The 56953-nt window shown below is 64.4% G+C and carries 49 protein-coding genes, 1 tRNA gene and 1 pseudogene (2 of these 51 running past the window's edge); 21 read left to right on the top strand and 30 right to left on the bottom strand.

What is annotated here, in order from left to right; all coding sequences use genetic code 11:
* Window positions 1-3983, top strand: the 3' portion of a protein-coding gene (locus ACP7BZ_RS04080; protein ID WP_426110363.1) for a diguanylate cyclase. It extends 1333 nt beyond the left edge of the window; the window shows 3983 of its 5316 coding nt (coding positions 1334-5316); the start codon falls outside the window, past its left edge; it ends in the stop codon at window positions 3981-3983.
* Between the two features lie 27 nt (window positions 3984-4010).
* Here the strand turns inward: ACP7BZ_RS04080 and ACP7BZ_RS04075 are convergent.
* A pseudogene (locus ACP7BZ_RS04075) lies at window positions 4011-4359 on the bottom strand (hypothetical protein); the annotation flags it as partial.
* Between the two features lie 283 nt (window positions 4360-4642).
* On the opposite strand from ACP7BZ_RS04075, the gene ACP7BZ_RS04070 reads away from it, so the two are divergent.
* Complete coding sequence (locus ACP7BZ_RS04070) at window positions 4643-5593, top strand: alpha/beta hydrolase (protein ID WP_426110362.1); 951 nt, start codon at window positions 4643-4645, stop codon at window positions 5591-5593.
* 74 nt (window positions 5594-5667) lie between these two features.
* Here ACP7BZ_RS04070 and rng read toward each other — a convergent pair whose 3' ends face one another.
* The 8 genes from rng to ACP7BZ_RS04030 form a co-directional block, all read right to left on the bottom strand.
* Complete coding sequence (gene rng, locus ACP7BZ_RS04065; protein WP_426110533.1) at window positions 5668-7131, bottom strand: ribonuclease G; 1464 nt, start codon at window positions 7129-7131, stop codon at window positions 5668-5670.
* A 175-nt stretch (window positions 7132-7306) separates the two neighbouring features.
* Entirely contained in the window at window positions 7307-7924 is a 618-nt protein-coding gene (locus ACP7BZ_RS04060; protein ID WP_426110361.1) for a Maf family protein, read from the bottom strand.
* 142 nt (window positions 7925-8066) lie between these two features.
* A complete protein-coding gene (gene rlmH / locus ACP7BZ_RS04055; protein ID WP_426110360.1) occupies window positions 8067-8537 on the bottom strand; it encodes a 23S rRNA (pseudouridine(1915)-N(3))-methyltransferase RlmH in 471 nt (156 codons plus the stop codon).
* 12 nt (window positions 8538-8549) lie between these two features.
* On the bottom strand, window positions 8550-9293 hold the full coding sequence (rsfS, locus tag ACP7BZ_RS04050) for a ribosome silencing factor (RefSeq protein WP_426110359.1): 744 nt from the start codon (window positions 9291-9293) through the stop codon (window positions 8550-8552).
* On the bottom strand, window positions 9294-9965 hold the full coding sequence (locus tag ACP7BZ_RS04045) for a nicotinate-nucleotide adenylyltransferase (protein ID WP_426110358.1): 672 nt from the start codon (window positions 9963-9965) through the stop codon (window positions 9294-9296). It abuts the gene before it with no gap.
* Window positions 9962-10882, bottom strand: coding sequence for an oxygen-dependent coproporphyrinogen oxidase (gene hemF, locus ACP7BZ_RS04040; RefSeq protein WP_426110357.1), 921 nt, complete (start codon window positions 10880-10882; stop codon window positions 9962-9964). Before hemF ends, ACP7BZ_RS04045 begins: the two co-directional genes overlap by 4 nt.
* A 115-nt stretch (window positions 10883-10997) precedes the next feature.
* Window positions 10998-12266 carry a phosphoribosylamine--glycine ligase gene (purD, locus tag ACP7BZ_RS04035; protein ID WP_426110356.1) on the bottom strand — a complete coding sequence of 423 codons (1269 nt, stop codon included), beginning with the start codon at window positions 12264-12266 and terminating at the stop codon, window positions 10998-11000.
* Window positions 12267-12272: 6 nt separating this feature from the next.
* Window positions 12273-12998, bottom strand: a complete 726-nt coding sequence (locus ACP7BZ_RS04030; protein WP_426110355.1) for a YebC/PmpR family DNA-binding transcriptional regulator — start codon at window positions 12996-12998, stop codon at window positions 12273-12275.
* Window positions 12999-13142: 144 nt separating this feature from the next.
* Between ACP7BZ_RS04030 and ACP7BZ_RS04025 the strand changes: the two genes are divergently transcribed.
* The 3 genes from ACP7BZ_RS04025 to ACP7BZ_RS04015 are packed head-to-tail and all read left to right on the top strand — an operon-like array spanning window position 13143 to window position 15475.
* A complete protein-coding gene (locus tag ACP7BZ_RS04025) occupies window positions 13143-14066 on the top strand; it encodes a DMT family transporter (RefSeq protein WP_426110354.1) in 924 nt (307 codons plus the stop codon).
* A gap of 7 nt (window positions 14067-14073) precedes the next feature.
* Window positions 14074-14463, top strand: a complete 390-nt coding sequence (locus ACP7BZ_RS04020) for a methylglyoxal synthase (RefSeq protein WP_426110353.1) — start codon at window positions 14074-14076, stop codon at window positions 14461-14463.
* 28 nt (window positions 14464-14491) lie between these two features.
* Window positions 14492-15475 carry a quinone oxidoreductase family protein gene (locus ACP7BZ_RS04015; protein WP_426110352.1) on the top strand — a complete coding sequence of 328 codons (984 nt, stop codon included), beginning with the start codon at window positions 14492-14494 and terminating at the stop codon, window positions 15473-15475.
* Window positions 15476-15509: 34 nt separating this feature from the next.
* Here ACP7BZ_RS04015 and ACP7BZ_RS04010 read toward each other — a convergent pair whose 3' ends face one another.
* Entirely contained in the window at window positions 15510-16139 is a 630-nt protein-coding gene (locus ACP7BZ_RS04010) for a DUF4136 domain-containing protein (RefSeq protein ID WP_426110351.1), read from the bottom strand.
* A 176-nt stretch (window positions 16140-16315) separates the two neighbouring features.
* Between ACP7BZ_RS04010 and pepN the strand changes: the two genes are divergently transcribed.
* From pepN to ACP7BZ_RS03985, 5 genes are all read left to right on the top strand, one after another.
* The gene (pepN, locus tag ACP7BZ_RS04005; RefSeq protein WP_426110350.1) at window positions 16316-18979 is read left to right on the top strand and encodes an aminopeptidase N; all 2664 of its coding nucleotides are present in this window, start codon (window positions 16316-16318) and stop codon (window positions 18977-18979) included.
* A 52-nt stretch (window positions 18980-19031) separates the two neighbouring features.
* The gene (locus tag ACP7BZ_RS04000; RefSeq protein ID WP_426110349.1) at window positions 19032-20033 is read left to right on the top strand and encodes a class 1 fructose-bisphosphatase; all 1002 of its coding nucleotides are present in this window, start codon (window positions 19032-19034) and stop codon (window positions 20031-20033) included.
* A gap of 78 nt (window positions 20034-20111) precedes the next feature.
* Window positions 20112-20187 (top strand) — tRNA-Thr (locus ACP7BZ_RS03995).
* Window positions 20188-20346: 159 nt separating this feature from the next.
* Window positions 20347-20943 carry a hypothetical protein gene (locus ACP7BZ_RS03990; protein WP_426110348.1) on the top strand — a complete coding sequence of 199 codons (597 nt, stop codon included), beginning with the start codon at window positions 20347-20349 and terminating at the stop codon, window positions 20941-20943.
* 266 nt (window positions 20944-21209) lie between these two features.
* Window positions 21210-21755 carry a hypothetical protein gene (locus ACP7BZ_RS03985; protein WP_426110347.1) on the top strand — a complete coding sequence of 182 codons (546 nt, stop codon included), beginning with the start codon at window positions 21210-21212 and terminating at the stop codon, window positions 21753-21755.
* A 38-nt stretch (window positions 21756-21793) separates the two neighbouring features.
* Here the strand turns inward: ACP7BZ_RS03985 and ACP7BZ_RS03980 are convergent, their stop codons facing one another.
* From ACP7BZ_RS03980 to ACP7BZ_RS03955, 6 genes are all read right to left on the bottom strand, one after another.
* Window positions 21794-23206 carry a M20/M25/M40 family metallo-hydrolase gene (locus tag ACP7BZ_RS03980; RefSeq protein WP_426110346.1) on the bottom strand — a complete coding sequence of 471 codons (1413 nt, stop codon included), beginning with the start codon at window positions 23204-23206 and terminating at the stop codon, window positions 21794-21796.
* Between the two features lie 106 nt (window positions 23207-23312).
* Window positions 23313-23618, bottom strand: a complete 306-nt coding sequence (locus tag ACP7BZ_RS03975) for a hypothetical protein (RefSeq protein WP_426110345.1) — start codon at window positions 23616-23618, stop codon at window positions 23313-23315.
* 180 nt (window positions 23619-23798) lie between these two features.
* The gene (locus tag ACP7BZ_RS03970; protein WP_426110344.1) at window positions 23799-24077 is read right to left on the bottom strand and encodes a pentapeptide MXKDX repeat protein; all 279 of its coding nucleotides are present in this window, start codon (window positions 24075-24077) and stop codon (window positions 23799-23801) included.
* A gap of 84 nt (window positions 24078-24161) precedes the next feature.
* Complete coding sequence (locus tag ACP7BZ_RS03965; protein WP_426110343.1) at window positions 24162-24944, bottom strand: molybdopterin-dependent oxidoreductase; 783 nt, start codon at window positions 24942-24944, stop codon at window positions 24162-24164.
* A gap of 23 nt (window positions 24945-24967) precedes the next feature.
* Entirely contained in the window at window positions 24968-25573 is a 606-nt protein-coding gene (locus tag ACP7BZ_RS03960) for a cytochrome b/b6 domain-containing protein (protein ID WP_426110342.1), read from the bottom strand.
* Window positions 25573-26382 carry a DUF1223 domain-containing protein gene (locus tag ACP7BZ_RS03955; RefSeq protein WP_426110341.1) on the bottom strand — a complete coding sequence of 270 codons (810 nt, stop codon included), beginning with the start codon at window positions 26380-26382 and terminating at the stop codon, window positions 25573-25575. Before ACP7BZ_RS03955 ends, ACP7BZ_RS03960 begins: the two co-directional genes overlap by 1 nt.
* Window positions 26383-26500: 118 nt before the next feature.
* Here ACP7BZ_RS03955 and ACP7BZ_RS03950 point away from each other — a divergent pair, with 118 nt between their 5' ends.
* Together ACP7BZ_RS03950 and ACP7BZ_RS03945 are read left to right on the top strand one after the other, a co-directional pair.
* Window positions 26501-27097, top strand: coding sequence for a sigma-70 family RNA polymerase sigma factor (locus ACP7BZ_RS03950; RefSeq protein ID WP_426110340.1), 597 nt, complete (start codon window positions 26501-26503; stop codon window positions 27095-27097).
* Window positions 27094-27735 carry an NrsF family protein gene (locus ACP7BZ_RS03945; protein WP_426110339.1) on the top strand — a complete coding sequence of 214 codons (642 nt, stop codon included), beginning with the start codon at window positions 27094-27096 and terminating at the stop codon, window positions 27733-27735. The genes ACP7BZ_RS03950 and ACP7BZ_RS03945 overlap by 4 nt, the downstream gene beginning before the upstream one ends.
* A gap of 26 nt (window positions 27736-27761) precedes the next feature.
* Here ACP7BZ_RS03945 and ACP7BZ_RS03940 read toward each other — a convergent pair whose 3' ends face one another.
* Together ACP7BZ_RS03940 and ACP7BZ_RS03935 are read right to left on the bottom strand one after the other, a co-directional pair.
* Window positions 27762-28145: a hypothetical protein gene (locus ACP7BZ_RS03940; RefSeq protein WP_426110338.1), complete on the bottom strand. Its 384-nt coding sequence runs from the start codon at window positions 28143-28145 to the stop codon at window positions 27762-27764.
* Window positions 28146-28274: 129 nt separating this feature from the next.
* A complete protein-coding gene (locus ACP7BZ_RS03935; protein WP_426110337.1) occupies window positions 28275-28484 on the bottom strand; it encodes a hypothetical protein in 210 nt (69 codons plus the stop codon).
* Between ACP7BZ_RS03935 and ACP7BZ_RS03930 the strand changes: the two genes are divergently transcribed.
* Both ACP7BZ_RS03930 and ACP7BZ_RS03925 read left to right on the top strand, forming a co-directional pair.
* The gene (locus ACP7BZ_RS03930; protein WP_426110336.1) at window positions 28483-29814 is read left to right on the top strand and encodes an efflux RND transporter periplasmic adaptor subunit; all 1332 of its coding nucleotides are present in this window, start codon (window positions 28483-28485) and stop codon (window positions 29812-29814) included. The genes ACP7BZ_RS03935 and ACP7BZ_RS03930 overlap by 2 nt on opposite strands.
* A gap of 29 nt (window positions 29815-29843) precedes the next feature.
* Window positions 29844-31304, top strand: coding sequence for an efflux transporter outer membrane subunit (locus ACP7BZ_RS03925; protein WP_426110335.1), 1461 nt, complete (start codon window positions 29844-29846; stop codon window positions 31302-31304).
* Between the two features lie 155 nt (window positions 31305-31459).
* On the opposite strand, the gene ACP7BZ_RS03920 is transcribed toward ACP7BZ_RS03925, so the two are convergent.
* Complete coding sequence (locus ACP7BZ_RS03920; protein ID WP_426110334.1) at window positions 31460-31888, bottom strand: hypothetical protein; 429 nt, start codon at window positions 31886-31888, stop codon at window positions 31460-31462.
* A gap of 369 nt (window positions 31889-32257) precedes the next feature.
* Between ACP7BZ_RS03920 and ACP7BZ_RS03915 the strand changes: the two genes are divergently transcribed.
* Entirely contained in the window at window positions 32258-32758 is a 501-nt protein-coding gene (locus ACP7BZ_RS03915; protein ID WP_426110333.1) for a hypothetical protein, read from the top strand.
* Window positions 32759-33054: 296 nt separating this feature from the next.
* The gene (locus tag ACP7BZ_RS03910) at window positions 33055-34650 is read left to right on the top strand and encodes a methyl-accepting chemotaxis protein (protein ID WP_426110332.1); all 1596 of its coding nucleotides are present in this window, start codon (window positions 33055-33057) and stop codon (window positions 34648-34650) included.
* A gap of 220 nt (window positions 34651-34870) precedes the next feature.
* Here the strand turns inward: ACP7BZ_RS03910 and ACP7BZ_RS03905 are convergent, their stop codons facing one another.
* The 5 genes from ACP7BZ_RS03905 to ACP7BZ_RS03885 form a co-directional block, all read right to left on the bottom strand.
* Window positions 34871-35560 carry a ribonuclease T2 family protein gene (locus ACP7BZ_RS03905; RefSeq protein WP_426110331.1) on the bottom strand — a complete coding sequence of 230 codons (690 nt, stop codon included), beginning with the start codon at window positions 35558-35560 and terminating at the stop codon, window positions 34871-34873.
* Between the two features lie 182 nt (window positions 35561-35742).
* Entirely contained in the window at window positions 35743-38859 is a 3117-nt protein-coding gene (locus tag ACP7BZ_RS03900; RefSeq protein ID WP_426110330.1) for an efflux RND transporter permease subunit, read from the bottom strand.
* Between the two features lie 10 nt (window positions 38860-38869).
* A complete protein-coding gene (locus ACP7BZ_RS03895; RefSeq protein ID WP_426110329.1) occupies window positions 38870-40012 on the bottom strand; it encodes an efflux RND transporter periplasmic adaptor subunit in 1143 nt (380 codons plus the stop codon).
* A 48-nt stretch (window positions 40013-40060) separates the two neighbouring features.
* Complete coding sequence (locus ACP7BZ_RS03890) at window positions 40061-41488, bottom strand: efflux transporter outer membrane subunit (protein ID WP_426110328.1); 1428 nt, start codon at window positions 41486-41488, stop codon at window positions 40061-40063.
* An 11-nt stretch (window positions 41489-41499) separates the two neighbouring features.
* Window positions 41500-42195: a CerR family C-terminal domain-containing protein gene (locus tag ACP7BZ_RS03885; protein WP_426110327.1), complete on the bottom strand. Its 696-nt coding sequence runs from the start codon at window positions 42193-42195 to the stop codon at window positions 41500-41502.
* A 171-nt stretch (window positions 42196-42366) separates the two neighbouring features.
* On the opposite strand from ACP7BZ_RS03885, the gene ACP7BZ_RS03880 reads away from it, so the two are divergent.
* Both ACP7BZ_RS03880 and ACP7BZ_RS03875 read left to right on the top strand, forming a co-directional pair.
* Window positions 42367-43965 (top strand): DUF1800 domain-containing protein, encoded by a 1599-nt coding sequence (locus tag ACP7BZ_RS03880; RefSeq protein WP_426110326.1) that lies wholly within the window; start codon window positions 42367-42369, stop codon window positions 43963-43965.
* A 9-nt stretch (window positions 43966-43974) separates the two neighbouring features.
* Entirely contained in the window at window positions 43975-45219 is a 1245-nt protein-coding gene (locus tag ACP7BZ_RS03875; protein WP_426110325.1) for a DUF1501 domain-containing protein, read from the top strand.
* A 130-nt stretch (window positions 45220-45349) separates the two neighbouring features.
* On the opposite strand, the gene ACP7BZ_RS03870 is transcribed toward ACP7BZ_RS03875, so the two are convergent.
* From ACP7BZ_RS03870 to ACP7BZ_RS03855, 4 genes are all read right to left on the bottom strand, one after another.
* Window positions 45350-46108 carry a 2OG-Fe dioxygenase family protein gene (locus tag ACP7BZ_RS03870; protein ID WP_426110324.1) on the bottom strand — a complete coding sequence of 253 codons (759 nt, stop codon included), beginning with the start codon at window positions 46106-46108 and terminating at the stop codon, window positions 45350-45352.
* A gap of 72 nt (window positions 46109-46180) precedes the next feature.
* Entirely contained in the window at window positions 46181-46696 is a 516-nt protein-coding gene (locus tag ACP7BZ_RS03865; protein ID WP_426110323.1) for a DUF6702 family protein, read from the bottom strand.
* Window positions 46693-49110, bottom strand: coding sequence for a M1 family metallopeptidase (locus ACP7BZ_RS03860; protein ID WP_426110322.1), 2418 nt, complete (start codon window positions 49108-49110; stop codon window positions 46693-46695). Before ACP7BZ_RS03860 ends, ACP7BZ_RS03865 begins: the two co-directional genes overlap by 4 nt.
* A gap of 134 nt (window positions 49111-49244) precedes the next feature.
* The gene (locus ACP7BZ_RS03855) at window positions 49245-51653 is read right to left on the bottom strand and encodes a M1 family metallopeptidase (protein ID WP_426110321.1); all 2409 of its coding nucleotides are present in this window, start codon (window positions 51651-51653) and stop codon (window positions 49245-49247) included.
* Window positions 51654-51801: 148 nt separating this feature from the next.
* On the opposite strand from ACP7BZ_RS03855, the gene ACP7BZ_RS03850 reads away from it, so the two are divergent.
* Both ACP7BZ_RS03850 and ACP7BZ_RS03845 read left to right on the top strand, forming a co-directional pair.
* Window positions 51802-52512, top strand: coding sequence for an HD-GYP domain-containing protein (locus ACP7BZ_RS03850; RefSeq protein ID WP_426110320.1), 711 nt, complete (start codon window positions 51802-51804; stop codon window positions 52510-52512).
* 8 nt (window positions 52513-52520) lie between these two features.
* A complete protein-coding gene (locus ACP7BZ_RS03845; RefSeq protein WP_426110319.1) occupies window positions 52521-54449 on the top strand; it encodes a CHASE domain-containing protein in 1929 nt (642 codons plus the stop codon).
* Window positions 54450-54610: 161 nt separating this feature from the next.
* Here the strand turns inward: ACP7BZ_RS03845 and ACP7BZ_RS03840 are convergent, their stop codons facing one another.
* Window positions 54611-55450 (bottom strand): phytanoyl-CoA dioxygenase family protein, encoded by an 840-nt coding sequence (locus ACP7BZ_RS03840; RefSeq protein ID WP_426110318.1) that lies wholly within the window; start codon window positions 55448-55450, stop codon window positions 54611-54613.
* 37 nt (window positions 55451-55487) lie between these two features.
* Entirely contained in the window at window positions 55488-56564 is a 1077-nt protein-coding gene (locus ACP7BZ_RS03835) for a hypothetical protein (RefSeq protein ID WP_426110317.1), read from the bottom strand.
* Between the two features lie 338 nt (window positions 56565-56902).
* On the opposite strand from ACP7BZ_RS03835, the gene ACP7BZ_RS03830 reads away from it, so the two are divergent.
* Window positions 56903-56953 carry the 5' end (the start) of a hypothetical protein gene (locus ACP7BZ_RS03830; RefSeq protein ID WP_426110316.1) on the top strand. 1455 nt of this gene lie beyond the right edge of the window, so 51 of the gene's 1506 nt are visible here — the first part of the coding sequence; the start codon lies at window positions 56903-56905; its stop codon lies off the right edge, out of view.

Below are 56953 nucleotides of genomic sequence, written 5' to 3'. Positions count from 1 at the left end.
TCGATGTCTTCAAGGCCCCCGGCCAGCCGCTGGTGGTGTTCCTCGACGACCTGCAATGGGCTGACGGGCCCACCCTGCGCATGCTCGATGTGCTGGCGCGCCGCCCGAGCGCCGACGGCGGCGGCCATCTGCTGCTGATCGGCGCCTACCGCGACAACGAGACCCCGCCCAGCCATCCTTTGCATACCCTGCGCGCGCGCCTCGAACACGACGCGGTGGCCGTTGCCGTCATCGCACTGGCGCCGCTGTCGACGGCGCAGGTGGCGGCCTTGCTGAGCGACGCCCTGCGGGTCGAGCTGTCCCTGTGCGCGCCGCTGGCCGCGCTGTGTCACCGTAAAACCGGCGGCAACCCGTTTTTTCTGAACCAGTTTTTGCAGGCGATCGCCGAACAGGACCAGCTGCGCTACGACGCCGCTGGCGACTGCTGGCAGTGGGACCTGGCCGCCATTCAAGCGCGCCACACCACCGACAATGTGGGCGACCTGCTGGCAGCGCAAATTCGCCGCCTGCCGGCGCCCGCCTGTTCGCTGCTGCAGCTGGGCGCCTCGATCGGCAGCCGTTTCGACCTGGCGACGCTGGCGGTGGTGGCGGAACTGACGCCGCAGGCGGCGCAGGCGGCATTGTGGCCGGCCCTCGAAGCGGGGCTGGTGCAGCCGCTCGATGGCGGCTACAAATATCTGCCACGCGCGCTGGACCAGGACCAGGACCAGGACCAGGACCAGGACCAGGACCAGGACCAGGACCAGGACCAGGACCAGGACCAGGACCAGGACCAGAACCAGAACCAGCAGCCAGGCAGCGCTGACCACCATGGCGTCGCCTACCGCTTCCTGCACGACCGCGTGCAGCAGGCCGCCTATCTGCTGGCCGCGCCGGGCGCGCGCGCCGCCCGCCATCTCAGTATCGGCCGGATGATGCTGGTCCACGCCACACCGGCGCAACGCCACGATCAGCTGTTTGCCATCGTCGAGCAGATCAACGCCGGCCGCAGCCTGATCGATGACGTCGATGAACGGCTCGAACTGGCGCGCTTGAACCACATGGCCGCCGTCAAGGCGCGCCGCTCGGCGGCGTTCGCGGCGGCTCTGGCCCACCACGACATCGGCCTGTCGCTGTTACCCGGCTCCCGCTGGCAGCCGTCCGCCCGCCATCACGGCCTGTGGTTCGAGCTGGCGCTGGGCGCGGCCGAAGCGGCCTACCTGTGCGGCGACTTCGCGATGGCCGAATCGTTCTACCCGCAGGTGCGCGCCGGCAGCGTCGACCGCCTCGAACACGTGCGCTGCATCGCCGTGCAGGCGCACCAGTACCAGCTGCAGGGTCGCCTGCTCGACGCCATCGCCGTCCAGCGCGAAGGGCTGGCATTACTCGGCTTTGTGGTGCCGGCCACCATTGACGAACTCAATGAAGAGGGCGAGCGCCAGTTTGCCGAGGTGCTGGCCAGTCCCACCCTGAACAGCAGCGCCGCCATCGACGCCCTGGTCGGCGCCGCCGATATGCGCGATACCGTCGCGGTGGCGGCCATGCAAATGATGCAGGGCCTGTGGATGGCCGGTTACTACGCCGGCCAGCAGCCCTTGTGCATGCTGATGATCATGTCGATGACGCGACTGTCGATCAAGCAGGGCAACAGCGATTTCACCGCCGTCGGCTACACCGGATTTGCCATGATCGAGGTGGTCAAGGGGCTCGATCCGCGCGCTGCGTACCGGTTTGGGGCGATGGCGGTGCGCCTGGCGCGCAGCCGCGCCAATCTGCAGACGCGCACCCTGTCGGCACTGATGTTTGGTGCCGCCACCAGCCACTGGACGCGGCACCTGCGCGACTCCGACGCCCTCTACGATGAAGCGTTCGGCTGGGCGCTGGAACTGGGCGACTTCGTCCAGGTCGGGGTGGTGGTGGCGGTGCGCGCCACCGACCGCATCATTCTCGGCGCTTATCTGCCCGACCTGCTCGACGGCGTGCGGCGCGATCTGCTGCTGATGCGCGCCAACGGCCAGCACGCCATGGCCGACTGCTGCGTCGCCGCCGCCGTGCAGCCGGTCAAGGCGCTGATGGGCTTGACCGTGGCCGACCCGGACGACGCCGACGGCCACTTCAGCGAAGCCGATTTCCTCGCCCGCTACGGCAGCTCGCAGCTGTATCAGGCGTATTACCTGCAGGGGCAGATTCGTAACGCCATGCTGTTCGACAGCGCCGATGCCGAGCCGCTCGCTGCCCGCCTGGAACTGGTCACGCGCATGATGCGCGGTCAGGCCAAGGTGTTCGACGCCACCTTCCATGCGGCCCTGATCTGGCTGCGCGCGCTGCGCGCTGAGCGCGACGACGACGAGCGTGCCACCATCGCAGCGCGGCTGGCGGCGCTGGTGGCGCAACTGGCCGGCTGGGCCGAACATGGCGGCGCCAACGTCGCCTGCCGTTATGTGCTGGTGCTGGCCGAACAGGCCCGGAACGCCGGCGACGTCGCCACCGCCGTGCGCGCCTACGGCCAGGCGGCCGACAGCGCCGGCGAAGCGGGCTATGTCAATGTGCAGGCGCTGGCCCACGAACTGTGCGCGCAGTTCTGGGTCGAGCAGGGGCAGCCGAAAGTGGCGGCGGTGTTTTTACGCGAAGCCATTGGCCGCTATCGGCAGTGGGGCGCGCATGCCAAGGTCACCGCCTTGCAGGCGTCGCCGCTGGCGCGGCTGGGGCGGGTGGCGCCGCTGGTGTCGGCCGCTGAACTGGCCAGCCACAGCGCCACCCTGACGGGCGCCGCCACCGTGCATGCCGGCGCTACCCTGCACGGCCCGGCCACGCTGGCGCGCGCCGCCGGCAACGAGGCGCTCGACCTGGCGTCGCTGCTCAAGGCCGCGCAGGCGCTTGGCAATGAAGTCGGACTCGGTGCGGTGCTGGGACGCCTGATGGCGATCGTCCGCGAAAACTCGGGCGCCCAGGTGGCGCGCCTGCTGCTGCGCGAGGGCGATGGCGACGACGCCGTCTGGCGCCTGGAAGCCGATATCGATGGTGAGCAGGTCAAGCTGCTGGTGGGACGTCCGGTCGATTTGCATGGCGGCGCCGATGCCGCGCTGCCGCTGTCGGTGCTGCGCTACGTGCTGCGCAGCGGCGCTGCCGTCATCGAAGAGCGCATCACCGAAGCGCCGCTGTTCGCCGCCGATCCGCATGTGCGCGCGCACGGCGCCCGCTCGGTGATGTGCCTGCCGATCCACCAGGGCGGCCGTCTCGACGGCTTGCTGTATCTGGAAAACCGCCTGGTGGAAGGCTGCTTTACCGAGGAGCGGGTGGAGTTTTTGCGCCTGCTGGGAGCGCAGGCGATGACCTCGATCTCGCATGCGCGCATGCATGACCGCCTGGAAGCGCGCGTGGCCGAGCGCACCGCCCAGCTGGAAGACGCCAACCGCAAACTGGCCACGCTGTCGGTGACGGACGCGCTGACCGGGCTGGCCAACCGCCGTCACTTCGACGAGGTGCTGCGGCGCGAGTGGGCGCGCTGCCAGCACGCCGACCTCGGCATCGCGGTGATCATGCTCGATATCGACTACTTTAAAAAATACAACGACCACTATGGCCACCAGGCGGGCGACGCCTGCCTGACGCGGGTGGCGGCGGCGCTGCAGGGCGCGCTGGGTCGCCCGGGCGACCTGGTGGCGCGCTACGGCGGCGAAGAGTTTTGCGTGGTGCTCACCGATGTCGACGGCAATGACGCCGCGCTGGTGGGCGAACACCTGCGCGCCGCCATCGATGCGCTGGGGCTGGAGCACGCGGCGGCGGCCACCGGCGTGGTGAGCATCAGCGTCGGCGTGGCGATGGCGCGGCTGGCCCCGAATGGCGCCGCTGATGGCTTGCTGCGCGCCGCCGATGACGCGCTGTACCGCGCCAAGGCGGCCGGGCGCAACCGGGTGGTCATGGCGCAGGCGCCGCTGCTGTCGGCGCACGGCAGCGTGTTCGAGGTCGCCGCCAGCGGGCTGATTGCCGCATCGACCATGTAGCAGCGGTTTGTTTTGGCGCTTTACCCGCTAACTCCGGAAAACCGCCAGCGCCGCCCTGAGCAAGCCATCGGCGCTGTCGACGCGATTGCCATCAATGGCCCAGCGCCACCCCAGGTAGTTGGCCAGATAGCGGCTGGCGACGCCGTTCAAATGGCTTAGCCAGCCCTTAAAACGGCTGTGATACCACGATAGTGACCTGTTCGGCCGAGATGCCACGCCGGCTGGCGACAGCGCCGCGCCGGCGCATAGGCCATGTCAAGTGTTTTGCACCTTTTTGCGATTCCAGTAAAAACGTCTGGTCGACTTCGACGATGCCCTGCAGGCAGCGCGGCCGGTCAAATTTCACCCAGTCGAGAAAACGGTGGCGCCATCGAAAAGGGTGCCAATGCGCTCGCCGTCAATCGAGTGGGCCATCGCCAGGCACACTTCCTCGCGCTCGTGCAGGCCAATGCCCGCAAGCGTCGTAACAGCCGGTCGAGGGCGGCGCGGTCCATGTCACTCTCCTGATTCATGGTGGGGTAACTTGAAGTCGCGCGCGAGAATGAAGTTCAATCGGTGTCCCGACTTTACGGGTAAAGCGCATTTATTTTTGCAATAAAAGTAATACAAGGCGCTTTCGATCATATCATTGCCGGTCGACTTCAATTTCTCGAAAGGCAATGATGCATTTCTTCCGCACTCACAGCCGCTGGCGCGCACCGCTGGCGGCGCTGGCCGCTGTTTTCCTGCTGCACACCAATGCGTTTGCGATCGAGCAGGCGAGCACGCTGGCGACGGCCAGCGGCACACTGGCTGGCACGCTGACGCTGCCCTCGAAGACTGCGCACGCGGCCGTGGTGTTGATCATTGCCGGCTCCGGCCCGACTGACCGTGACGGCAACAACCCGCTGGCGGCGCGCAACGATAACTTGAAGTTGCTCGCTGAAGGGCTGGCCGATGCCGGCTACGCCAGCGTGCGTTACGACAAGCGGGGCATCGGCGCCAGCGCGGCGGCCGGCCCGCGTGAAGCGGATCTGCGGTTTGATACCTATGTCGAGGATGCGGCCGGCTGGATCCGCATGCTCAAGGCGGATCCCCGCTTCGCCACGGTCAGCGTGATCGGCCACAGCGAGGGTTCGCTCATTGGCATGCTGGCCGCCCGGCGCGCCGGCGCCCGCGCCTTCGTGTCGATCGCCGGCGCCGGCCAGGGCGCGGCAGACATCCTGCGCGACCAGCTGGCCCGGCAGCTGCCCGCTGCCATGGCAAAGCAAGCCAATGCGGCACTGGCGCAGCTCGAACAGGGGCAGTTGACCGAGCAGTTTCCGTCGGCACTGGGCGCCTTGTTCCGGCCCAGTGTCCAGCCCTACCTGATCTCGTGGTTCAAATACGTCCCGACAACCGAGCTGAGCAAACTTGACGTGCCGGTCCTGATCGTCCAGGGCACCAGTGACGTCCAGGTGCTGGTCGCGCAGGCCGAGGCACTCAAGCGCGCCAGGCCCGCTGCCACACTGACGCTGATCGAGGGCATGAACCACCTCCTCAAACCGGCGTCGGCCGGCGAACCAGGCGCGTCGCTGGCGCCGCCGCTGGTACCGGCGATCGTCGATTTTCTCAACCTCACGTCCAAATAAAGCAGCGCAGCGGCTCGATCAACCCTCGCCCCGAAGCGGGTAGCGTGCGCTGCCCCGTCATCTGACGGCCCTCACTAATTCAAGATGACGTCGTACTGCTCCTGGTGATAGCTGGTCTCGACCTGCAGCGAAATGCGCTTGCCGATGAAGTCACCCAGCATGGCCAGGTGCTGTGATTCTTCTTCGAGGAACAGGTCGATCACTTCCTGCGACGCCAGGATGCGAAATTCGCGCGGATTGAACTGTTTTGCTTCGCGCAGCAGTTCGCGCAAGATCTCGTAGCAGATGGTGCGGCTGGTTTTGACCTGGCCCTTGCCGGCGCAGGCGGGACACGGTTCGCACAGGATGTGGGCGAGCGATTCGCGCGTGCGCTTTCTGGTCATTTCGACCAGGCCCAGCGCCGAAAAGCCGCTCACCGATACCTTGGTGCGGTCGCGCGACAAGGTCTTTTTTAGTTCGGCCAGCACGGCGCTGCGGTGCTCGGCGTTGTCCATGTCGATAAAGTCGAGGATGATGATGCCGCCCAGATTACGCAGGCGCAGCTGGCGGGCGATGGCGTGCGCCGCTTCCAGGTTGGTCTTGAAAATGGTGTCGGCAAAATTGCGCCCGCCCACAAAACCACCTGTGTTGACATCGATGGTGGTCATCGCTTCGGTCTGGTCGACGATCAGGTAGCCGCCCGATTTGAGGTCGACCCGGCGGCCCAGCGCGCGCAGGATTTCTTCTTCGACGCCATACAGGTCGAACAGCGGACGTTCGCCCGTGTAGTGCTGCAGGCGCGGCAGTTCGGTGGGGGTGTAGGCTTTGGCGAATTCGACCAGGTTGAGGTAGTTCTCGCGCGAGTCGACCTGGATGGTGGCGGTGTCGTCGTGGACGAAGTCGCGCAGCACGCGCTGGGCCAGGTTGAGGTCCTGGTAGAGCAGGCTGGTGGCCGGCTTGGTGCGCGCGCCGATGCAGATGGCGCCCCAGGTTTTGCGCAGGTAATCGACGTCAGCCTGCAGGTCGACGTCGCTCGCTTCTTCGGCCATGGTGCGCACGATGTAGCCGCCTTTTTCTTCCGCCGGCAACAGCGACTGCAGGCGGCTGCGCAGGATGTCGCGGTCGGCTTCTTTTTCGATCTTTTGCGAGATGCCGATGTGCTTGTCCTGCGGCAGATACACCAGCATGCGCCCGGCAATCGATATCTGCGTCGACAGCCGCGCGCCCTTGGTGCCGATCGGGTCCTTGATCACCTGGACGGTGAGCACCTGGCCGTCGAACAGCAGTTTTTCGATGGCGATGGGAGCAACGTTCTGGCCGTCGTGGGGACGCGCTTCCCAGATGTCGGCAACGTGCAGAAAAGCGGCCCGGTCGAGGCCGATATCGATAAAGGCCGACTGCATCCCCGGCAGCACCCGCACCACCTTGCCCAGGTAGACGTTGCCGGCCAGTCCGCGCGTGAGCGTGCGTTCGATGTGCAGTTCCTGCACCGCGCCTTGCAGCACCAGGGCAACCCGGGTTTCTTGCGGCGTAATATTGATTAGTATGTCTTCATTCATGCCCAGATGATACACGGCGCAGGCGCGCCAGCGCCAGTCGCCCCGCAGGTGCCAATCCCCCTCGAGGCGACGGTCGCTCAGAATCGCGGTTGCGTACACCAAAAAATCCTCGGCTTCGCCGAGGATTTTTATCTGAACAAGCCCGAAAAAAAGTAGGGGTTCACTTTTTTTCGATTTAGATAACGATGCCCGCCTTGCGCAGCAAGTTGGCCGTCTCAAACAGCGGCAGTCCCATGATGCCCGAGTGGCTGCCGTCGATATGTTCGACGAACAGCGCGGCGACACCCTGGATGCCGTAGCCACCGGCCTTGTCATACGGCTCCGGGGTGGCGCAATAGGCCTTGATGACGGCCGGCGACAGCTTGGCAAAGCGCACCTGCGAGACCTGGGTGAACTGCTCGGCCATGCCGTCGTAGTGGACGGCGACACTGGTGAGCACCTGGTGGGTGTTGCCCGACAGGCGAGTGAGCATGCGCGCCGCCTCCTCAGGATCGGCCGGTTTGCCGAGGATCTCGCCATCGATGGTGACGGTGGTGTCGGCCGCCAGCACGGGACGGGCACGCATGCGGCGCAATTGCACGCTGTTGAAGGCGAACGCCGCCTTTTCGCCAGCCACCCGCGCCACGTACACGGCCGGCGATTCGCCGGCGTGGGCGATTTCGGTGACGTCGGGGCCGCGTACGCAGTCGTTGCGCAGCAGCAGCAGCTCGAAGTCGACGCCCACCTGGCGCAGCAGTTCACGCCGCCGCGGGCTGTTGGAGGCCAGATAAATTTTATTGTCGAGCATTCTCATTACGGCATTCCTCAGAAGCAATACCGCACAATATATCAAGAACGGGTATTTGCAATACCAAAAAACACTTTGAAACAGTTAGTGTTGGTGGAATTTGGCCTGTGCTGTCGCTTGACCATTGGTTTAGCGGCAAACCACGGCCTTACACCCGGTGGTAAGGGTGGTGTTGGGTGATCGACCAGGCCCGATACAGTTGCTCGGCCAGCATTACCCGGACCATGCCATGTGGCAGCGTCATGCTGGAAATACGGATCAAGCCTTCCGCCTTGGCCTTCAGGCCCGGATCGAGGCCGTCGGCGCCGCCGATCAGCAGCGCCGTGTCACCACCGTCGAGTTGCCACGCCTGTAATTGTTGCGACAAGCCGACGCTGGTCAGATCGCGCCCCCGTTCATCGAGGGCGATGATGCGCACGTTCTTCGGCAACACGGCCTCAATGCGCTCGCGTTCGAGCGCCATGGCAGTGGCCGCCGTCTTGCTGCCCGAACGCTCGACCGGCTTGATTTCCTTGAGCACGATGCGCAGCTCGGGTGGCATGCGCTTGCTGTACTCGGTAAATCCCGTCTCGATCCAGGCCGGCATCTTGTGGCCCACCGCAACGATCAGCAACTGCATAACGCTGCCCGCTTATTCGTCGACCGCTTTCTTGACGGTCCGCTTGATGACCTTTTTCTCCGGCACGGCGTCGGCTGGTGCCGCCTTGGCCCGCACGCGTTTTGGCGGCAACTGCTTGAGCGCTTCGACCGCGGCCAGTTCGGCCTTGGCCGGTGCCACCTTGACGGTCTTGCCAACGGCTTTCGAGGCGGCCTTTTTGGCAGCCGGTTTTTTGACGGCCGGACCCTTCAGGGCGGCGTCTTTTTTCGGTGCGGCTTTCTTGGTCGCGGCCTTGGCGGCAGGCTTGGCCGCCGGGTTGCTGGTGCGCGATTCCTTGATCGGCTTGACCACCGGTGCGGCCTGGGTCGAGGTCAGGTGCTTCGACTGCGCTTTTGGCAGTGCAGCGTCGAGGCCTTCGGCAGTGGTCTTGCGCTTGGCAGCGCCCAGCTTGACGGGCTTGTCGCCCCAGATTTCTTCCAGCCGGTAGTAGGAGCGAATTGCCGGTTGCATGATGTGGACGATCATGTCGCCCAGATCGACCAGTACCCACTCACCGGTGTCCTCGCCTTCCATGCCGATGACGTCGCCGCCGGCTTCCTTGACCTTGTCACGCACCGAAGCGGCCAGCGCCTTGGTTTGGCGGTTGGAGGTGCCGGAGACGACGGCGATGCGGTCGAACAGGCTGGTCAGGTGGACCGTGTCGTACACGTTGATGTCCTGGCCCTTGACGTCCTCGAGCGCGTCGACGACCAGGGCTTGCAGTTTTTTGATATCCATTTAGTTCTTATAGAGGTGATGTTGTTGAATGTAGTCTAGCACTACCGGCGGGATCAGCGAGCCGGCCAGTGGCCCGGCCTGATCGTCACCGTGCAATGCTGCACGAATCTGGGTGGCGGAGATATCCACTGCCAGCGCCGGGGCCAGAAATACCCGGCCCGACGGGGTGGTACGAAGCTGTTCCAGGCTCCCCTGGCGTACCGAAATTTCTTGTGCCACCAATGCCGGCAGGCTGGCCGCAGCCAGGCTGTAACCGGGGCGCGCAGCCACGCCGATGTGGGCGTAATCGAACAGCCGGCGCCAGTCACGCCAGCTGTCGAGATGCTGCAACTGGTCGGCGCCCATCAGGAACACCAGTGATACCTGCGGTCCCAGTTCGGCGCGCACCTGTCGCAGGGTGTCGATGGTGTAGCTGGCGCCGGCCCGTGCCATTTCCTGGCGGTCGATCACCATCGGCAGGTGCGCAGCGTCAAACGCCAGCGTCAGCATGGCGACGCGGTGTTCGGCGGCAGCATGCAGGGGCGCCTTCTGGTACGGGTTACCGGCCGGGATGATGCGCAATTGATTTGGCGCCAGCAAATCGGTGAACAACTGTGCCAGCGCGACGTGGCCGGCGTGCACCGGGTCGAAGCTGCCGCCCAGCAGTGCGACGCAGCCGACGGCGCCGCTCAAGCCGACCCCAGCCAGTCGCGCGGCGGCAGGAAATCGCGGTACAGGGCCGCTTCCGCGCTGCCCTCCTGCGGTTGCCAGTCGTAACGCCAGGTGACCATCGGCGGCATCGACATCAGGATCGCTTCGGTGCGCCCGCCCGACTGCAGGCCGAACAGGGTGCCACGGTCCCACACCAGGTTAAATTCCACGTAGCGGCCGCGCCGGTAGCACTGGAAATCGCGCTCGCGCTCGCCGTACGGGGTGGCCAGCCGGCGCTGCAGAATCGGCAGGTAGGCGTCGACAAAACTCTCGCCCACGCTCTGCGTCATGGCGAAGGCTCGGGCGAACGGCAGTTCATTGAAGTCGTCGAAGAAAATGCCGCCGACGCCGCGCGCTTCCTGCCGGTGTTTCAAATAAAAGTAATCGTCGCACCAGGTTTTGAAGCGGCCGTGCAGATCGTCGCCGAACGGTGCCAGCGCCTGCTGGCACGTCCGGTGAAAATGGCGGGCGTCTTCTGCAAAACCGTAATAGGGCGTCAAGTCCATGCCGCCGCCGAACCACCAGACGGGCGCAGCGCTGTCGTCGTCGCTGACCGCCTCGAAAAAGCGCACATTCATGTGCACCGTGGGCGCATACGGGTTACGCGGATGCAGCACCAGCGACACCCCCATCGCCACCCACGCGCGGCCAGCCAGTTCGGGGCGCGCATGCAGGGCGGAGGCCGGCAGGCGCGCGCCCATCACGTGCGAAAAATTGACGCCGCCCCGTTCGAACACATTGCCTTGCTCGATCACGCGCGAGAGGCCGCCGCCGCCCTCCGGCCGCTGCCAGCTGTCACTGGCGAACGGCTTGCCGTCGACGCCTTCGAGGGCGGCGACGATGCGCGATTGCAGATCGAGCAGCCAGGTCTTGACGGCTGCGGGCGTGGGAGCGGACATGTGGGATAGGAAGTAAAGGCAAAAACAGAGGACGGATTGTACAGCATGGGCCGGGTCGGCCCTGAAAAGGCGGCGGCGGCGTCCCGTGTTACGACAAGTGACGCCGCCGGCTCGCTTAGTGCTTCAGGCCGCGCCAGCCGATATCGCGGCGGAACTGGGCGCCATTGAAATGGATCTTGTCGACGTTTTCATAGGCCTGCTTTTGCGCCATCTTGACGCTGTCGCCCAGCCCCACCACGCACAGCACGCGGCCGCCATTGGTGTGCAGGGTAGTGCCCACTGCCGTGGTGCCGGCGTGAAAGGTGACGCATTCGGCCGTTTCGGCGGGAATGCCGGTGATGACGTCGCCCTTCCTTGGATCGTCCGGGTAGCCGGCGGCGGCCATGACGACACCGACGGCGGTGCGGCGGTCCCATTCGAGTTCGACGGCGTCTAAGGTGCCGTTGACGGCGTGTTCCATGACGGTGACCAGGTCCGATTTCAGGCGCGCCATGATGGGCTGGGTTTCCGGGTCGCCCATGCGGCAGTTAAATTCGAGCGTTTTTGGATTGCCGGCGGCGTCGATCATCAGGCCGGCGTACAGAAAGCCGGTAAACACGATGCCATCCTTGGCCATGCCATGGATGGTGGGGTTGATCACTTCGCGCATCACCCGCGCGTGCATGGCCGGGGTGACGATGGGGGCCGGCGAATAGGCGCCCATGCCACCCGTATTCGGGCCTTCGTCGTGGTCTTTCAAGCGCTTGTGGTCCTGGCTGGTGGCCAGTGCCAGCACGTTTTTACCGTCGCACATAACAATAAAACTGGCTTCTTCGCCGGCCAGAAATTCTTCGACGACGATGCGGGCGCCAGCGGCGCCGTGGGCGTTATCGAGCAGCATGTCGTCAGCCGCGGCGTGCGCTTCGGCCAGCGTCATTGCCACCACCACGCCCTTGCCGGCCGCTAAACCATCGGCCTTGATGACGATCGGCGCGCCCATCTGGTCGATGTAGGCGTGGGCCAGGGCGACATCGGTAAACGTCTGGTAGGCGGCGGTGGGGATGCCGTGGCGCTGCATGAAGGCCTTGGCAAAATCCTTCGAGCTTTCCAGTTGCGCCGCTTCCTTGGTGGGGCCGAAAATTTTCAGCCCGCGGCCACGGAACAGGTTGACGATGCCGGCGGCCAGTGGCACTTCCGGGCCCACCACGGTCAGGCCGATGTGCTCGGCCTGGGCGAAATCGGCCAGCGCGTGCGGGTCGCTGAGATTGACGTTGACGAGGCGGTTGTCGCGCGCCGTGCCACCGTTGCCGGGGGCGACGTAGACCATCTGGATGCGTTCCGATTGGGCCAGTTTCCAGGCAAGGGCGTGTTCGCGGCCGCCGGCGCCGACTACCAGAATTTTCATGCGTATTTACTCTTCGATCAAAACGTTGGTATAGACTTCCTGGACGTCGTCGAGGTTTTCGAGGGCATCGAGAATTTTTTGCATCTTGATGCCATCGTCGCCGCCAATCACGGTTTCGGTGGCCGGTTTCATGATGATCTCGGCCACTTCGGCCTTGAAGCCGGCCTTGTCGAGTGCATCCTTGACGGCGGCGAAGGCGAACGGGTCGCACAGCACCTCGAAGCCGCCTTCGTCGTCGGCGATCACATCGTCGGCGCCCGCCTCGAGCGCCGCTTCCATCAAGCGGTCTTCATCGACACCGGGGGCGAACAGCAGCTGGCCGCAGTGCTGAAACATGAAAGCGACCGAGCCTTCGGTGCCCATGTTGCCGCCGTGCTTGTTAAATGCGTGGCGCACTTCGGCCACCGTGCGCACGCGGTTGTCGGTCATGCAGTCAACGATGATGGCGGCGCCGCCGATGCCGTAGCCTTCGTAGCGCACTTCTTCGTAATTGGCCCCTTCGAGGCTGCCCGAACCGCGCTGGACGGCGCGCGTGACATTCTCTTTTGGCATGTTGGCATCGGCCGCCTTGTCGACCGCCAGGCGCAGGCGCGGATTGGCGTCAACGTCGGCGCCGCCCATGCGGGCAGCAACGGTGATTTCCTTGATCAGGCGCGTCCAGACTTTGCCGCGCTTGGCATCGGTGGCGGCCTTCTTGTGCTTGATGTTGGCCCATTTGCTGTGTCCAGCCATGTCGAAACTTCCTTCAGCGGTATGCGGATGAGGGCCGCATTTTACCATGGGGGCGGCGCCGGTTAGCGCCTTCGGTGCCTCCAGCTGCTCCCTGAACGGGGCGATTGGCTGATGGCCCGGGCGATTTCGCCGTACAATTATTCCATGAGCAAATCTGCAACACCTATTTTGGCTAACGGCGCTGTGCCCACTGCATCGGTGGCCGGTGGCCTGGCCATTGCCATCCTCGGCGCCATCCTGTTTTCCACCAAGGCCGTGGTGGCCAAGCTGCTCTACCGCTACCATATCGACGCCGTCACCCTGATTGCCTTTCGCATGCTGTTCTCGCTGCCGGTGTTCGCCGCCGTGGCGCTGTGGCAGATGCGGGTCGGGCCAGCGCTCTGCAACAGCGATCGCTGGCGCCTGCTGGCGCTGGGCTTGATTGGCTATTATTTGTCGAGCTTCCTCGATTTTCTCGGCCTCCAGTATATTTCCGTCGGACTCGAGCGGCTGATCCTGTTTTTGACCCCCACCTTCGTGCTGCTGGCCACCGCCCTGCTGTTCAAGCGCCACATCGGCCGGGCCCAGTGGGCTGCGCTGGGGCTGTCGTATTGCGGCATCGTGCTGGTATTCGTGCACGATCTCGCTGGCGGTGCCGGCAGCACGGTGCTCGGTGCGCTGCTGGTGCTGGGCTCGGCCATCAGCTATGCCGTGTATTTACTGTTTACCGGCGAGATGGTGCAGCGCATCGGTTCGCTGCGGCTGGTGGCGTACGCCATGTGTGTTTCCAGCGTCGCCTGCATCGCCCAGTTTTTCGTCCTGCGCCCGGCGGCGCTGTTGATCCAGCCGGCACCGGTGTACTGGCTGTCGCTGGTCAATGGCGTGTTTTGCACCATTTTTCCGGTGTTCATGACCATGCTCGCCGTGCAGCGGATTGGCGCTGCCAGCGCGTCGCAGGCGGGCATGATCGGCCCCGTGTCGACCTTGTTCCTCGGTGCGCTGGTGCTGGGCGAAGCGATCACGGCCATCCAGCTGGCCGGCACTGCCCTGGTGATCGGCGGGATTTATATGCTGTCCAAAAAACGATAAGGAAATCATGCCCCCACGCATCGCGCTCATTGCCCACGATATGAAAAAAGACGATATGGTGGCCCTGGCCATCGAATATGCCCCCTTTTTGCGTGGCTGCACGCTGATGGCCACTGGCACCACCGGCGCCCGCCTGATCGACGAAGTGGGCCTCGATGTTGAACGCAAGCTGTCGGGCCCGTGGGGCGGTGACTTGCAAATCGGCGCCGAGCTGGTGTGCGGGCGCATCGATGCCGTGATTTTTTTGCGCGATCCGATGACGCCGCAACCGCACGAACCGGATATCAACGCCCTGGTGCGTTCCTGCGACGTCCACAACATCGCCTGCGCCACCAACCTGGCCAGCGCCCACCTGGTGCTCACGCAGCTGGCGGCGTGCGCACTGTCATTGCAGTAAGCACCTACAACCACAGACGGAGATCGACATGACACAGACAAGCAAGGCAATCCGCATCAGCCGCACCGGCGGCCCCGAAGTGCTCGAACTGGTGGACGTCGAAGTGGGCGAGCCGGACCCGGGCGAAGCGCGCGTGCGCCAGCACGCCGTCGGCATCAATTACATCGATGTGTATTTCCGTTCCGGCCATTATCCGCAGGCGCTGCCGGCCGGTGCCGGCATGGAAGGCGCTGGCGTGGTCGAGGCCATCGGCGCAGGCGTCACCGAAGTGCAGGTGGGTGACCGCGTGGCCTATGCGGGCCGGCCGACGGGCGCCTACGCGCAGCTGCGCAACATGCCGGCGGCAATTTTAGTGCGCCTGCCCGACAGCATCGATTTTGAAACGGGCGCGGCGATGATGCTGCAGGGCTTGACGGTGCAATACCTGCTCAACCGCACCTACAAAGTCAAGGCCGGTGACACCATCCTGTTCCACGCCGCCGCCGGCGGGGTCGGCCTGATCGCCTGCCAGTGGGCGCGCGCCATCGGCGCCAAACTGATCGGTACGGTGGGCTCGGACGAGAAAGGCCAACTGGCGCTGGCGGCCGGTGCTGCCCACGTCATCAATTACAACCGCGAAAATTTTGTCGAGCGCGTGCTCGCATTGACGGACGGCGCCAAGGTGCCGGTGGTCTACGACTCGATCGGTGCCGACACTTTTATTGGCTCGCTCGACTGCCTGCAGCCGCTCGGCATGATGGTCAGCTTCGGCAGCGCTTCCGGCCCGGTGCCGCCGTTTTCGCTGCAGGAACTGGCCTCGCGCGGCTCCCTGTTCATCACCCGGCCCACGCTGTTTTCGTACGCCGCCAAGCGCGCCGATCTGGAAGCGATGGCGGCTGAACTGTTTGCGATGGTGGCCAGTGGCAAGGTAAAAATTGATATCAACCAGCGTTACCCGCTGGCCGAGGCGGCGCGCGCCCATGCGGAGCTGGAAGCGAGAAAGACGACAGGCTCGTCGATTCTGCTGCCGTAAAAAAAGCGCGGACGGCGGCTTGCCGTCCGCGGGCTCAGTTTTTCTGTTCCTTCAGCACGATCACGCGGGCCGCGCCATTCGGTCCCGGAAAGCCTTCGAAAGCGCTTTGCACCAGCGCCGGCATGATGGCCGGCGTTGACGACTCGTTGCTGGTGTTGTGCACGGTGACATCGAACAGCGGCTTGCCATCGGCGGCCGCGCGGATCGCTACCTGCACATCGCGCTGGTAGCTGTGGCGCTCGACGACCTGATAGCCGGCCGGACCACCCCAGAACGGATCATAGAAGCCGCCATAGTAGGCCGCGCCGAAATGGCGGCGGTACGGGCTCCAGCCGTAGCGGGCCGAGCTGCCAAAGAAGGGATCGACGGCCTGCACCACGCGCACCGGCACATCAATGGTGCGAAAGCGCATTTTGACTTTCAGAGCCGCATCGGCACCCGCTTCCTGGAAGCCCAGGCGCGTCAGCTGGCCGCGCACCAGGTCGAGGTAGCTGCGCACTTCGAGGGTGTCGTCGTCCGGCGCCGGGGCGTCGATCGAATAGGTTTTGCTGGTCTGCTGCGCCGGCCACTGGTGAAAGGTGGTGACGTCGCTGCGGATGGTGGTGGCACAGCCGGTCAGCAGCAGGGTGCAGACAGCCGCTGCCGCCGTAATCAAACGTTTCATGACGTTCTCCATATGCATTGTGGTTCCTCAGGCCAGTGTACGGTCCACACTGTTGAAAGGCAAAAGATTTACAGAATGTTACTGCGCTTGACAGCGCGCACCCGATCAACGGTGGGACTGTGCGGCGCCGCTCTTGGTAAAATAGCCGCTCGCTCACTTGCACGACTGGTTTTATCATGCGCACAGACACTTCCCAGACGATCTACCGCAGCGATTACACGCCGCCCGCCTACCTGGTCGACACCGTCGAACTGGGCTTCGACCTCGATCCGGCGCGCACGGTGGTGGCCAACCGCCTGACCATGCGCCGCAATCCCGACGGTGTCGGTCGCCAGATCGATTTGTATGGCGAGAACATTGAACTGGTAGCACTGCGTATGAATGGGGTGGCCCTGAGCCGCCGCCAGTACCGTATCGAAGGCAATATGCTGCATATCGCCAACGCGCCCGATGCCGTCGTGCTGGAAATCGAGACCACCTGCGCGCCCGGCCTGAACACGACGCTCAATGGCTTGTACTGCTCGAACGGCAATTTCTTCACCCAGTGCGAAGCCGAAGGTTTCCGCGCCATCACGTATTTTCCTGATCGCCCCGATGTCATGGCCATCTTCACCGTCATGCTGCGCGCCGACAAGGCCGCGTATCCGGTGCTGCTGTCGAACGGCAACCTGGTGGAGCAGGGCGATCTGGCCGATGGCCGCCACTACGCCAAGTGGGAAGACCCGTTCCGCAAGCCCTCCTACCTGTTCGCACTGGTGGCGGCGCGCCTGGTCTGCCAGGAAGAAACCTTCCAGCTGGCCGATGGCCGCGACGCCCTGCTGCAAGTGTGGGTGGAAGACGGCAATCTCGACAAGACTGATTACGCCATGCAGTCGCTCAAGAACAGCATCCGCTGGGACGAACAGCGCTTTGGTCTCGAGCTCGACCTTGACCGCTTCATGATCGTTGCCGTCAGCGATTTCAACATGGGCGCGATGGAAAACAAGGGTTTAAATATTTTTAACACCAAGTACGTGCTGGCCAATCCACGCGTGGCCACCGATGCCGATTTTGCCGGCATCGAGGCGGTGGTCGGTCACGAATATTTTCACAACTGGACCGGCAACCGGGTCACTTGCCGCGACTGGTTTCAACTGTCGCTCAAGGAAGGCTTGACGGTGTTCCGCGACCAGGAATTTTCCGCCGACATGATCGGCACCGCCAGTGGGCGCGCCGTCACCCGCATCGACCAGGTGCGCACCCTGCGCCAGGCCCAGTTCCCCGAAGATGCCGGTCCGATGGCGCACCCGGTGCGGCCCGATTCCTTCGTCGAAATCAATAATTTTTACACGGTGACCATTTACGAAAAAGGCGCCGAAGTGGTGCGCATGGTGCAGACCCTGATCGGCCGCGATGGTTTCCGCCGCGGCATGGATCTGTATTTCGCCCGTCACGACGGCCAGGCCGTCACTTGCGACGATTTCCGCGCCGCCATGGCCGACGCCAGCGGCCGCGACCTGTCGCAGTTCGAGCGCTGGTATAGCCAGGCCGGCACCCCGCTGGTCAAGGCAAGCGGCCGCTACGATGCCAGCGCCCATACTTACGCGCTGACCTTGACGCAGTCATGCCCCGCCACGCCGGGCCAGCCGACCAAGCTGCCTTTCCATATTCCGCTGGCCGTCGGCCTGCTCGGCGCCGATGGCGGCGACTTGCCGCTCTCTGTGAATGGCGCAAGCGGCGCCAGCGGCGCCACCACGGTGGTACTGGAACTGACCACGGCCAGCGCAACGTTTATCTTCGACGGCATCGACGAGGCACCGACGCCGTCGCTGCTGCGCGACTTTTCCGCCCCCGTGCTGCTCGAGGTCGACTACACGGATGCGCAATTGCTGCACCTGTTCAGCCACGACAGCGACGCCGTCAGCCGCTGGGAAGCCGGCCAGCGCCTGGCGATGGCGCGCCTGCTGTCGCTCACTGCCGCCATCGAAGACGGGCTTGCCCCCCGCATCGACGCAACGTTCATCGACGCGCTGCGCAAGCTGCTGGTCGACGACAGCCTCGACGCTGCCTTCCGCGAGCAAGCCATGCTGCTGCCGTCAGAAACCATCATTGCCGAGCGTCTGCCGGTGGTCAATCCGCAAGCGATCCACACGGCCCGCCAGTTCATGCGCGCCGCCATCGGTGACGCCCTGCGCGCCGAATTGACGGCGCAGTACCACGCCAACCTGACGCCGGGCGAATACAGCCCGGACGCCATCGCGGCCGGCCGGCGCGGCCTGAAAAACCTCTGCCTGTCGTACCTGAATGCGGCGGCCGACGCTGCCAGCTGGGCGCTGGCGCAAGCGCAGTTCAACGACGCTGGCAACATGACCGACCGCGTCGCTGCCCTGCAGGCGCTGGTGCACGCGCAGGCCAGTGGTGCCCATGCCGCCCTGCACGCCTTTTATACTGATTTTGCCGGCGAAGCGCTGGTGGTCGACAAGTGGTTCGCCATGCAGGCGGCGGCGCCCGACAACGATGTCGAGGCGGTGCGCGCGCTGATGCGCCACCCGGCGTTTAATATCAAGAATCCGAACCGCGCGCGCAGCCTGATTTTCAATTTTTGCGGCGGCAATGCGGCGCAATTTCACGCCATCGACGGCAGCGGCTACGCCTTCTGGGCCGAGCAGGTGATCGCCCTGGACGCCCTCAACCCGCAGGTGGCCAGCCGGCTGGCGCGGGTGATGGACCGCTGGCGCCGTTACACCCCGCATTTGCAGGCCCACATGTTGCAGTCGCTGCAGCAGGTGGCGGCGGTGGCCACGCTGTCGAGCGATGTGCGCGAAGTGATCAGCAAGGCGCTGGCTGACTCACCACACTAGGCCCCACCACTACACGCTGTATTTTTTCACCCATACCAACAAAAGGATGTTCATGAAACGCGTCAGTCTCACGCAGTACCTGGTTGAAGAGCAACGCCAGCACAACTCGATTCCGGCCGAGTTGCGCCTGTTGATCGAAGTGGTCGCCCGCGCCTGCAAGACCATCAGCCACTCGGTGGGCAAGGGCGCCCTCGGCGACATCCTCGGCAGTGCGCACACGGAAAATATCCAGGGCGAAGTGCAAAAGAAACTCGACGTGATTTCCAACGAAATTTTGCTCGAAGCGAATGAATGGGGCGGTCACCTGGCCGCGATGGCCTCGGAAGAAATGGAATCGATCCACCAGATCCCGAATCGTTACCCGATGGGCGAATACATGCTGCTGTTCGACCCGCTCGACGGTTCGTCGAACATCGACGTCAACGTCTCGATCGGCACCATTTTTTCCGTCCTCAAAGCGCCCGAAGGCATGGGCACGCCCACCGAAGCTGATTTCATGCAGCCTGGCAGCGCCCAGGTGGCGGCCGGTTACGCCGTCTACGGCCCGCAAACCATGCTGGTGCTGACCACCGGAAATGGTGTGAACTGTTTTACCCTCGACCGCGAGATGGGTTCGTGGGTGCTGACCCAGCGCGACATGCAGATTCCGGCCGATACCAAGGAATTTGCCATCAATATGTCGAACCAGCGCCACTGGCACCCACCGGTGCAAAAATACGTCGACGAATTGCTGGCCGGCGATGGTGGCGTGCGTGGCAAGAATTTCAATATGCGCTGGGTGGCCTCGATGGTGGCCGACGTCCACCGCATCCTCAGCCGCGGCGGCGTCTTCATGTACCCGGCCGACACCCGTGACACCGCGATGCCAGGCAAGCTGCGCCTGATGTACGAAGCGAACCCGATGGCCATGATCGTCGAACAGGCGGGCGGCGCCGCCACCGACGGCCAGCAGCGCATCCTCGACATCGTCCCGCACAAGCTGCACCAGCGCGTGCCGGTGTTTTTGGGCTCGAAAAACGAGGTGGACATCGTCACCGCGTACCATGCAGCGTAAATAAATAGGACAAAGTGGCTGGTTTGCCCTGTTGGCACTGGTAAAAACAGGGCAATCCTTGCTAGAATACGGCTCGCCGCCGATTTAGCTCAGTTGGTAGAGCAGTTCATTCGTAATGAAAAGGTCGCCAGTTCGATTCCGGCAATCGGCACCAGAATACCGCAGCAGGCAGTAAAAAAAATAAGTTGCAAGAAAACCAAAAACCCGTTCTCCTTCCAGGAGCGCGGGTTTTTTATTGTCCACTGCAGCAGCGATCTGCCGACACCCAGAGCGCTGTGATCAAGCAGAACCTCAACGCCGAAGGATGACAACCGTGCCAGCAGCGAATTTGGCCCCCCGCGCCGACCTGTATTTACCGCTGTCGCCACCGCTCGCGCGCGTATTCTGGTTGTTGGCGGCCCTGGTCCTGTGGCTGTCCCTGAGTGCCTGTTGCGACGCCATCCTGGTGTTTAACGACGCCACCACGGGGCAGCCTGGCGATCTGAAAACCGTCACCTTCACGATCGTCGAGGTCGCCCGCCGCACGCCCAATTTCAAAGTGCGATTGAGCGATGGCGCGACCGCCTCGCTGTCATTTCCCGATCGGCGGGGCGGCAATCCCAAAGGCGGCCTCGAGATGGTGCAGATCAGCAGCGACGCCAGAGAACAGCTGACCGGCTGCGTGGCCACGGCAAAGATCAGGTCGGTATTTAGCGCGTACGGCAGGAGAAACCAGGTATGGGATCTCGACTGTCCGCAAGCGCATCTCCACTACGGCCCTGCGGTGGCGGCAAGCGCGATCAGAGCGCATCCGCGCGTTGACCTTGTGGTCAATCTGCTATTTGCCGTATTCTTCCTGTGCAGTGCTGCCGTGTTGGCTGTGTTCGCCCGAAAGCTGGCGCAAACGAGCGCAGTGCTTCCCCGGGCATGACGGCAATCGGATCGGAAAAAAGGCAAAAATGCAGCTCCTTGAGAAAATGAAAGTGCCACGGCTGTTGCTGGTGACGGCAGTGAGCGTCGCTGTCAGTGGCTGCGCGTTTGGCTTTAATAAACAAGGGTTTTATTGCACCGAAGGGCCGGTATCGGATGCCACGCCTTCATGCTTCCGAACGACGGCACCGGCGAAAGCGGCGCAACCGGCAACTGCCGTTGCGCCCGAAGTAGCGCTAAAACCACCAATTTGACGGAGTCACCCCCATGCTTGATCGATTGCTTGCCTGCGCCATTCTCGCTTTCAGTTACGGCCTTGCCTGCGCGCAAACAGCGCCACCAGCCAATTACGAAAGTTGGGGCATTTGTCCGTTTGAATGCTGCACCTATCGCCAGTGGCGTGCCGATGCTGACATTCCCGTGCACCAGGATCGCAACGAACACTCCGCTGTCGTTTTCAGATTGCACCGTGGCGAGGTCGTCGATGGCGTCACCGGCGTGGTGGTGGCAGAAAAGGCGGGCGCCATCACTATCTCGCGGGCGCTCCGCGACGGCTATATCGACGGCAGCGCGCAGCCCCAACTTTCGCTGGCCGCTGGTGACGTCATCTACATGGTGTCGCCGCTGGGGGAGGGCGCCTATCTATTCTGGTATCAGGGCAAGGTCTATAAAAGCGGCACTGATCTTGCGGGCATGCCCGGGGTCGATGCAGGCGCGGCCAAATTCGTTTGGTGGAAACAGGTCAGAAATTCCGCCAGCAAAAGCGGCTGGACCCGCTCCGAAAAATTCAAGGCGGTAGACGCCTGCGGCTAACCGTCTTTTCATTTCGGCATTACAGCGACAGCGCCATCTTATTTGGCCACCGCCCTGGTCAAGGCATCCAGAAAGCGCTGTCCTTCATACAGCGACTGCACACTGAGCCGCTCGTTGAGGCCGTGGATACCGCTGCCATTGGCTTCCTTGATGAGACCGCTGATTCCGTAGGTCCAGATACCCGCCACGTTCAGGTAGCGGCCGTCAGTGGCGCCCACTGCCATGGTAGGGATCAGCGGCACGCCGGGCCAGTAGATCTGGCTCAGTGCTTGTACCGTGCTCATCAGTTCGGCGTTGAGCGGCGGCGCCGGCGCCACCACGGCCGTACCCAAAGGGGTCACCTCGATCTGTGGATCGGCCAGCACCGTCTCGAGGGTGCGGCGCACGTCGGCCGGTTGCTCGCCGGGCAGGATGCGGCAATTGACAGTGGCCTGGGCACGCTGTGGCAGGGCATTGGTGGCGTGGCCCGCGGTGAGCATGGTGGCCACGCAGGTGGTGCGCACGCTGGCGTTATAAAAGGCATTCGCCTGTGCCAGCCGCTGCAGCGCTTGCGGGTCGGGCACGGCGGTCAGGATCGCTTGCATGTCGGCACCGATCTGGCCGCCGATGGCGGCGGCGCTGCGCTCGAAATAGCTGCGCGTGGTGGCCGTCAGACGAAACGGAAAGCTGAACTTGCCCAGGCGCGCCAGCCCGTCGGCCAGGTGGTAAATCGCATTGTCGGGCACCGGCAGCGAACTGTGGCCGCCCTTGTTGCGTACTTCCAGCGTGTAGCTTTGAAAGATTTTTTCGCCAGCCTGGATGCCGTGGCTGAGCAGCTCGCCGTCGGCTGACTGCGACAGCGAACCGCCCTCGGCAAACGCCAGTTCAGCATCGATGAGCGGCCGATGGTGCTTGAGCAGATAGTCGACACCATCAAATTCGGACGGGATGGTTTCTTCATCGCAGGTCAGGGCCAGGATCAAGTCGCGCGCTGGCTGCCAGCCGGCGCGCTTGTAGGCCATCATGTTGGTGACAAAAATTGCCGCTTGCGCCTTGTTGTCGAAGGCGCCGCGCGCATAAAAATAGCCGTCTTCCTCGACCAGTTTGAACGGGTCGCGGGTCCAGTCGTCGCGCTTGGCTTCGATCACGTCGAGGTGCGCCAGAAGCAGCAGGGGCCGCCTGGCGCCGCTGCCCTTCAGGCGCGCCACCAGCATGCCCTTGGCGGGGCCGCCGGGTGGCACGATCAATTGCATGTCGGCGTCGGCGTAGCCACTGTGCCTGAGCCGGGCCGCCATGGCCTGGGCCGCCACCGTGCAACTGCCAACCGAATTGGTGGTGTTGATTTCAACGAGTTCCTGGTAGACCGAACGCAGTTCGCGCTGCGCTGGTGCCGTGGTTTCGGCAAGCGCCTGCTGGCAATGCAGGGCCGTCATGATCATCGAAACGCAGGCAAGATGGGTGAACCTGCACATGGCGATCCTCTTTAGCATGGAAGAGTTCGATCATAGGCCAGAATCGGCGCTGATCATAGCAACATGCCAATTGTTTGTCGGCGCGCCGCCCTGCGCGCGTGCCCGTTCAGGCAAACACATCAATGAATCCACCGTGGCGCGCGCCCGCGCCTGATGCTCCCGTGGTTGGCGCCGCCGGCGCCTCGCTGTTGCCATCGAGCTGGGCCAGGCGCTGCTGCACCTGGCTGATGCGCGCGCTGATGGTGTCGATATCGGCCTTGCCTTGCGGTGTCTTGGCCGAGGCGCAGTTGACGCAATCGGACAATTGATGCTCGTAGCGTTGCAGCTGCGCCTGCAAACTGGCCGGCGAGGGTGTGCTGGCGCCCGCCGCATAGGCCGTCGCTGCGCTGCCCGTGGTGATCGAAATGCTCATGTGGATCTCCTGCGCAAACACCCGGCCACAGGGCCGGGCGGGACGCTTATTTTTTGGCGCTGTCACCGTTAGATATTGAAGAGTTCGCTTTCCGCTCTGCGCAGTCGAAATCCGGTGACGCGACGTTCCCCGTCCAATTTCAACAACCGCGAACGGTTCACTACTGAACGTGGACAGCGCCTATTTTTTCATTTCATCTTTTTTCATCTCGTCTTTTTTCATGGCATCCTTTGACATCGCGTCCTTGCCCATCGCATCTTTTTTCATGCCATCCTTCTTCATGGCATTGTTGGCCATGGCATCTTTTTTCATACCATCCTTGGCCATTTTGTCGTCATGCATGGCGGGCTTTTTCATCGCATCTTTTTCCATCGCATCTTTCTTCATGGCGTCCTGCGCGTGGACGGCGGCGGACATGGTCAGGCAGGCGGAGAGCAGTGCAAGGGCGAGTCGGTTCATGATGGTTCCTTGAAAGTTAATTGAAACAACGTTAAACAGCAGGTGCGACGATGAAGGCGGCCCGGACAGGCAATCGATGGACGATCAACTGCCGCCGAACCAGTTATACCCCTGGTCTTCCCAGTAGCCGCCAGGGTAGGTATTGGTGACAAAAATAGCCTGGATGTGTTTTGGATTCTTGTAGCCGAGCTTGGTAGGCATGCGCAGCTTCATGGGAAAGCCGTAGCGCGGCGGCAAGGCAGCGCCGTCATAGGTCAGCGCCATCAGCGTTTGCGGATGCAGCGCGGTGGCCATGTCGATGCTGGTGAAATAGTCGTCGGCGCATTGGAAGCCCACGTATTTCGCGCTCAGGTCAGCGCCCACCACCCGTAAAAAATGGGCGAACGGCACTCCGCCCCATTTGCCGATGGCGCTCCAGCCTTCGACGCAGATATGGCGTGTCACTTGTGCTTGCTGCGGCATGGCGCGCAATTGCGCCAGCGTCCAGCTGTTGCGCCTGGCCACCAGGCCACTCAGTTCGAGGCGCCAGTCGTCGCCGTTGACGCTGCGAACCTCGTCTTCGCCGTAGTACGCATTAAAGGGGAAGGGCCGCGTGATCATGCTGTCAGGATAGGTCGGCGCCAGCCGGGTGGGATCGAACAGCAGCGCCTGCGCGCGGTCGTTCAGGCGCGAGATACCGGTCAGCGCCGCATCGATGCTGTCCTGGTCGCTGATCGAGCAGCCGGTCAGCAGGGTCAGGCCGCCCAGGCTCAGGCTGCGCTGCAGGAAGGCGCGCCGCGATGGCTGCGCAATTCTGGCGATGCCGTCGGCCAGCATGGCGGCGCCGTCGACGGGGATGACAATCTGGCGTTTTTTAAATAGTTGCATGATTTAATTTTTCCTTCAACCAACTAGCGACCGCGCAGCATGGCCAGCAGGGTGCGCGGCACCAGGGCCACCATGACGAGGTGGATGACGATGAAGGCGCACAGGCCGCTCATCGCAAAAAAATGGATATAACGGGCCACTTCATAGCCACCCAGCAGATCGCGCAACAGGGGAAATTGCACCGACTTCCACAACACCAGGCCGCTGAGCACCAGCACCACGCTGTCGAGCATGACAAACAGATAGGCCAGCCGCTGCACGCTGTTGTAATGGCGCAGGTCGGCGTGCGCCAGGCGGCCCTTGAGCGCCGCCCCCAGTTCGCCCAACAGCTGGCGTGGCGTGATGGGAAAAAACTGCCGGCGCAGGCGGCCTGAAAACAGGTTGATGGCCAGGTACAGCACGCCGTTGGCCATCAGCAGCCACATGGCGGCGAAGTGCCATTGCAAGGCGCCGCCCAGCCAGCCGCCAAGGGTGATGGTCGCTGGAATATCGATACCCAGAAAGCGCGTCGCATTGTAGATACGCCAGCCGCTACCGATGAGCAGGACGACGGCCAATGCGTTGAGCCAGTGCGTCAAGCGCAGCCAGCGCGGGTGGATGGTGGCGGTGCTGCCGCAGTCGCGGCCCATCACAGCATCCCCGCCGAGGGCGCCAGACATTGCGCCGTGCTCACCGCTTGCACGATGCGCCCGTCGGCGCCCTGCACGAAGGCCACCGCCTGCAGGCGATCGCGCCGCCATGCGGCCGGCAGCGGCACTTGCTGGTGCACGCGAAGGTGACCCTGCTCGAGCGCGAACGGCCCCAGCCACAGGCGCACGGTATCGTCATGCTGCAGCGTGACGCCGCTGTTTTCGCCGCGTCGCACTGGCGAGAGCAGGCCACTTTCGCTTACGGCCAGATACAGCGCGCCGGCGGCGGGCGCGGCAGTGGTGCTGACCGTGGCGCGGACCGTGGCGTCGAGCAGCAGGGTGGCGGCAGCCGTGCTGGTCTGCAGTTGTATCGTCAATGGCGCCGGGCGCGCATTGGTGCGCCGGATTTCGGCCGGGAGCGCGGCGCGCCACTCGCGCACTTCTTTGCCATTGACGAAAAACTGTGGCGTGTAGGCGACCTGCCTGCGGCCCATGGTCAGCAGCGCGTGCTGGCGTGCATCGAAACGCGCTTGCGCAAACACGTCCTTCCAGCCGATCTGGTCCCAGTAACTGACGTGCAGCGCCAGCGGCACCAGCACGGCATTGGCGTCCAGCTGGCGGCGCAGGGTGCGCAGTTGCAAGTCCGCCGGCGGGCAACTCGAGCAGCCTTCGCTGATGTACAGTTCAACCAGCGCGGCGGTGGCGCGGCCGCTGGTCGCTTCGCACACCGCGCCCGCAGACGCGGCCGGGGCGCAGCAAAAGGCGGCGGCAAGAACGAGCAGGAGGGCGGGCGTGGCTACGGTGTGCATGGATGATCGCCTTGGTTGACGGTGCAAGGTAATTCGCCACGGTCGCTCGATTGGTTACAGCGCCGTCCAAATTTTTTTTATAATTTATTTTTTTCCTCCGCTGTTACCAAAGGCGCCGATGCAACGTACTAACCAGGGCAATGTTGAGGTCAATGCAGGGGTGACGGCACTGCGCCATACCGAACTGCGCCTGCATGCGCTGTTCCTGCAAGGGCGCGACGGCGATGCGCAGGCGTACCGGCTGTTTTTGCAGGCGACGGCGACCCATTTGCGCGCCTATTTGCGGCGGCGGCTGGTGCGCTGGCCCGATCAGGTGGAGGACTTGGTGCAGGAATCGTTGTTGGCGATACACAATCAGCGCCTCAGCTATGACACCGCGGTGCCGCTGACGGCGTGGATGCACGCGATCGCCAGGTACAAGCTGATCGATTGGGTGCGCCGCCATGCGCGCAGCGAAGGCTTGCACGAACCGCTCGACGACGATAGCGCGCTGTGTGCCAGCGCCGATCACGAGGCCGGCGATGCGCGCCGCGACCTTGCCACCTTGCTCGACGCACTGCCCGCCAAGCAGCGCGACGCCATTATTTTTACCAAGCTCAACGGCTTGTCGGTACGCGAGGCCGCCGCTGCGCTGCACATGTCGGAGGCGGCGCTGAAGGTGTCGGTGCACCGCGGCCTGAAGACCCTGGCGATCACATTAAGAGGCACTGCATGAAAACGGATGAATTGATCGCCATGCTGGCCAGCGGGCCCGATGTGGCCGTTGCAGCGCCGCCGTGGCGGCGCACGCTGTGGCCGCTGCTGGCGGGCTTGGCAGCGAGCATGGCCATCATGCTGGCCATGCTGGGCCTGCGCCCCGACCTGGCGCAGGCGGAGCGTCAGCAAGCATTTTGGCTCAAGCTGCTGTTTTCGGTGGCGCTGGCCGCTGTCAGCTGGCTGGCGGCGCGGCGGCTGGCCGCGCCCGGCGCGCGCATCAACACGCTGCCGCTGTGGATCGGCACGCCGCTGTTGCTGCTCTGGTGTGTGGCAGCGGCAACGCTGCTGGGCGCCGCGCCCGAGTCGCGCGCCAGCTTGTTCTGGGGCAGCACCTGGCGCGTCTGTCCCACGCTGATCGCGCTGATATCGCTGCCGATGTTCGCCGCCGCGCTGCACCTCATGCGCGGCCTGGCGCCGACCCGCCTGCGGCTGGCCGGCGCTGCCGCCGGACTGGCAGCGGGGGCCGCTGCCGCCGCGCTGTATTGCCTCCATTGTCCGGAAATGAGCGCCGTGTTTGTCGGCTTCTGGTACGTCGCCGGCATGCTCATTCCAACCGCGCTGGGTGCCTTGATCGGACCGCGCGTGCTGGCCTGGTAGGGGGGCTGGCCGCGCCGTTTTTTGTACTACGAGCGGCTGTGCCGCAGTTCGATGATGAAGCAGCCCGGTTCGGCCTGAAGCGTGCTCTTCGCCGGCGCCCTGGCCTGCGCGCGCACGGTGCCGGCGCTGGCACCCCACTGATCGAGTTGCCAGCGGCCGTCCGGGTCTTGTTGCAGGATATACGCCTGCTGGTCTTGCGGCGGCGTGATCCAGCGCCGCAGCGCCGGCGACGGCGCCAGCGATGCCAGTTCATGCCACAGGTCGCTGGCAGTGGCGCCATTGCGAATCCACGCCTGGCGATAGGGCATGCCGCGCGCACTGGCGCCGATCAGCCAGCCGCCGTCGAGCGGCAGCAAACCCTTGCGCCCATCGCCGCTGCCAGCGCCTACCCTGGCGTATCGAAAGCCCATCTTGCCTGTACCTTTGTAATGACGGCAAACAGGCGTTGCCGCGCGCTGGCCGGTGTGTTCATGGGGAAGCATGCCACAAATCGTCACAAGTCATGGCTGGATATGAAACGTTTTATGGCGCCATACCAATCAATCGGCGCTGGCCAGGATAACTGTTGTTTTTAAGGTGACCGCGGCCGCTGTGGCAGCACGGGCGTGGCGCGCCGGGCCAGCCTTGCCGACAATTGCCGGCAGAAAATGGTTAGTGGTCACAGCGGCGCCCGGATCGGCCAAGGATCGACTAGTATACGGCTTGGTTTTGAGGCTTCCGCACTTCTGCACGACATTCAATGCTGCCATGAGTTTAGTTCTGCCCACCGTTACTCCCTCCACTGCGCCCGCTGGCGAGACGGCCGCGCGCCAGGCCGCACGGCATCCGTGGCGCCGCCGTGGCCCGCTGCTGGGCGTGGCGATCGTCATCGCGCTTAGCGCCGGCGTGGTACTGGCGCAGGTGATGCAGCAGCCAGCGACGCCGGCGCTGCCCGCGCGCGCCACGCCGGTGGCGGCAGCGGTGGCGGCCCCGGCGCCGGTCAAGGCCGATCTGGTGGCCGTTCAGCGCGGCACGCTGCAAGCGAGCGTCGATGCTGCTGGCAAGTTGCAACTTTATAAATTTGTCGATGTCAGTGCGCAGATCGCCGGCCAGGTCAAGGACGTGCTGGTGGCAGTGGGCGATAACGTCAAGGCCGGCACCCTGCTGGTGGACATCGTGCCCACCGTGCAGCCGACCAAGGTGGAAAGCCAGCGCGCCCAGATGGCCAGGCTGCAGGCGGAACTGGCCGACCAGCGCGCCCAGCTCGACTACGCCGAACTGCAACTGAAACGCCAGACCCAGCTCAAAGCGCAGAACGCCACCCGCGAGGATGCCTTCGAGTCCAGCCGCATGGGCGTCACGTCGGCCAGCGCCCGCGTCGATTCGATCAATGCGCAGATCCGCCAGCTCGAGGCCAACCAGAAAATCGACGAAGACAGCCGCCAGCACGCGCAGGTGCTGGCCTCGATGGATGGCACGGTGGTGGCCATCAATGTCCATCCGGGCCAGCCAGTCGGGCCAGGCAGCAACCAGCTGGCGCTGCTGCGCATTGCCGATCAGAGCAAAATGACGGTGCAGGCGCGGGTCGCCGAAATCGACGTCACCCGCTTGCGCAAGGGCATGACGGCGAGCTTTAGCACGCCTGGTTATCCGGGCCAGCGCTGGTCGGGCAAGTTGCGCCAGGTGATGCCGATTCCCGCTGACGGCACCGGCGAGCAGGGCAAGGAGACGTTTTATAACGTCGTCTTCGACGTCGCCAACCCCGATCAGCAGTTAATGAGCGGCATGAGCGCGCAGGTGCGCTTTGCCGTCGGCCAGGCCGAAGACACCGTCGTACTCGCTGCGCGCGCGCTCGGTGTGCCCGATGCCGATGGCGTCTACAGCGTCCAGGTGCGCGATGCCAACGGCCAGTTCAGTGGGCACCGCGTGCGCACCGGGCTGCGCAACCGCGAACAGGTACAGGTGCTGGCGGGCCTGGCCGTCGGTGAGCAAGTCCTGGTGGGCAAGCTGCCGCCCATGCCCATGCCCATGCCCGCGCCCGGTGTCGCCCGGCCAGCCGCGGTGGCGGCGGTCGGCGCTGGCGCGGCGTCAGCCTTATGAAGGCGTCGCGCCGCCCTGCGCGGTTTTCGGTGGTATCACTGATCGCGCTGGCATCGTTGACCGCGCTGGCCGGCTGCGCCAACAAGGTCACGCTGCCCGAGCTGCCGCCATCGGTGGACGTTCCGGTCAGCTGGAGCAATAGCGCCCGTCGCGGTCTGGCCGACCGCATCGATGCCGATTGGTGGAAGCGCTTCGGCAACGCCGAGCTGACCACCCTGGTCGCGGCCGGACAGGGTGGCAACCTCGATTTGAGCGCGGCCCGTGCCCGCGTGCGCCAGGCCGAGGCGCAAGCGCGGATTGCCGGTGTGCAGCTGCTGCCGACCGTCGATTTCTCCAGCGGCGCCAGCCGCGATGTACCGATCGGCAATGGCTCGGCCAGCACCTCGGCCAACAGCTGGATCTCGACCGCCTACGAGGTCGATTTCTGGGGCAAGAACGAGGCCAGCGTCAAGGCGGTCGATGCGTCCCTCAAGGCCAACCGCTATGATCGCCAGACGGTGGCCCTGACCACCACCAGCGCCATCGTCGCCGTCTACCTGCAGGTGCTGTCGCTCAACGACCGCCTCGATATTGCAGACGAACACGTTGAGAATGCGGAAAAAGTGCTGGCGCTGATCGGGGCCCAGCGCGAAGCCGGCTCCGCCTCCACGCTCGACCTGGCGCGCCAGCGCTCGGCCGTCGCCGGTCTGAAGGCGGCCATTCCCGATTTGCAGCAGCAGGCGCGCGAGGCGCTGTCGGCGCTGGCGATCCTGCTGGGCCGCCAGCCGCAGACGTTTACCATCGAAAATCATGGCCTCGACAGCGTGGTGTTGCCGGACGTCACGCCCGGTCTGCCGTCCGAGCTGCTGTCGCGCCGGCCTGATATTTTGCGCGCCGAAGCGGTGCTCGAGTCCGCCAATGCCGACGTGGTTGCCGCGCGCGCCGCCCTGTTCCCCCGCATCCGCCTGACCGGCGCCGCCGGCGTCCAGAGCAATGCCTTGCTGGCCCTGTTCAATGGCCCGAATCTGCTCGCCAGCGTGGGCGCCTCGCTGGTGGCGCCGATTTTCGATGGCGGCCGCCTGAAAAGCGAGCGCGATCTGGCCATCGCCCGCAAGCAGGAACTGGTGCAGGTGTACCGCGCCACGGTGGTGTCGGCGCTGTCGGAGGTGGACAATGTGCTGGGCCAGATTCGCACCATCGATGAGCAGCGCCGCCTGAAGTCGACTGAAATGGAACAGGCGCGCATCGCCAACGACCTGGCGCAGATCCGTTACAAGGTGGGTGCCGAAGACTTGATGACCGTGCTCGACACCCAGCGCGCCATGTCCGACGTGCAGAACGAACTGGGCATGCTCAAATTAAAACGCTTGCAGGCGACCGTGTCGCTGTTCAAGGCACTCGGCGGTGGCTGGCGTGATGAAGGCGGCAAGGAAACCCCGGCCGACAAGGACCCGGGCGAGCGCCGCGAGCAGGCGCAGCAAGGCAGCGACGGGCGCGGCAGCAAAGGTTGATCGCTGGCCGTACAAATGGTCAGCGCCAGCTGCCAGTGCTGATGGCGCGTTTGAAGTGCGGGCTTGCAGTGCAAGTGCGCAGCGAGGGTGCCAAGCGCGCGAGCTCAGTGAGCGTTCTAACTGCAAGCCCTCAGCGAAAATCTGACCTGCAAGCCCTAACCGCGCCGCCCGCTGATTTCAATAATAAACCGGATGGATTCAGTCGCGCCGTCTGACGGTTCTGCAAGTTGGGCAGCTTCGGGCGGGGTGCCATTGGCAGCCGGTTCGGCGTGCCATGGATGACTGAGCCAGGAGCCATCGGCTTCTTTGTGCAAAATGAACACTTCGGACGCCTGCGTCGCCTCGGCCGGTGCCGCCGTGCCTGTGCGCGCGGGCAAGGGGGCGACGATGGCCATGTCAGACCAGAAATCGTAGGATGCATCGTTGGCGTGCCGTTGCAGCCAGGCGGCGCAGCTTGGCAAACTCAGTACACGCACGCCTCCCTTGGCGCCGCGCCAGTGCGCCACATCACGGTGGATGTCGGAGTGCAGTCGGGAATACTGGTAGCTCATGTGTGCCGGACGCTTGCTGAACGTTGAAATCATCGATTTGCTCAAGTCTGACGGTGACGTCGGCCAAGAGTTCAACCAATCTCAAAATAAAACCGCGTGCCGTGCACGCCGCAGTGGCAGTGTAGCCACTCACTTAAATTATGTCCACATGGAAATAAAGATATCCACATAAAAATAATTATCACTATGGCAGCGGGAATCCTGCGAGAACGCCGATATTGGCGACAAGTTCCGCTCTGTTAGTCAACGCACAGTGACAAGCTTGTCGATCCTTTATTTTAAACACATGCACATCGATGCGATGCAGTTAAAAGTTTAGATCGTCTTTTAATACGCAATCGAGCAACAGTAGCGGGGCTGCATGGGCGGCCTTTCACCACATTATTTGATAAGGATGTCATCATGGATCAGCAAAAATCGAACAACGGTAATCAGGGCAATGCCGGTCGTGAAGGCGCAGGCAGCAGCATGGGAAAGGATTTGAGCAACGCCGCCGACAGCGCCATTGACAAGGCGCGCGATACCGGCAAGGACCTCGGCCGTGACATCAGCAGCGCCGCCGGCTATGCCGCCGACAAGGCAAAGGAACTGGCGCGTGATGCGTCCGGTGCCGTGCAAACGGGCGCTACCGACATACACAATAAAATTGATCAGGCGGTCGATGCTGCCAAGCCCATCGTCGAGCGCATGGCCAGCAGCGCCCACGCCGGCGTCGACAAATTGTCTGGCGCGATCGCCGGCGCCACCGATGGCCTCGACGCCAAGGGCCGCCAGCTGACCCAGGCCGCCCGTGCCTTCGCTGACAGCGGTCGCGGCTATGTGCGTACCAGTCCAGCCACCTCGGTGCTGGTGGCACTCGGTGCCGGCTACCTGCTGTCGAAGTTGCTGGGCAGCCGCCGCTAAGCTGGCATTGCCGCCGCCCTCGATCCGCCAGGGTAGCGTGTGTGTTGACAACAATGACCCCGATCGGGGTCATTTTTTATGTTTGAACCGCAACTGCCTCGGCATTTGTGTCATTATAAAGTTGCCCTGTCACAATTCATCAGCCTTCGTGGCGGTTGCCAGGCGGTGCAGGAATTCCTGCGCAGCAATGCATTGCTGCGCAGAGTGCCTTTGCCACCAGGACTGCCGTTTCTCGCGGCCGGCTCACGCCGGCATGTCCAACCGCCGGTCTGACCGCGCTTTTTGCCATTGTCCCCATGCTCAATCATCTGACCATCAAAACGCGTTTAATTTTTGCCATCGGCGTGCTGGCGGCCGCGTCCGTGCTGGTGGGCGGGTTCGGCCTGTACAGCCTTGCCGTGACCAACGCTGCCCTCAAGACGGTCTACGACGACCGCCTGGTCGCCATGGCCGAACTCGGTGAGGTGCTTACCAAAATCCAGGAAAACCAGAGCGCCCTGGCGATTGCCGCCAGCGGGCCGGCGGCGGGCATGCCAGTGGCCATCGAACAGGTCAGCAAGCGCATCGCTGAAATTTCGGCGCTGTGGGACAGTTACATGGCCACCTATTTGACCGAGGAAGAAAAAGTACTGGCCAAGCGCTTTGCCGACAGCCGCGGCCGCTTCGTGGCGGAAGGCCTCAAGCCCATCCTGGCGGCGCTGCGCAGCGGCGACCAGGCGGCGGCGCTGGCCATCGTCCAGGGGCCACTGGTGAACACCTTCAAGCCGGTGCGCGAAAATATGCGCGCGCTGGTCAAGCTGCAGGTCGATGTGGCGAAGCTGGAATACGACGCCGCCGTGGTGCGCTACCAGCGCGCGCGCACGCTGGCGATCGTGCTGGTGGCGCTGTGCGTGGTGTTTGGCATCACCGTCGGCGCCTGGCTGATTGGCGGCATCGGCCGCTCGCTTAGTCAGGCTTTGCAGGTGGCCAACAGCGTGGCCGCTGGCGACCTCACCACGCGCATCGACATCGCCTCGCACGACGAGATCGGCCAGTTGCTGATCGCCTTGCAAAAAATGAATGGCGGCCTGGTCGATATCGTCGGCCAGGTACGCAGCGGCACCGAGTTGATCGCCACCGCGTCAGGCCAGATCGCCGCCGGTAACCAGGATTTGTCGAGCCGCACTGAACAGCAGGCCAGTTCGCTCGAAGAGACGGCCGCATCGATGGAAGAACTGACCTCGACCGTGCGGCAGAATGCCGACAATGCGAGACAGGCCAATGTGCTGGCGGTGACAGCGGCGTCGGTGGCCTCGAAAGGGGGCGAAGTGATCGGCCAGGTGGTGCAGACGATGGCAGAGATCAATACGTCCTCGCGCAAGATCGTCGACATCATCAGCGTCATCGATGGGATCGCTTTTCAAACCAATATTCTGGCGCTCAACGCGGCGGTCGAAGCGGCCAGGGCAGGCGAGCAGGGCCGTGGCTTTGCCGTTGTCGCCAGCGAGGTTCGCAACCTGGCGCAGCGCTCGGCGGCGGCGGCCAAAGAAATCAAATCACTGATCGGTGACTCGGTTGAGCGCGCCGATGCTGGCAGCATGCTGGTCAACGAGGCGGGCAAGACCATGCATGAGATCGTCAACAGCGTGCGCCATGTGACCGACATCATGGCCGCCATCACCGCGGCCAGCCAGGAACAGACCGCCGGCATCAACCAGATCAATCAAGCCATCACCCAGATGGACCAGGTGACCCAGCAGAACGCCGCGCTGGTCGAGCAGGCCACAGCAGCCGCCGAATCGATGCAGGACCAGGCGGCCAGCCTGGCGCTGGTGGTCAGCGCCTTCAAGCTCAGTTCGCCTGCAGTGGCGCCGCACCGCGACCCTGCGGCGCGGCTGCGGCTGAAGCACTAGGGACACTTATATGGACGTCCCTTGGATTGCAAGCTTTAGCAGCATAAAAAGTCAACGGAGGTTGCAGTCGGATTAATTCATGACGGCCGCCTCGGCACACGAAAAAAGCGCCCAGCTGCGTTGCAAATCCTCACCATGCCCCGGCATGTCTGCGGTATTGCGCCTTGCCGAGCACCTTTTTCGGGACCGATTCCATCCGCCAGAATACATCAGTGCCTCCCTAGCGCACGCTCTGGATCAAAAAGCTGTCCTGGCGACAGGTGTTTTGCGAGCGGCGGACTTCTGCTGCGCCGCAGGTCAGCGGCGTGCCGGCCTTGTCGTAGCAGGCGTGGATTTCGCTCAAAAAGCGCCCGCCGGCGGCGCAAAACGGCAGCACCGCATTGTCGGGCAGGCGCGGATTGGCCGCGCGGAAGGCGCCGATGAAGTCGCCGTAACTGCTGCGCAGCGCTTGCGCCGGTCGCATGTACGCCGCTGGAATGCGCAGCTGTTCGACCAGCCTGGCCGACAGCGCGAAATACGCCGGCGGCGGCAGGCCCGAGCAAGTGCCATGCTTGCGCCACTCGTGCTCGATCAATGTGGGCGATGGGTACAGCGCGCTGTAGCGGGCGGCATCGGCGTCGCTGAGGGGTTCGTTCGAACAGCTTTGCGGATAGCCGCGCTGGTATTGCGGCCACAAACCATGCAGCACGAAGCCGGCCTGGCGTCCCGGCGCGCACTGGCGCGGATCGTCATGGGTGGCGCAAAAAGCGGGTGACCATGACAGCGCCACCGCATAGTAATCGAAGCGCCCCGGCTCGCCTTCACTGCGCTCGCCGCCATGTTTGGCGCCGTAGGCAGGCGCGCCGCAGGCCAGTGCCGTTAGCAGCAGGGTCAGTGCCAGCTTGCTGGTGTGCTTGTCAATCCATGCCATCGCCGTCTCCGGTGTTTATGATGGCTGCATTGTAGCGTTAGCGGGCAGGGGAAATGCCGTTCAGGTTTGGGAAAATTGGGACAGGCAGCTGCGCTGTTAGCCCCCCTGCGCTATCAGCCGAAGGGGGAACTGGCGCCAACTCGCCTGGCCCATGCACGCATCAAGCGAACGCCGATGGCCCCCTACTTCATCAGCACCGGCGCAGGCGCCACCGCCACCACCGGCTTGCCGCGCACGCGCCGCACCAGCCGTTTGAGCAAACGCTCGAGGTCATCGACCAGCGTGAACGCCGCCGGCACCACAAGCAGGCTGAGCAACGTGGAAGTGATCAGGCCACCGATCACCGCAATCGCCATCGGCGAGCGGAAGCTGGGGTCGGCGCCCAGGCCCAGCGCCAGCGGCATCATGCCAGCGCCCATGGCGATGGTGGTCATGACGATCGGCCGGCTCCGCTTGTGGCAGGCATCGACCAGCGCATCGAAGCGGTTCATGCCGGCTTCGCGCGCCAGGATGGCGTAGTCGACCAGCAGGATGGAGTTCTTGGTGACGATCCCCATCAGCATGATCAAGCCGATCATCGACGGCATCGACAGCGCCCGTCCCGTCACCAGGAGGGCGACGAACGCGCCACCCATCGACAGCGGCAGCGCCACCAGGATCGTCATCGGTTGCATGAAATCCTTGAACAGCAATACCAGCACGCCGTAGATGCACAGCACGCCGATCGCCATGGCGATGCCAAAGCTGGCAAACAGCGCCTGCATTTCCTGCGCATCGCCCAGTTCAGCGATTTTGACGGACGCCGGCAAGTTCTGCATGGCTGGCAATGCGCGCGCTTCGCTATTGACTTCACCGAGCGAGCGGCCGGACAGTTCGACGTCGAGGGTGACGTTGCGGCTGCGGTTGAGGCGGTCGATCTGCGCCGGACCGCTTTCCATGGTGATGGTGGCCACATTGGCCAGCATCACCGGGCCATTCTTGCCCGGCACCGTCAAGCGGCCGATCGCCGCCAGGTCGGCGCGCACGGCGTCGGGCAGCTTGACGCGGATCGGCACCTGGCGCTCGGACAGATTGAGCTTGGTGAGGGCGACATCGTAGTCGCCGGCGGTGGCCACCCGCACCGTCTCGCCGATCGCCTGCGCCGTCACGCCCAGATCGGCGGCCTTGGCAAAATCGGGCCGCACGATGATTTCCGGCCGCACCAGCGAAGCGCTCGAGCTGACGTTGCCAATGCCGCGCAAGGTGCGCAGTTCGCGCTCGACCTGGCGGGCGGCGGCGTTGAGCGCCACCGCGTCTTCCGAGCGCAGCACCAGCTGCATCTTGACGCCGGTGTCGGGCGGTCCCACCGTGAAGCGGGCGCCGGCAATCTGGTCGAGGCGCGCGCGGATGGCGTTCTCGATGGCGTTGAGCGAGGTGCTGCGCTTGCTGCGGTGGACCGTGGTCAGCGTGAGCACGGCGCGGCGCGCTTCGGCCGAAGCACCGGGGGCAAAGGCGTCGCCACTGGAGCCGCCGCCGATCGAACTAAATACACCGGTGACGCCGGCCACCTGCATGGCGGCCACGCGCGTCTGCTCAGCCACCACGCGGGTCTCTTGCAGGGTCGAGCCGGGCGGCAGCTCCAGGTTGATCTGCGTTTGCGCGCGGTCCGATGGCGGCACAAAACCGGTCGGCAGCAGGCCGGCCAGCATGATCGAGCTGACAAAGAACGCCAGCGAGGCGCCGGCCGTGATCCAGCGGTGGTTCAGGCACCACTGCATGGCGGCCATGTAGCGCCGCATCAGCGCGCCGTCGGGCTGTTCACGGTGCGGCGTCGCTTTCATGATGTACGCCGCCATCATTGGCGTGAGCAGGCGCGCCACCAGCAGCGACGCCAGGATCGCCAGCACCGCAGTCCAGCCGAACTGCTTGAAAAATTTGCCGGGAATGCCACCCATGAAGGCGGTCGGCAGGAACACCGCCACCAGTGCGAAGGTGGTGGCGATGACGGCCATGCCGATTTCGTCAGCCGCTTCGAGCGCCGCCTGCATCGGCGTTTTACCCATGCGCAGGTGGCGCGAAATATTTTCGATTTCGACGATGGCGTCGTCCACCAGCACCCCCACCACCAGCGCCAGCGACAGCAGGGTGACGGTGTTGAGGGTGTAGCCGAACAGGTACTGGCCGAGGAAGGCCGGCATCACCGACAGCGGCAGGGCGGCCGCCGCCACCACGGTGGCGCGCCAGTCGCGCAGGAACCAGAACACCACCAGCACGGCCAGGATGGCGCCCTCATAGAGCAGCTCCATCGAACCCTCAAAATTTTCCAGCACCGGGGCGGCATTGTCGATCACTTCGGTCAGGGCGATATTCGCATGTTCTCCCTGCAGGGCCTTGATGGCGGCGCGCACGCCGTCGGCGACGTCGATTTCGCTGGCGCCCTTGGTGCGGAACACTTCAAACCCCACCACCGGTTTGCCATTGTGTTCGGCGATCGAACGGGGTTCGGCCACCGTGTCGGTGACGCGGGCGATCTGGTCGAGCCGCACGCGGCGGCCATCGGTCAGCGGGATGTCGAGCGTGGCCAGCTGCGCCGCCGTCTGCACGGTGGCGATGGTGCGCACCGATTGTTCGGCGCCGCTGACGTCGCCGCGCCCGCCGGGCGCTTCGCGCTGGACGTTGCGCAGCTGGCGCGAGACGTCGACGGCAGCCACCCGCAGCGCCGCCATCTTGGCATCATCGAGTTCGATGCGCACTTCGCGCAGCACGCCGCCGACCCGCTTGACCGAGCCGACGCCGGGCACCGCCAGCAGCCGCTTGGAGACATCGTTGTCGACGAACCACGATACTTCCTGGCTGTCGAGCGGCACACCGTGATTGGCTGCCACCGGCGCAGCCACATAGGTCAGCACCACGCGGCCGGCGGTGGCCGCCTTCGTCACGGTCGGGTCGCGCATTTCGGCGGGCAGGTCGGCCTTGACGCGGGCGACGGCGTCGCGCACATCGTTGACGCCTTCGGCAATGTCTTTTTCGAGAATGAATTCGACGGTGACGGTGGCAACGCCGTCGAGCACCTTGGTGTAGATGTTTTTGACGCCCTGCAGGCTGGCGACCGAGTCTTCGATCTTGCGCGCCACTTCAGTTTCCAGCTGGGCCGGCGCGGCGCCGTCGAGGGTGGCGTTGACGACGACGATGGGCAGCTCGATGTCCGGAAAATCCTGCACCTTGTTGGCCTTGAAGGCCAGCAGCCCGGCCAGCGTCAGCAGGACAAACAGCATGATCGCCGGCACCGGGTTTTTAATCGATAGAGCGGAAAAATTCATGACGCTTCCCTTATTTTTTGGCGGCGGCAGGCGCGGCGACGTTGCGAACCAGGTCGCCATCGTTCAGAAAGCCGGCGCCGTCGATGACCAGCAAGTCGCTGCCAGTGACCCCGGCAGTTACTTCGATGCGCTCGGCCAGGCGCCGTCCGGTGCTCACCTTGAGCTGGCTGACGCGCCCGTCGTTATTTAAACGGAACACATAACTAAAACCGTCGCGCACCACCACCGCCTGCTGCGGCACGGTCAGCGCAGTCGATGTGCCCAGCGTGAACTGGCCGCTGGCGAACATGCCCGCCTTGAAGGGCGCATTGGCGGCGTTCGAGGTCGGCAGGTCGACGTACACCAGCGCCGAGCGCGTTTGCGGGTCGATGGTGGGAGCGATCATGCGCACCGTGCCGCTCAGTTTTTCACCGCTGGCGGCAGTGACGACGGCGCGCGTGCCCGGACGCAGGCGCGCCAGGTCGGCTGCCACCACTTCGGCGCGCCATTCAAGGCGGCCCTGGCGGATCATGCGAAACAGTTCGGTGCCCACCCCCACCACCGAGCCGACGGTGGCGTTGCGCGCCGAAATGATGCCGCTGTCGGGCGCCACCACCTGGGTGTATTTGAGGCGCAGCTGCTGCGCCGCCAGCGTCGCGCTGGAGGCGGCGATGCGGGCGTTGGCGGTCTGCTCGGCCGTCAGGTACTGGCTGATCTGCTGGGCCGACAGCGCGCCCGAGCTTTCCAGCGTGCGCGCGCGCGCCGCGTTGGCGCTCGCTTCGGCGGCGTTGGCACGCGTTTCCAGCAGCGCCGCCCTGGCCTGGGCCAGATCGGCGTTGACGCTATCGCCTGAAAACACCGCCAGCACCTGGCCCTTTTTGACAACGTCGCCGACGTTGACGCGTACTTCATTGAGGCGGTAGCCGCCCGTTTCGCTGCCGATCACCGCTTCCTGCCAGGCGGCGACGTTGCCGTTGGCGGCCAGCTCGATGGGCAGGCTGGCCGGCGCCGGCCGCGCACTGGTGACGGTCAGCGCCGGTCGCGCCGGCGCCGCCTTCTTGTCGGTGGCGGCGTTCGAGGCGGGAGCGGCGATCAGGGCGACCGCGCCACCGGCGGCGAGCACGCCAAAGACGATGGCGGCGGCAGGATTGGTAAGCAGATGTTTGATGGTCATGGCGGGTTTTTTTAGAGAATCGGGGGCGGTGGGCGATGGGCGCTGTTCTTACTGCGACTGACCCTGAACTGGAACCTGAACCTGTGCCTGGGCCGCCGTAAAACCGCCGCCAGCGGCGCGGTACAGGGCGGTCCAGGCGGCGTTGCGCTCGCGTTCGAGGCTGACCACGGCATTTTCCGCGTTCAGCCGTGTGCGGCGGGCGTCTTCCAGTTGCAGCAGGCTGGCCAGGCCGTTCTTGTACAGCGCTTCGGTGGCGCGGAACGCATAACGGTAGCCATCGAGCGCGGTTTGCGCGTCAACGCTGCGGCGATCGGCGCTTTGCAGATTGACCAGCGCCTCTTCCACTTCGCGCACCGCCTGGCGGGCAACGGCCCGGTAGCTGACCACGGCATCGTCGTAACGGGCGCGGGCGGCGTCGACGTTGGCGCGGCGACGGCCAGCGTCGAACACTGGCAGCGCCAGCGCCAGCGGGCCGATGGTCCAGGCGTCAAAGCGGGTGTTTTCGCCGCCGCTGCGGAAGTTACCGACGCCGACGTTGCCCTGCAGGGTCAGGCGCGGATAGCGCTCGGCCTGGGCGCTGCCGACGTCGTCGCTGGCAGCGGCCACCAGCCGCTCGGCATTAAACACATCGGGACGCTGCGCCAGTACCTGCGCTGGCAGGGCGCTGATCGCAATCGGCTGGGCTGCCACCGCAGTGCTGCTGCGCAGTCGCATGCGCAGCGTCGCTTCGTCGAGTGCGGTCAGCGCCACCAGCGCCTTGATGGCGACATCGCACTGCGCCTGCTGCTGGTCGAGGCGGTTGTTGCCCTCGGCGGCGCTGGCGCGCGCCAGTGCGGCGTTGGCCGGCGACTGAAAGCCGGCCCTGGTGGTCAATTCGGTCAGGCGCGCCGTGTCGGTGCGCGAGGCAGCATCTTGCGTGGCCACCGCCAGCAGGGCATCGCAGCTGCGCACGGCGTAGTACTGGTTGGCCGTTTCGGCGGCCACCGACACGCGCGCTTCATGCCAGCCGGCGGTGGCGCCGGCCAGCCGCTCAGTGGCGGCGTTGCGGTCGGCGCGGCGGGCGCCGAACAGGTCGATTTCCCACGCCGTCTGAAAGCCGGCCTGCGCCATGGTCCCCAGCGGCAGGGTGCTTTGCTCGCTGGCGCGCGAGATGTTGGCGGCAGCATCGACGCCGGGCAGCAGGGCGGCGCTGGCGCTGACGCTTTGCGCGCGCGCCTGGGCGATGCGCGCGCGCGCCGCCGACAGCGTCGGGCTGGCATTTTGCGCGGCGATGATCAATTCGGCCAGCAGCGGGTCGCCCCCTTGGCGCCACCAGTTGGCCAGGTCGGTCAGGCTGGCATTGTGCGGCGCAGGCGCCTGCCAGGCGGGCGGCGCCTGGGCTTGAACCCGGGTCGGCGGCGCCGTCAGCGCGCATGCGCCAAGCAGCAGGGGCACGGCGAGCGCGGCGACGCGCAGCAGGGAACGCAAATGCTTCATGCTTGATTCTTTCATGGCAGGGTGGGGGCGGCGTGTTCGAGCTGGACCAGCGCTTCGGCATAATCGACCAGCCGCCCGATCCAGCGATCGATGGCGGCGTCGTCTTTCATCAGCTGCGGCGAGAGGACGTCGATCACTTCGCGTGAGACCATCATGTGCAGGGCCAGACCGGCCACGCTATAGGCCAGCCGCGCCAGCCGGTCGCCGTCAGCGGCCGGGTCGAGGCCCAGGTGGCGGCCCAGCGTGCGTATCAGCGCTTCGTGGGCGTGGCGCACGCCATGGTCGATTTCCTGTTGCCACAGGCCGGTCGGCTCGAGCATCTCGCGAAACCACAGGCGCATGCCGACGCGCGCGTCTTCGCCCTGTTTGAGCTGGCCGAGCAGCATGGCGTAAAACGCGCTGAGCATGGCGCGCAGCGGCAGCGCCGCATCGGTGAAGCACTCGACCGCTTCCGGCGTGCACGGCGACATGCTGCGGAAGGTGGCGCGGTACAGCCCCGCCTTGTCGCCAAAATAATAGCTGATGGCGGCAATATTGGTGCCGGCAGCAATGGCGATCTCGCGCGTCGAGGTGGTGGCGAACCCCTGGGCGGCGAACAGCCGCATGGCGGCATGCAGTAGCCGCTGGCGCGACTGGGTACCATCGGTGCGGGTGCGGCGTTGCTCTTCGGTATGATCGTGTTCGGTGAGGTGGTCTGGCTTATGCATGGACGGATTATTCCACATAAATCAAACGAATGATGTAAGTCAAACGAGCGTTTGATTTAGATTTACATTTTATTACAAGCGATACCGTATTGCACTTATTAAACCGACACATCGCGCGTATAACATGTGTCACCGAGACGCAAGAGCGTCTGTCCAACAAGGAGAATGACCATGCATCTGATGCGCATATCGCTGGCCCTCGCTGGCGTGCTGGCGTGGAGCGGCGCCGCCATGGGCGCGCCGGCGCTTTTGATGACGCCGGAACAGCAGGCGGTGCATGTGCTCAACCGGGTGGCCTTCGGTCCCCGGCCCGGTGACATCGAGCGGGTCAGCAAGATGGGCGTGCAAAACTATCTCGATCAGCAGTTGCGCCCTGCCAGCCTGCCCTATCCCGCCGCGTTGAGCGAGCGCCTGGCCGCCTTGCGCACGCCCAACCGCAAGGCTGGCGACGTCGTCGGCGACTTCGTCGAGCTGCAAAAGCAGGTGCGTGAAGAAGACGAGGGCGCGCGCCAGCGCCGCCGCGCCGCCGTCAATGCGATCACGGTGGAGACGGCCGAAGCGCGGCTGGCACGCGCCATCGACAGCCCGCGCCAGCTCGAAGAAGTGATGGTCGACTTCTGGTACAACCATTTCAATGTCTTTGCCGGCAAGGGCATCGACCGCGCGCTGGTGGCCAGCTACGAGCGCGATGCCATTCGCCCGAATGCGCTGGGTAATTTTCACGATTTGCTCAAGGCCACCGCCCACCATCCGGCCATGTTGTACTACCTCGACAATTTTCAGTCGACTGCCGAGGGTTACCGCGCCGGTGGCAAGAACGCCAGCGCCAAGGGCAAGGCCAGCGGCCTCAACGAAAACTATGCGCGCGAACTGATGGAGCTGCACACGCTCGGCGTCGATGGCGGCTACAGTCAGAAGGATGTGACGGAACTGGCGCGCATGCTCACCGGCTGGACCTACGACCAGCGTGCGCTGATCCGCTCGAACCAGACCTTCCGCTTCGACGCTGCACGCCATGACACTGGCGTCAAGCACTGGCTGGGGCGCGATGTCGCCGCCGCCGGCGTCGCCGAGGGCGACATGGCGCTCGACGTGCTGGCCAGCCACCCGGCCACCGCCCGTCACATCAGCTACAAACTGGCGCAGTATTTTGTGCAGGATGAACCGAGTGCCGCGCTGGTGGCATTAATGGCGCGCGTGTATCTCGATGCCGATGGCGACATCGGCTCGGTGCTGCGGGTGCTGTTTGCCAGCGGCGAGTTCATGGCGCCGGCCAGCGCCGGCGCCAAGTTCAAGACGCCGTACCAGTTCGTCGTCTCGGCCGCGCGCGCCAGCGCCACCCCGGTGCGCAACGTGGCGCCGCTGCTGGCGACCATGGCGCAGCTGGGCATGCCGCTGTACGGCTGCCAGACCCCGGATGGTTATAAAAACACCGAGCAGGCCTGGCTCAATCCGGACGCGCTGTCACGCCGCATCAGCTTTGCCAGCGCGCTGGCGGCCGGCAAGCTGCCGCTGGCGAGCGCTCCGCTTGCCACAGCCGCCACCAGCGCGCCGGCCATGGGCGAGATGATGGCAGCGCCGCCAGTGGCAGTACCGGTACCAGTACCAGCTTCAGCGCCGCCCCAGGCGATCCTGGCGCTTGATGCGGTGCGCCTGCAAGCGACGCTGGGCGCAGCGATCTCGCCACGCACCCGCAGCGCCGTCGCCGCCACTGCCGAACCGCTGCGCGCAGCCATGCTGCTGGGCAGTCCCGACTTCATGCAACGTTAAGGAACCGTCATGCAACGACGCCAATTCATGCACGCGCTGGCGCTGGGCGCCAGTGTCCTGATCCCCGTCGGCCGCAGTGCCTGGGCTGCCACTGGTACTGCGCCGACGCAGAAAAAACTCATCGTCGTCATGCTGCGCGGCGCCGTCGATGGCCTTAACGTGGTGGCGCCAGTGGCCGACGCCAATTACCTGCGCCTGCGTCCCACCATCGGCCTGGCGCTGCCGGGCATGGAGAACGGCGCGCTCGATCTCGACGGTTACTTTGGCCTGCACCCGGCGCTGGCCGCGCTGCAGCCGCTGTGGGCGGAAAACAAGCTGGCATTCGTCCACGCCAGCGGCTCGCCCGACAGCACCCGTTCGCACTTCGACGCCCAGGACTACATGGAATCTGGCACGCCGGGGCGCAAGAGCACCCAGGATGGCTGGATGAACCGGCTGGTGGCGACGCTGCCGGGGGCGGCGACGTCGAGCCGGGCGCTGTCGATCGGTCCGGTCATGCCGCGCATCCTGTCGGGACCAGCGGCGGCGATCAACCTGCCCAATGGCGCCGCCGCCACCCGTGCCACTATTCTCGACAAGAAGGACATCGGCGCCGCTTTCGACCAGCTCTATGGCAGCAACGAGCGCTTTGGCCGCGCCTACCAGGATGGCAAGACGGCGCACCAGGAAGTGATGGCGGCAGCGGCGATGGCGGCCGAAGCCGATAAAAGCAACCCGGCCGACCGCGGCGCGCCGCTGCCGAACGGCTTTCCCGACGACGCCGCGCGGCTGGCGCTGTTGATGCGCAATGACCCGAATATCCAGGTGGCGTTTGTCGACCTCGGTGGCTGGGATACCCATGCCGGCCAGGGCGCCGGCCGCGGCCAGCTGGCCAATCGCCTGCAGCCGCTGGGCCAGGGCCTGGCCACGCTGGCCACCCGCTTGGGTCCGCTGTTCGATGACACCACCATCGTCGTCATGTCCGAGTTCGGCCGCACCGCGCGCGAAAACGGCAATGGCGGCACCGACCACGGGCATGGCAATGTGATGTGGGTCATCGGCGGCGCCGTCAACGGCGGCAAGGTGTATGGCGACTGGCAGGGGGTGGGCGACAGCGCCCTCAACGAGGGCCGCGATTTGCCGGTGACCACCGATTTCCGGCTGGTGCTGGCGCAAATTGCCGAGCGCCACATGCGGCTGGGCGACCCCCAGTTGCGCAAGATTTTCCCAAATATGCCACAGCGGGGCGCGGCTTTTCAATTAATTCGCGCTTAGAGTTTTACCTCTATTGCACTGCACAATAAATCGGCTTATATTTGACCTGTCTCCTCCAATTTCCCGCAAATTGGATTACCGCCCGGGCCCTTTTCGAAGGCCCCGGGCGTTTTTTTGTGTGCGCGGTGGACTAGGCGTCGGCCGCTGCCGTGTCTTCACCCTGAAACGCGCCGGCGCGCCAGGTCAGCACCAGGGTGTCGCGGTGGCCGTTGTCTCCCGTCGGCTGGATCGGCGTCGATTCGTGGATGACGGCAGCGTCGTCGAGCATCAACAGGGTCCACGGCTCCAACATGGTGAAGCGCTTGCCGCCCGGGCCGGCCGCTTCGAACACGCGCGTTTCTCCCCCCTTGACGTGGTGACGCGCCACCAGCAGCACGGCGACAAAATCGACGCCGTCGCGGTGCGCCCCTTCTGGCGTCGGCCGGCCGATGCCGCCCAGCGTATCGATGCGAAACTGGTGCGCCTCGACGAACCACGGCTGGACGCCGCGCGCCTGCGAACAGGCCTGGCCGAGCGCATGCAGTAGCGCGCCCCAGCCGGGCTGGGCGACGGTGGTCGCGGCAATCGGCTCGAACAGGCGGTGCATGCCGCCGTGCAGGGCGTTGTATTCGATTGGCTGCCAGTGGGCGCGGTGCGGCGTGGGCGTGAGGCTGGTGCCGTCGTCGATAAAGCAGGAGTGGCGGCGGCGCCGGTAATGGCCGCCGTCCTTGAGGTAGTTGTCCAGTTCGAGGGCGTCCCAGCTGGGCGCCAGCGCGTCGAGCGCGGCCAGAGAGCAGCCGGCCAGCGCCGCCACGTCGGCCGGGCGCAGCAGCGCATAACCGGCGGTTTGCAAATCGATGGCCAGCGTGGCCGGATCGGTGTAGGGAGTGGGCGTGGTGGGAATCGTCATCGGCGCTAGCGTAGCATTGTTGACGCTTGCCCGTACAGTGAGCGGGGCAAATTGGCGCCGCCGGCGCCGCCGTCAACGCAGCAGCTGGTCGCGCGCCTGGCGGCTGAAACTGAGGCTGCGCACCACGCCGTTCTCGGTGATGTTGACGGTGTTGGCCTGGTCGGCCAGAAAATCGCTGAGGATGTCATGGTGGATGGCCAGCGCCTGCCCCAGCGGCGTGTTGTCGATTTCCTGGTACACCACCACCGTCTCCGGTCCCACCGTCAATCCCACCCAGTGCAGCGGCAGGCGCCGGCCCGCCGCACCGGCGATCCAGAACTGCTTTTCGATGTATTTGCGCAGCACCGCCTCATCTTCTGGCTGGGTGAGGTCGAACTGGCGCTGGTACAGGTTGGCCAGCAGGGCGTCGATGTCGTCGGTGTGATAGGTGTGCACCACTTCCAGGCTGCCCGTCTTGGCGTTGAAAGACAGGTCGGTAAAGCCGACATGGAACTGGTGCGCATGGGCCAGCGCGCCTGCTGCCAGCAGCAGCGCTGTGCACAGTGCCCGCACTGCGCTGAGGGTCTTGCGGGTACTCAGGGTACTCATGGCGCCTCCGTTGCTGCCGGCTTGGCGTCTTTCGCCTTCAACCTGGTATTGAAGTCGCGCATCAGGTCATTGCCGCCGCGCTCCTCCTTGAACAGTTCGACGCGCGAGCGCGCGATCTTGCGTGGCCACGCATTGTTCGACACATCGGTGTCGGCCGTTTCCCAGAACGGGTCCTGGACCAGTCCCACCATCGGTTCGTCGGTGACGATCAGCTTGGTGATTTTTTTCGACGAATAGCGCCACACTTCGGCGGGAATCCGTTCGATATACTTTTTGCCGCTGGCCAGTTCAATCTCCAGCACCAGTGGCGTCACCAGTCCGCCCAGGTTGGAAAAATCGACCAGGTACAGGTGTTTGCCCCGTCCTTGCCATTGGTCCAGCAGCGCTTTTTCCCACGGTTCGAGCTTGTCGACCGACTCGTTAAAGCTGTTGCGGTCCTTGTTGGTGACGGTGAAGTCATCGTGCTCGTTATAAAAATCCTTCAGCTCGGGATGGGCATCGAGGCGGCGTGCCAGTGTGCCCTTGTTGCGCTGGTCGGTGATGGAGACCGGCTCGGCATCCTTCTGCGCTTTTTTCCAGGCTTTTTCGATTTCCGGATTTTTGCTGTTGACGCCATATTCGGTGATGCCGTCGATGCTGACGTCGACCGCGTCGGTGGCGTAAAACCAGCCGCGCCAGAACCAGTCAAGGTCGGTGCCGGAGGCGTCTTCCATGGTGCGGAAAAAGTCGGCAGGCGTGGGCCGCTTGAATTTCCAGCGGCGGGCGTATTCGCGGAAGGCGAAATCGAACAGTTCGCGGCCCAGCACCGTCTCGCGCAGGATGTTGAGCGCGGTGGCCGGCTTGGCATAGGCATTGCTGCCACGCTGGGTCACCGATTCCGAATTGGTCATGACGGGCACCTGGTTTTTCGAGCGCATGTAGTCGACGATATTGCGCGGTTCGCCGCGCACGACCGGGTAGCCGTCTTCCCACGCCTGCTCGGCCAGGTACTGTACAAAACTGTTCAGACCCTCGTCCATCCAGGTCCACTGGCGCTCGTCGGAATTGATGATCATCGGGTAGTAGTTGTGGCCCACCTCGTGGATGATCACGCCGATCAGGCCATATTTGGCGCGCTTCGAATAGGTCAGTTCACCGGTCTTCTTGTCCTTGGTGGGGCGCTGGCCGTTAAACGACAGCATCGGGTATTCCATGCCGCCGACCGGGCCATTGACCGAAATGGCCACCGGATACGGATAGTCGAAGGCATATTTGTTGTACTGGTCGATGGTGTGGATGACCGCCTGGGTCGAGTACTTGCCCCACAGGGGATTGGCTTCCTTCGGATAGTAAGACATCGCCATGACGTCGGTGCTGTCTTTCTTGTAGCCTTGCGCGTCCCAGATAAATTTGCGGCTCGAGGCCCACGCAAAATCGCGCACGTTGGCCGCTTTAAAGTGCCAGGTGCGGGTGGCGCTGCTGCGCGACTGTTCGGCCGCTTCCGCTTCAAGCTGGGTGACGATGAGCACCGGCGTGCTGCTGGTCCTGGCCTGGCGCAGCCGTTCGCGCTGGGTGGCAGTGAGCACCGCGTCGGGGTTTTGCAGCACGCCGGTGGAGGCGACGATGTGATCGGCCGGCACCGTCAGCTCGACGTCGTAGTCGCCAAATTCGAGGGTGAATTCGCCGTCGCCCAGGTACTGCTTGTTTTGCCAGCCGGTGGCGTCGTAGTAGGCCGCCATGCGGGGGAACCACTGCGCCACTTCGAACAGGTCATGTTTGTCGGTGGCCTTGCTGCTCTCTTCGCCGAACGCTTCGTAACCGCTGCGCCGTCCCAGCACATTGACTTCGGGGATATTGAAGTGCCAGGCCAGATTGAAGGTGAAGCTGGTGTTCGGCTGCATCGGCTGTGGCAGGTCGATGCGCATCATGGTCTTGTTGATGACGTATTTTAAGGGGCGGCCGCCGGCGCCGCTGACGGCGTCAATCTTGAAGCCGCCGTCGAAGCTGCGGCTGGCCATGGTGAAGCGCAGCTGCTCAAATTTCAGGCCGTCCGCTTCGGTCTTCGCCTTGGCCCAGGCCTCGCGCGACGGCACGGTGGCGGTGCTGCGGTTGTCGGAGTCGGCGCGGAACATGTTCTGGTCCAGCTGCACCCACAGGTAAGAGAGGGTGTCGGGCGACTGGTTGTGGTAAGTGATGGCGCCGGCGCCAGTGATGCTGCGCGCCGCTTCATCGAGGCTGGCGCGCAGCTTGTAGTCGGCGCGCTGCTGCCAGTAGGCGTGGCCGGGGGCGCCGGAAGCGGTGCGCACGCTACCGGGCGTGGGCAGCAGCTCATCAAGCTGGCGGAATTTGTCGTCGAATTGCTGGCCGCTGGCGCCCAGGCTGATGCACAGGGTGGCGATGACGGCGAGATGGCTGGTAAGACGGATCGGTTTCATGGTTCGGACTTTACAACGTGGACGCAAAGGGGGACGCAAATGCGTACGCAAATGCGCACCGGCGGCGGCGCGATGATGGTCGCGCCGCCGCCGGCGGGCTTACAGCTTAAGGATGACGGGCAGCGTCGCCGTACTTATTCGGCTTTGCTGTCATCCTTCTTGTCATCGGCATCCTTCTCGCCCTTGACCTTCAGCTTGGTACTAAAGTCCTTCATCAAGTCATTGCCGCCCCGTTCCTGCTTGAACAGTTCGACGCGCGACGGCTGGATCTTGCGCGGCCACGCGTTGTTCGACACATCGGTATCGGCCGTTTCCCAGTACGGGTCCTGGGTCAGTGCCACCATCGGCTCGTCGGTAACGATCAGCTTGGTGATCTTTTTCGACGAATAGCGCCACACTTCGGCGGGAATCCGTTCGATATATTTCTTGCCGCTGGCCAGTTCAATCTCCAGCACCAGTGGCGTCACCAGTCCGCCCAGGTTGGAAAAATCGACCAGGTACAGGTGCTTGCCCTGTGCCAGCAGCGCTTTTTCCCACGGCTCGAGCTTGTCGACCGATTCGTTAAAGCTGTTGCGGTCCTTGTTGGTGACGGTGAAGTCATCGTGCTCGTTATAAAAATCCTTCAGCTCGGGATGGGCGTCGAGGCGGCGTGCCAGTGTGCCCTTGTTGCGCTGGTCGGTGATGGAGACCGGCTCGGCATCCTTCTGCGCTTTTTTCCAGGCTTTTTCGATTTCCGGATTTTTGCTGTTGACGCCATATTCGGTGATGCCGTCGATGCTGACGTCGACCGCGTCGGTGGTGTAAAACCAGCCGCGCCAGAACCAGTCAAGGTCGGTGCCGGAGGCGTCTTCCATGGTGCGGAAAAAGTCGGCAGGCGTGGGCCGCTTGAATTTCCAGCGCTGGGCGTATTCGCGGAAGGCGAAGTCGAACAGTTCGCGACCGAGCACCGTCTCGCGCAGCACGATCAGGGCGGTGGTGGGCTTGGCGTAGGCGTTATAGCCGAACTGCAGTACCGATTCCGAGTTGGTCATGATCGGCACCTGGTTTTTCGAGCGCATGTAGTCGACGATGGCGCGTGGCTCACCGCGCGACTGCGGATAGCCTTCTTCCCATGCCTGTTCGGCTAGGTACTGTACAAAACTGTTCAGACCCTCGTCCATCCAGGTCCACTGGCGCTCGTCCGAGTTGATGATCATCGGGTAGTAGTTGTGGCCCACTTCGTGGATGATCACGCCGATCAGGCCATATTTGGTCTGCTTCGAGTAGGTCAGTTCGCCGGTCTTTTTGTCCTTGGTGGGACGCGGGCCGTTAAACGAAATCATCGGGTATTCCATGCCGCCGACCGGGCCATTAACCGAGATTGCCGCCGGATACGGGTAGTCGAGCGCGTACTTGTTGTACTGCTCGATGGTATGGATGATCGCCTGGGTCGAATACTTTTCCCACAGCGGGTTGCCTTCCTTCGGGTAGTAGGACATCGCCATGGTGTTGGTGCTGTCCTTCTTGTAACCCTGCGCGTCCCAGATGAACTTGCGGCTCGAGGCCCATGCAAAGTCGCGCACATTTTTGGCCTTGAAGTGCCAGGTCTTGGTCGCCGTGCTGCGCGATTTTTCGGCCGCTTCAGCTTCCGCCTGGGTGACGATGATCACTGGCTTGCTGCTGGTCTTGGCCTGGCGCAGGCGCTCGCGCTGGGTGGCGGTGAGCACCGTGTCGGGGTTTTGCAGTTCGCCCGTGGAGGCGACGATATGGTCGGCCGGTACCGTCAGCTCGATATCGTAGTCGCCAAATTCGAGGGTGAATTCGCCGGCGCCCAAGAACTGCTTGTGCTGCCAGCCGTAGACATCGTAGTAAGCGGCCATGCGCGGGAACCACTGGGCGATTTCGAAGATGTCGTTCTTGTCGCCGGGGGTGTCGGCATCGCCGTCAAACGGCTCGTAGCCAGAGCGGCCGCCGAGAATCTTGGCGTCGTTGATCTGGTAATTCCACTCGATCGAAAAGACGAATTTGCCACCCGCCTTGAGCGTCTGCGGCATATCGATGCGCATCATGGTCTTGTTGATGACGAACTTGAGCGGCTCGCCATTGGGTCCCTTGACCGACTTGATGTTGAAGCCACCTTCGAAACTGCGCGACTCCATCAGTCCGCGCATGGCATTAAAACTGAGGCCATCCATCGCGTTGTGGCCCTTGGCCCATGCTTCGCGCGACGGCAGGATGGCGGTGCTGCGGTTGTCGGAACCAGGCTTGAACAGGTTCTGGTCGAGCTGCAGCCACAGGTAGGACAGCGCATCGGGTGAATTATTGTGGTACGTGACCTTCTCGGCGCCGGTCAGCACGCGCTTGGCTTCATCGAGCGTGGCGCGGATCGAATAGTCGGCGCGCTGCTGCCAGTAAGCCGCGCCCGGTGCGCCCGAGGCGGTGCGCACCGACCCCGGCGTCGGCAGCAGCTCTTCGAGCTGGCGGAACTTGTCGTCAAATGGTTCTGCCGCAAATGCGGCCCCGGCGAGGCATAAAGCAGCCAATCCGATCGGCAAACGTATCATGGTTACCCTAATAGTTATAAGAATTGTGGAACAACAATTCTAATGCCAGTCTTGCATCCGGTGCTTGGTGCCTTTGTAAAAAAGTTGAAACATTACACGACCCAGGCGGTATGATGGTCCGGGACAGGGGAAAGTGGGAAAGCGGCGCATGGATCTTAATCAGACGGCAACCATCGCAAGTGCCCCCGGCCAGAATGGCACGGACGACGACGCTGCCATCCTGGCGATGGCGGCGCTGGCCGAGGCACACGATCCGCACATCGGCAGGCACCTGCTGCGGACCCAGCGCCTGGTGGCGGCACTGGCCGCCGAACTGCGCTTCCACGAGCGCTTCCGCGCCATGCTGACGCCGTCGTTGATCGCCCTGCTGGTCAAGGCGGCACCGCTGCACGACATCGGCAAGAGCCGGCTCGAGGTGGCGCTACTGACCGCGCCGGGGCGGCTGACGGTGGAACAGTTTGCCGTCATGCGCACCCACACCAGCTGCGGCCGCGATGCCATCGAGGCGGTTGCCGATGCCCTGGGCGGCAGCACGCCCTTCCTGCGCTGCGCTGCCGAGATCGCGTTTTCGCACCAGGAAAAATGGGACGGCTCGGGCTATCCGCAAGCTCTGGCGGGAGAGGCCATTCCTGTCGCTGCCCGCCTGATGGCGGCCGCCGACGTCTACGACGCCCTGGTCAGCGCCCGTTCGTACCGGCCGGCGTTCACCCATGAAACGGCGATCGAGTTGATCCGCCAGGGCAGTGGCGCGCATTTCGATCCCGACGTCGTCGATGCCGTGCTGGCGATCGAAGAGCGCTTTCGCGACATCGCTGCCGAACTGGCTGACCTGCCGCTCCCTCGGCTCGCGCTGTCCTAGGCGCGGCCATGACCGGCGAGCCGCTGCGCATCAATGGCTATCTGGCCTTCGCCATCGGTATCTGCCTGACGGCGTGGACCTGCATGCTGGTGGTCGGCGCGCAGGACGCACAGATTCGCGCCAGCTTCGTGCGCGACACCGACAAAGTGGCCGCCGATACGTCGGCGCGCCTGCGCACCTATTTCGATACCCTGCTCAGCCTGCAGGCGCTGTTTGCCGTCAAAGGCGAGGTCGATCGCGCCGAGTTCGGCCAATTCGTGCGCGAGCTGCGCCTGGCGGGGCGCTATCCCGGTTTTCGGGCGCTGCAGTTCGTCCGTTATGTGCCGGCTGACGGCGTGGCCGCCTTCAGCGCAGCGGTGCGCCGCCAGAGTTCTGACCTGGCGCCGCCGTTTATCGTCCACCCGCCGCCGCCCGCCGGCTTGCGCAACGACCGCGCCGACCACTACATCATCGACTTCAACGAGCCGATGCTGGGCAACGAGAACGCCTTCGGCCTCGATCTGGCGGCACTGCCGGCGCAACTGGCGGCCGTACTCGAAGCGCGCGACAGCGGGCGCATCGTCGCCACCGGCCGCACCATGCTGGTCCAGGACAGCGCCGCCCATCCCGGCTTCGTCGCCCGCGCCCCGGTGTACCGCCAGCACATGCCGACCGCCACCATCGAACAGCGCCGCGCTGCCTTTATCGGCGTGGTCGCCATCGTGTTCCGCGTCGACGATTTGCTGGCCGAAGTGGTCGATCCGCAGCTGCTGCGTCACCTGACGCTGCAGGTGCTCGACAGTGGCGCCGTCGGTCAGGCGGCGCTGCGCAACGATGATGGTGCCGGTCTGCTGTTCGACAGCGGCGGCGGCGCGCGCGTGGCCGCCACTCGCGTGCTGGAAAACCATGTCGATGTGGCGCAGCGCCGCTGGCAGCTGCGCTACAGCGCGCTGGCCGGCAGCCGCTATGGCCGCGCCATCGCGCCACCGCTGCTGGTCGGCCTGGGCGGGCTGGTGATCAGCGCCCTGATCGCCGCACTGCTGCTGGCCTCGCAACGGGGCGCGCGGCTCGAGCAGCGCCTGCGCGCCAGCCTCGATGAAAAGCAGGCCAGCCTGGTCGAGCTGGAGCAGCAAAAAAAGCACGTCGAACTGGCCCAGGCCAACCTGATTACCTCGGAAAAACTCGCTGCGCTGGGCGCGCTGGTGGCCGGCATCGCCCACGAACTCAATACGCCAATCGGCAACAGCCTGTTGACGGCGACCGCGCTGGCCGACATGGTGGTGTCGTTCGAGAAGCAGTACACCAGCGGCGGCCTGCGCCGCTCGGCGCTGGAGGCGCACCTGGCCGACACCCGCCTGGCCTGCACCATCATCGCCAGCTCGTTGAGCCGGGCGGCCGAGCTGATTACTTCGTTCAAGCAGGTGTCGGTCGACCAGACCAGCGACCAGCGCCGCCGTTTCGACCTGGCCGAGGTGGTGCGCGACACCGTCGCCACCTACGCCGCCCAGCTGCGCCGCGCCAACTGCCAGGTCACGGTCGCTATCGCTGCCGGCTTGATGCTCGACTCTTATCCGGGCGGGCTGGGACAGGTGCTGTCGAACCTGATCAACAACGCCCTGCTGCACGCCTTCGGCGCCGTCGTCGCCGGCGCCGCTCCTTCGCACATCGTCATCAACGCCAGCGCCATCGATGGCAGCGACGTGCTGCTGCACTTTAGCGACGATGGCGTCGGCATGAACGACAACACCCTGCACCAGATCTTCGACCCTTTCTTTAGCACCAAGCTGGGACAGGGTGGTTCGGGCCTGGGCATGCATATCGTCTACAACGTCGTCACCGGCATGCTCGGTGGGACCATCCATGTCGAATCGGCGCCGGGGCAGGGCACGCGCGTGGTGCTGACCTTGCCGACGGTGGCGCCGACGGTAGCGCAAAGCCCGGACCGGGCGCTGGCCTGATCAGCGCCACAGCGCCGCCGGCTCGACCAGCCGCACATCGTGTATCTGCTCACGCTTGCCACCTGCGGCGTGTTTCGCAGGGGGACTGGCACCAAAGGGTGCCTGTCCGAATTGAAGCCCCCTGCAAAAGATCCCGCAGCGGGGACTGCCAGCGCGCTACCTCAAGCGAACCCGCGCACCGGCAAACCGGCGCCGCGCTGAATCCAGTTGCCCTTCGAATAGCTGCTGGTGCCAGCGGTGGCATGCAGGGTATACGCGTGGCGCGATACGGGCGAAGTATTCGGCGCGCTGTAGTGGGGCAGCAGGCCGTGGAACAGCACCAGGTCGCCGGCCTGCGCTGCGAGCGGTATGGCAACGCTGTTGTCCGGCCACGCCATGGCGTCGAGCGGCTCCATGAAGACGCGCTGGCCGTCGCGCACGAAGCGCTCGCGCAGGGGCCCGCGGTGGCCGCCCGGCTCGACCCACAGGCAGCCATTGTCGACGCTGGCCGCTTCCAGCGCGAACCAGAAGGTGGTCACGCTCACTGGCGTGGTATCGAAAAACGTGGCGTCCTGGTGCCAGCGCACTTCGCCGCCGATACCGGGCTGCTTGAAAATATACTGCGACTGCCACACCCTGGCGTCGGCCAGGCCGATGTCGGCGGCGATGGCGGCCAGCCGTGGGTCGCGCGAAAACTGTTCGAACACCGGGTCGAGGTCGTGCATGGCGTGGCCGATCTTGTTGATCGATAGCGCCTTGGCCTGCTTCAAGCTGCCGTCGGCGGCGAACGCCGCTTCTTCGAAAAAGCAGCGCACCGTGGTATCGGAACCGAGGAACCAGTCATCGCTGGCGGCGGCCTGGTTCTGGGTGGTGAAGATGGCGCTGCCTTCGGCGGGGTTGAAGGCGTCGACGATGGCCAGCGCGCGCTGGCGCAGGGCAGCGATGGCGGCGGCGTCCTTGAAGGCGGGGATCACCAGGTAGCCGTCAGCGTGATAACGCGCCAGTTGTTCTGTGCTGAGCATGTTCATTCCTGTTCGATGGAGAAAATCCGGCGCGCTGTCAAACCTGCCAGGCGCCGTCACGGTAGACCTGCTGGTCGTCGAGATAGACCGCTTCGGTGACCGCGAAGACGTCGACATGGTAGCGCGCATCCTTGCGCTTGAAGCCCGGCTTTGGGTAGACGCCGTGCTTGGCGCCGAGCGACAGGTGGATGCCGCACATCCGTTCGTAGGTGCCGATGTCGTCAACCCGGCGCTCGCGCGTGAAGGCGCGGTTCATGCCGAAGCCCAGTTCGCGCAGCCACACTTCACCTTCATCGGCGCGGATGCGGGCGATGACGTCGTCAAATTGAGCGGTGCTGTTCTCCAGCGCCACCACGCGACCGCGTTCGACCACCAGGGTGATCGGCAGCGGCGGGCAGTTGACCATGAAGGCGGTATCACCGAACACGTGGATGCGCACGCGGCCATTGACCGCTTCGAGGTCCTGCGCCTCGGTGAACACTTCACCGATGGGGAACTGGCCGCCGACGTTGTGCATGGTGCTGTAGTCGCCGATATTGAGCTTGGCCGGTTCGAGCGGCGAGGCGAAGGTGAGCAGCGCGCCGCCGCTGTCGACCCGCGCCGACGCCGCCGCGTCGATGCGCGCCTTGAGGGCCGGGCCGACCGTGCGGTAATAGGCCGCGTCGTAAGCCAGACCGGCGATGTAATAGCTGCCCTGGATGCCCGGCATGCGGTCCAGATGCAGGTGTTCGATCACTTTCAGACCCAGCTTGAACAGTTCGACGCGCAGGCGAAAACCGTCCAGCCTGAAATTGGTCGACTGGATCAGCACCACCAGGTCGCCCGGCGCCAGCGCAGCGAAGGCCGCCAGCACATCGGCCGCCGCCGTGCTGTCGAAATCAATGAAACGCGCTGCCGGCAGATTGCGGCGGTAAGCGGTGGCCAGCGCGCGCGCCAGCGCGGTGGCGTGGTCGGCCACCACCAGCGCCGCCTGCGCTGTGCCCGGGCCGTGCTCGAACACGGTGCCGAGAATGGCAGTGAGGTGGGTGCTGGCAAGGGCGATGTCGGCAGCGCTGAGGTCGTCGTCAGTGGCGGCGATGGTGCCGGGCAAGGTGTCGGGATTGGTCAAATTCATGGCGCAATTATACGGAGCTTGCGCTGGAGTACGGGGTTTGATGGTCGATTCTTGCTTTTGTGGAACTCGCCGCTCGCGCCCGCATTGTCGTCTGCGCCAGCACAAACGAGCGCGTGGGCATTGCTGCGGCAGCGCATCACCGCAGTTTCTCCGGCATGCAGATGCTGCCAGCCGCACCTTGTCAGAGCGTCAGGCGATACCGGGCAATGAAACGTCGGCAATGGGCCAGTTACGCTATGATTTATCGGCTGGCTCAGGGGCGGCAGGGGCGGCCACGGCGTGACGGCGCCGTGCTTCACATGCATATTGCAAGCTCAACGGCGACGGTGGAAGGGCATATGGATTATCGATGGGAAACAGCAACCAGCGTCTGGCTGGAGAACGCCAGC

Source organism: Massilia sp. PWRC2 (genome assembly GCF_049896725.1).
In the GTDB taxonomy this organism is placed as follows: Bacteria; Pseudomonadota; Gammaproteobacteria; order Burkholderiales; family Burkholderiaceae_D; genus JAFCUW01.
Note: the sequence above shows the minus strand (reverse complement) of the source record. Positions and strands in the feature narration are given on the sequence as shown.

Coding starts and splice junctions, on each gene's coding strand:
- ACP7BZ_RS04070 (WP_426110362.1), top strand. CDS start 4,643: ATGATGCATTTCTTCCGCACTCACAGCCGCTGGCGCGCACCGCTGGCG.
- rng (WP_426110533.1), bottom strand. CDS start 7,131: ATGAATGAAGACATACTAATCAATATTACGCCGCAAGAAACCCGGGTT.
- ACP7BZ_RS04060 (WP_426110361.1), bottom strand. CDS start 7,924: ATGAGAATGCTCGACAATAAAATTTATCTGGCCTCCAACAGCCCGCGG.
- rlmH (WP_426110360.1), bottom strand. CDS start 8,537: ATGCAGTTGCTGATCGTTGCGGTGGGCCACAAGATGCCGGCCTGGATC.
- rsfS (WP_426110359.1), bottom strand. CDS start 9,293: ATGGATATCAAAAAACTGCAAGCCCTGGTCGTCGACGCGCTCGAGGAC.
- hemF (WP_426110357.1), bottom strand. CDS start 10,882: ATGTCCGCTCCCACGCCCGCAGCCGTCAAGACCTGGCTGCTCGATCTG.
- purD (WP_426110356.1), bottom strand. CDS start 12,266: ATGAAAATTCTGGTAGTCGGCGCCGGCGGCCGCGAACACGCCCTTGCC.
- ACP7BZ_RS04030 (WP_426110355.1), bottom strand. CDS start 12,998: ATGGCTGGACACAGCAAATGGGCCAACATCAAGCACAAGAAGGCCGCC.
- ACP7BZ_RS04025 (WP_426110354.1), top strand. CDS start 13,143: ATGAGCAAATCTGCAACACCTATTTTGGCTAACGGCGCTGTGCCCACT.
- ACP7BZ_RS04020 (WP_426110353.1), top strand. CDS start 14,074: ATGCCCCCACGCATCGCGCTCATTGCCCACGATATGAAAAAAGACGAT.
- ACP7BZ_RS04015 (WP_426110352.1), top strand. CDS start 14,492: ATGACACAGACAAGCAAGGCAATCCGCATCAGCCGCACCGGCGGCCCC.
- ACP7BZ_RS04010 (WP_426110351.1), bottom strand. CDS start 16,139: ATGAAACGTTTGATTACGGCGGCAGCGGCTGTCTGCACCCTGCTGCTG.
- pepN (WP_426110350.1), top strand. CDS start 16,316: ATGCGCACAGACACTTCCCAGACGATCTACCGCAGCGATTACACGCCG.
- ACP7BZ_RS04000 (WP_426110349.1), top strand. CDS start 19,032: ATGAAACGCGTCAGTCTCACGCAGTACCTGGTTGAAGAGCAACGCCAG.
- ACP7BZ_RS03985 (WP_426110347.1), top strand. CDS start 21,210: ATGCTTGATCGATTGCTTGCCTGCGCCATTCTCGCTTTCAGTTACGGC.
- ACP7BZ_RS03980 (WP_426110346.1), bottom strand. CDS start 23,206: ATGTGCAGGTTCACCCATCTTGCCTGCGTTTCGATGATCATGACGGCC.
- ACP7BZ_RS03975 (WP_426110345.1), bottom strand. CDS start 23,618: ATGAGCATTTCGATCACCACGGGCAGCGCAGCGACGGCCTATGCGGCG.
- ACP7BZ_RS03970 (WP_426110344.1), bottom strand. CDS start 24,077: ATGAACCGACTCGCCCTTGCACTGCTCTCCGCCTGCCTGACCATGTCC.
- ACP7BZ_RS03965 (WP_426110343.1), bottom strand. CDS start 24,944: ATGCAACTATTTAAAAAACGCCAGATTGTCATCCCCGTCGACGGCGCC.
- ACP7BZ_RS03960 (WP_426110342.1), bottom strand. CDS start 25,573: ATGGGCCGCGACTGCGGCAGCACCGCCACCATCCACCCGCGCTGGCTG.
- ACP7BZ_RS03955 (WP_426110341.1), bottom strand. CDS start 26,382: ATGCACACCGTAGCCACGCCCGCCCTCCTGCTCGTTCTTGCCGCCGCC.
- ACP7BZ_RS03950 (WP_426110340.1), top strand. CDS start 26,501: ATGCAACGTACTAACCAGGGCAATGTTGAGGTCAATGCAGGGGTGACG.
- ACP7BZ_RS03945 (WP_426110339.1), top strand. CDS start 27,094: ATGAAAACGGATGAATTGATCGCCATGCTGGCCAGCGGGCCCGATGTG.
- ACP7BZ_RS03940 (WP_426110338.1), bottom strand. CDS start 28,145: ATGGGCTTTCGATACGCCAGGGTAGGCGCTGGCAGCGGCGATGGGCGC.
- ACP7BZ_RS03930 (WP_426110336.1), top strand. CDS start 28,483: ATGAGTTTAGTTCTGCCCACCGTTACTCCCTCCACTGCGCCCGCTGGC.
- ACP7BZ_RS03935 (WP_426110337.1), bottom strand. CDS start 28,484: ATGGCAGCATTGAATGTCGTGCAGAAGTGCGGAAGCCTCAAAACCAAG.
- ACP7BZ_RS03920 (WP_426110334.1), bottom strand. CDS start 31,888: ATGATTTCAACGTTCAGCAAGCGTCCGGCACACATGAGCTACCAGTAT.
- ACP7BZ_RS03915 (WP_426110333.1), top strand. CDS start 32,258: ATGGATCAGCAAAAATCGAACAACGGTAATCAGGGCAATGCCGGTCGT.
- ACP7BZ_RS03910 (WP_426110332.1), top strand. CDS start 33,055: ATGCTCAATCATCTGACCATCAAAACGCGTTTAATTTTTGCCATCGGC.
- ACP7BZ_RS03905 (WP_426110331.1), bottom strand. CDS start 35,560: ATGGCATGGATTGACAAGCACACCAGCAAGCTGGCACTGACCCTGCTG.
- ACP7BZ_RS03900 (WP_426110330.1), bottom strand. CDS start 38,859: ATGAATTTTTCCGCTCTATCGATTAAAAACCCGGTGCCGGCGATCATG.
- ACP7BZ_RS03895 (WP_426110329.1), bottom strand. CDS start 40,012: ATGACCATCAAACATCTGCTTACCAATCCTGCCGCCGCCATCGTCTTT.
- ACP7BZ_RS03890 (WP_426110328.1), bottom strand. CDS start 41,488: ATGAAGCATTTGCGTTCCCTGCTGCGCGTCGCCGCGCTCGCCGTGCCC.
- ACP7BZ_RS03885 (WP_426110327.1), bottom strand. CDS start 42,195: ATGCATAAGCCAGACCACCTCACCGAACACGATCATACCGAAGAGCAA.
- ACP7BZ_RS03880 (WP_426110326.1), top strand. CDS start 42,367: ATGCATCTGATGCGCATATCGCTGGCCCTCGCTGGCGTGCTGGCGTGG.
- ACP7BZ_RS03875 (WP_426110325.1), top strand. CDS start 43,975: ATGCAACGACGCCAATTCATGCACGCGCTGGCGCTGGGCGCCAGTGTC.
- ACP7BZ_RS03870 (WP_426110324.1), bottom strand. CDS start 46,108: ATGACGATTCCCACCACGCCCACTCCCTACACCGATCCGGCCACGCTG.
- ACP7BZ_RS03865 (WP_426110323.1), bottom strand. CDS start 46,696: ATGAGTACCCTGAGTACCCGCAAGACCCTCAGCGCAGTGCGGGCACTG.
- ACP7BZ_RS03860 (WP_426110322.1), bottom strand. CDS start 49,110: ATGAAACCGATCCGTCTTACCAGCCATCTCGCCGTCATCGCCACCCTG.
- ACP7BZ_RS03855 (WP_426110321.1), bottom strand. CDS start 51,653: ATGATACGTTTGCCGATCGGATTGGCTGCTTTATGCCTCGCCGGGGCC.
- ACP7BZ_RS03850 (WP_426110320.1), top strand. CDS start 51,802: ATGGATCTTAATCAGACGGCAACCATCGCAAGTGCCCCCGGCCAGAAT.
- ACP7BZ_RS03845 (WP_426110319.1), top strand. CDS start 52,521: ATGACCGGCGAGCCGCTGCGCATCAATGGCTATCTGGCCTTCGCCATC.
- ACP7BZ_RS03840 (WP_426110318.1), bottom strand. CDS start 55,450: ATGCTCAGCACAGAACAACTGGCGCGTTATCACGCTGACGGCTACCTG.
- ACP7BZ_RS03835 (WP_426110317.1), bottom strand. CDS start 56,564: ATGAATTTGACCAATCCCGACACCTTGCCCGGCACCATCGCCGCCACT.